This is a genomic window from Micromonospora sp. NPDC049282 (assembly GCF_043197045.1).
GTDB lineage: Bacteria > Actinomycetota > Actinomycetes > Mycobacteriales > Micromonosporaceae > Micromonospora.
This window is the reverse complement of record NZ_JBICSL010000004.1, coordinates 282,736-338,106: the sequence shown is the minus strand read 5'-3', so window position 1 is coordinate 338,106 and position 55,371 is coordinate 282,736. Positions and strand designations below refer to the sequence as shown.

Genomic DNA, 55,371 nt, shown 5'->3' with positions numbered 1-55,371 from the left:
CTACGAGAACCTGGCGCTGGGTGTAAGGGACCATCACGGTGGTCGGCCGTTCGACTTCCGTCCGATCGCCGACGCCCTCGCCGAACGCGGCCGGGTGGTGGCGCGCCGGGCGTACGCGGACTGGTCGTACTTCGACGAGGACCGGCGGATGCTCACCCGCTCGCACGTGGAACTCATCGAGATCCCGCAGCGGATGGGCTTCTCCCGTAAGAACGCGGCCGACATCAAGATGGCCGTCGACGCGGTCGAGCTGGCGTTCGAGCGGGGCTACATCTCGACGTTCGTGATCTGCACCGGCGACAGCGACTTCACCCCGCTCGTGCACAAGCTGCGCGAGCTCAACAAGCGGGTGATCGGTGTCGGGGTGGAGAAGTCCACCTCGGCGCTGCTGCCGCCGGCCTGCGACGAGTTCCTCTACTACGACCGCCTCGAAGGGGTGGACGTGCCGCCGCCCGCGGCCCGCCGGACGCGACCGGCCCGTACGACCGGGCCGTCGCCGGTGGAGCCCGCGCCCGAGCCGGCGGTGGAGACCACCCCGACCGAGGAGGAGGCGGCGCGGGACGTCGACACCCTCGCCGTCCTGCTCGTGCAGACCGTGGCCGGCATGCAGGGCAGTTCCAGCGGTGAGGTGACCGCGTCCGGCCTGAAGCGCGCCCTGCTCCGTAAGGACCCGACGTTCAGCGAGTCCGACTACGGCTTCCGTACCTTCGGTGAGCTGCTGCGACACCTGGCCGCGTCCAACGTGGTGGAGCTGGCCGCGGGCCCGGCGAAGGGCGACCCGGAGGTGTCGCTGCCCGAGCGGGGTGACCGGGAGGTGGCGTTCGCGCTGCTCCGTTCCGTCGTGGTGGACCTCGCCGGTGAGGGCGGCGCGGTGGCGCTGTCCGGCCTGAAGGACCAGCTCCGGCGCGCCCGGCCGGATTTCAGCGAGAAGAAGCTGGGCTACCGCAGCTTCCTGCAGTTCTGCAAGGCCGCCGCCACGGACGGAGCGGTGGAGTTGCGCTGGAGCCCCGACGACGGGGACTACCTGCTCAGCCCGCAGCCTTCCTGACGGCCCGGCGTCGTCGGGCGGTGTGGGCGGGCGCGACCCGACTCAGGACCCCGCTCGGCCGGACTGCCCGGCCGAACCGGGTCCGCCGGTCGGGCTCGGGTCGGCCGGAGCGCTCGGCACGCCGGTCGGGCTGGGTACGACGGTCGGTCCGGGAGCGGCCGGTGTGGGCGGAACCTGGCTCGGGACCGGGTCGGTCGGGGTGGCCGGTGGCGGTTTCGGGGCCGGCGACCGGTCCCGGAGGGCCGTCGGGCCCGGGGCGGCGGCCGGCGGACCGTTCCGGCCCGTCTCGGCGGCCGGCGAGGGCCGGGTGGGTGGACGATCCGGCCGGGGCAGGGTGCCGGGATCGTCGGACGCCCGGGGGCCGACCGGGACCGGGGCGGGCGTCGCCGCGGGCGTGACCGGGCCCGTGCCGACCCGGCTGTCGCCGGCGGGCGCGGGCGCGGCGGAACGGGCCGCCGGCTGGTGCGACCCGGCGGTGGCCGGCCAGGCGCCGGCGGAGGTCACCCCGAGCAGCACGGCCGCCATCGCGACACCGGCCGCCACCAGTCGTCCCGGCGGCACCCGGTCCGGCGGGGCGTCGCCCGGGCCGAGCGGGCGGGGTGGTCGTGGCCGGGCGGCCCGGTGGGCGGCGCGCAGCGCCTCCACGTCCTCGGCGACCGCGCTCCGTGCGCCGGTCGCGTCGGCGTGGGCGAGCGTCAGGTAGAAGCGGCCGTTGACCGCGCCGGGCGCCGGCATCCGCAGCCCGTACGGCGGTGCGCCGTCGGTGCGGTGCAGCAGTGTCACCGGCCGGTCCGGGTGGTGCCCGGGACGGAGCAGATCACGCAGGGCCCAGTCGTGGCGGCCGTCCCGGCCGGCGAAGGACACCCTGCGGTCGGTCACCACGGCGGCGCCGGTGTCGACCACGCGCAGCCCGGCCGGCAGCGGGCCGTCGCCCGGGTCGAGGCATCCGACCAGCGTCCGGCCGGGCGCGGGCAGCCCGGCCAGGTGCCGGGCGGTGGCCTCCACCAGCTCGACGACGGGCAGGATCCGGTAGACGACCTCGCCGTCGTCGAGCGGCACCGGTAGCGGCGTGCCGGGCAGCGGGCAGCCGTGGAACCCGTCCGCCTCGATCCGCAACCGGTCGAGGTGGTCCGCGCGGCGGCGCCAGTCGCGCGCCGCCGCCTCGTACGCCCGACGTCGGATTTCGTTCTCGCGCCGCGCCCAGGCCAGCCGTCGCGCCGGATGGGACCCGACCGGGCCGGGTCGTCTCGCCGTCACACCCGGTACAACGCCGGCCACCGGACGCGGACACGTGAGCGTGGCTATCATCCGCTTTGGTGGTGTTATGCCCACGCCTAGACTCGGGCCATGCCGCGGATCGTCCAGCTGCTGGCCTCGCCGGCGCACCGCTACGTCGGCCGCCCGGCGGACGGCCCCGCCCCGGCGCCGGCCGGCGAGCTGGTCGAGCAGGTGCGTCTCCGGGCCGGCCTCGGCGTCGTCGGCGACCGCTACTTCGCCCGGCCGGCGCACCGCACGGCGAGCGTCACGCTGATCGCGCAGGAGTCGCTGCCGGCCGGCGTCGACCTCACCCAGCTTCGCCGCAACGTGCTGACCAGCGGCATCGCGGTCGACGAGCTGGTCGGCCGGGTGCTCACCCTCGACTCCGGCGACGGTCCGGTCCGCCTGCGGGTGCACCGGGCCGCGCCGCCCTGCGCCTGGCTGGACGTGGTGGTCGCGCCCGGCGCCTGGAAGGCGATGCGCCGCCGGGCCGGCGTACGCTGCGAGCCGCTCAGCGACGGCGTCCTGCGGGTCGGTCCGGTCACGGTCGCCGTCGGCGACTGATCCCTCCGGGAACTTTTCCCGCCCGCCGGCCGACCATCCCCGGGGTCACCGATCGCCGGATCGGCGGCGAGGTGACGGAGAGGACGCCAGGGATGAACCGAGCGACGCCCGCACCCGTACCGTCCGGCGTGAACGTGTCGGACCGGCGGGCGGGCCGCGGATGACCCCGGACGCCGACGAGCAGGTGACCCGGTGGGCGCACGAGGCCGGCCGGGGCGACCAGCTTGCCGCCGCCGCGTTCGTCCGGGCGCTCCAGGGGCCGGTGTGGCGGTTCCTCGCCCACCTGGCCGGGCCCGCCGAGGCCGACGACCTCGCCCAGGAGACGTTCCTGCGGGCGCTGCGCAGCCTGCCCGGATTCGCCGGCCGGTCCTCGGCCCGCACCTGGATCTTCACCATCGCCCGCCGGGTGGCGGTGGACCACGTCCGGGCCGCGACCGTCCGTCCCCGGGTGGCCGCGCTGCCGGACTGGCAGACCGCCGCCGAGGCGGCCGGGGCGGTCACCGCGGCCGGCGACGACGGCGTCGCCCTGCGCGGGCTCATCGCCGGGCTCGCCCCGGAGCGGCGCGAGGCGCTCGTCGCCACCCAGGTGCTCGGCCTCTCCTACGCCGAGGCCGCCGAGGTGTGCGGCTGCCCGGTCGGCACCATCCGGTCGCGGGTCGCCCGCGCCCGTGAGGACCTGGTCGCGGCCTGGGCCGGCGACACCCGGGACCGCCGGGCCCGCTGAACCGCCCCGCTGACGGCCTGCCGGCCGGGCGGCGGTGTCAGGGGCGTCGGCCACCCGCCCGCGATGCCCGCGCGACGGCGCGCGGTCCGCCGGCGGGACGGCCACGATCGGGCGGGGGTACGGGCGTCAGGCGGCGCGACGGTCACGCGCCTGTGCGGTGTGCGGACCGGGCGGCACCAGCCGCAGCGGCGCCGGCGGGGCCGGCTCCTCGACGCCCAGCGTCCAGCGCGAGCCGGACGACCGGCGCTGGCCGGGCGGCGTGTCGCCGGGACGCCAGCCGGGCCGGGACAGCAGCAGCATCACCGCCCAGCCGACCAGCAGGAAACCGTGGCTGACCAGCCGGGTCATCGCCACCTGCCCGGTGATCAGATCGTTCACCGACAGCAGCACCAGCGTGGCGACGAACGCGCTGAGCATCGGCAGCAACCCGGACGGGGTGGATCGGCGCAGCGCGACGTAGAGGAAACCGGCGCCGACCGCGACGTTCCACGCGGCCGACTCGTGCCACAGGTGCTGGCCGGAGATGTGCGCGTGGACGACCACCGCCTCCCGGCCGATCTGCGCCAGGCCGAGCACCAGCTGCACCGCGCCGAGCAGGCCGAGTGCCCCGCGCAGCCCCCACACCACCCGCTGCCGCCGGCTCGGCCGGGGCGGCGGCGCGGCGGCCAGCACGGACGCCACCAGATCGGGCACCTGCGGGGCGAGCTGCGTACGGGCCCGCCGGGTGACCGCCGCGGCCGAGTCGAACCAGCCCCGGCACCCGGCGCAGCCGCTCAGGTGCGCCTCGGCCGCCTCGTTCTCCGCCCGGGACGCCTCACCGTCCAGCTGGGCCGACAGGATCTCCCGCCACTGCTCACACGCCATGTAGGGATAGTCGTCCGGGTGCCCCGCCTGGTTCCCGGCGGGATGCCGATCACGCCGACCGGCCGGTGACTACCGCCGGTGGGCGCGGGTAAGCGGGCCGGACCGCCGCGCCGGGGAGGGGAGCCAGGTGACACGCGGGTTCGTGAACTGGTCCGGCAGCCTCTCCTTCACCCCGGCGGAATGGGCCGAACCCGCCGACGAGGACCGGGCTGGGTTTCGGCAGCCTGAGCACCCAGCTCACCGGCGTGGACGAGGCGCGCCGCCTGGTCCGCCGGGCCGCCGCGGCCCGCTGAGCGCGGTTAGCATGAGCCGTGCCCGAGCAGCCGACCATCGCCGACACCACGCTCGCCCGCATCAACGAGGGCGTGCAGTTGCACCACCAGCAGGGTGAGCGTGACACCGCGCGCGACCTGTTCGCGCGGGTCTGGGACGAGATCGGCGGTGAGCGGGGCGACCCGCTGCACGTGTGCGTCCTCGCGCACGCGATGGCCGACGTGCAGGACGACACCCGCGAGGAACTGCTCTGGGACGAGCGTGCGCTGGCGGCGGCCGGCCGGCTCACCGACGCCCGGGTCGCCGAGTCGGGGGTGCCGCTGTCGGTGGCCGCTCTCTATCCGTCGCTGCACCTCAACCTGGCGGAGTGCCACCGCAAGCTCGGCGACCTCGACCGGGCCCGCGAGCACCTGCGGCACGCGGAGGCGGGGATCGGCGCGCTCGGCGACGACGGCTACGGGAAGCTGATCCGGGGTGGCCTGGACCGGCTGCGGCAGCAGGTGGCCTCCGGCTAGGGCGACGACGCCCGGCGGGAGCGGTCGAGCCACGCGAGGAAGCGATCCCACAGGGCGGCCGGCTCCGGCACGTCGTGCGGGTTCAGCGCGTAGAGGTCGCCGACCGCGTCGTGCAGCGCCCCGGCCAGGTAGACGGCCAGCCCGACCAGGTCGCCGTCGTACTCCCGCAGCAGCGCGGTCCGCGCCGCCGGGCACGGCCACGGCTGCCCGTCCAGGTGGCAGAGCCAGATCGGGCGTACGGGACGATGCTGGTTGCCGCTCATCGCAGTCTCAGCGCCACCGCGCGGGCCTCCTCGTCGCTCAGCGGCAGGAACCACAGGAAGCGGCGGACGATCGCCACCGGGTCCGGGCCGCCGGGCCGGCCGCGCAGGTCACGGATCGCCTGGCGGGTGATCCGGGCGAACTCGGGGAGCAGCGTCGCCCGCCGGGCCGCGTCCGTCGGCGTGGACCTCAGCGTCGGGCAGGGCCAGTCCTGCCCGCACCGCTCGCACACCCAGGCCGGACCGTGGGCGCGATGGGTGGTCGGCGCGTCGGGACGCGACCGGGCCGCGCTCGGACTTTCCTTGGACACGTCGCCCTCCGTCGTTCGGGGAAGCCTCATCGGTGACACTCTGCTGTGGAGGCACTACGCTCGGAAGGGACTTCGATTGTCCGGCGGACGCCGGGAGGACGGTCCGTTCCGGGTGGAGCCGTGGATAGCCGATCTCTGGTTTGGGGCGCACTGAATGGCTGAGGTGCCGGGGCCCGTCGCGGGCTTCATCGTTGGCGAGATCCGCCGTGCCCGGGGCGCGGCGGGCATGACGCAGGAGGCGTTCGGCAAGCACGCCGGCTTCAGCGCGTCGCACGTCAGCGCCGTGGAGAGCGGGACCCGCGCGCTCACGGTCGACTTCATCCGGGGCGCGGATCGGGCGGTGCGCAACGGCGGGCTCTTCGAACGAATGGCGGCGGAACTGGGCACACCTTCGTGGTTCCGGCCGTGGCTCGACGCCGAGCGCGGAGCGACCCAACTGCGCTACTTCGAGCCCAACCTGATCCCAGGGTTGTTCCAGACAGAGGCGTACGCCCGAGCCGTGCTGCGGCTCGACCCCCGGCTCGCCGACAGCGAGGTGGAACGGCGGGTCGCCGCACGGATCGAACGACAGGAAATCCTCGCCCGGGAAACGCCGCCGAGCGTCGTGGTGGTCACCGACGAGAGCGCGATCCGGCGTGTGGGGGCAGGCGGGGAGAAAATGGCGGGTGAGCAGTTGCTGCATCTCATAGGCTGTGCGGAGCGACCCCACATCAGCGTCCATGTCGTTCCTGCCGACGTCGGTCTTCACGCCGGGCTTTCCGGCCCGCTGTCCCTGGCGCACATGCCCGATGGCAGCTGGCTGGGCCACCTGGAGAGCCAGCTCGGTGGAGATGTCGTCAACCGGCCGGCCGATCTCGATACGCTGTTCGAGCGGTGGGAGAGCGTGCGTACCGAGGCATTGCCGCGCCGGCAGTCCCTGGAGTTGATCAAAGAAGTGGCGGACCAATGGACCTGACTCGCGCGAGGTGGCGGAAGTCCACCCGGAGCGGCACCAGCGGCGGCAACTGCGTCGAGGTGGCCGACGGCATTCCCGGCGTCGTGGGCGTACGCGACTCCAAGGACCCCGCCGGCCCGGCGCTCACTTTCAGCCCGGCGTCGTGGTGTGCCTTTCTCACCCGGCTCACCGAACGGCCGTGACCGGCGATCCTCCGCGCGACACGGAAACCGAACGATGAGTTCGGCGCGGGGCGTCGGTCTACCTTCCGAATGAGGAAACCAACTCAACGGGAGTACGGAATGGGCGTCATCCAGATCGAGCTGTTCACCACCCTGGACTTCGTGGCGCAGTCGCCCGGCAGCCCGGACGAGGACCCGGTCGGCTTCCCGTTCGGCGGCTGGCAGGCGCCCCTGCTGGACGAGGTCTCCGGGGCGCAGGTCATGAAGGCGTACGAGGGCACCGACGCGCTCCTGCTCGGCCGGCGGACGTACGACATCTTCGCCGCCTACTGGCCGCACCAGGAGGGCGGCGAGGACAACGAGATCGCCACGCTCTTCAACCGCATCCCGAAGTACGTGGCCTCCCGTGGCCGGCCCGACCTGTCGTGGAAGGGATCCACGAAGCTCGGCCCGGACCTGGCGACGGCGGTGCGCGAGGTGCGGGACCGGCACGAGAACGTGAAGGTCGTCGGCAGTTTGAACCTGGTGCAGACGCTGCTGCGGGAGAAGCTCTTCGACCGGATCGACCTGTGGGTGCACCCGATCGTGCTCGGGGTGGGGAAGAAGGTGTTCGACGGCGGCGCGGTGCCCACCAACGTCACGCTCCTCGAACCACCGGTGGCCAACCCGAAGGGCACCGTCTACCTGCGCTACGGGCTCGCCGACGGCACGCCCGCGACCGGGGACATGAGCACGCCCGACCGTGGCGTCTGAGGCGGGTCAGCCCTCGGTCAGCCGGCTCTTCTGCACCTTGCCCATGGCGTTGCGGGGCAGCGCGTCGACAAGCCGCACCTGCCGCGGCCGCTTGTGCACGGACAGTTGCCGGGCCACGAAGTCGATCAGCTCGGCCTCGCCCAGCCCGTCGCCGACCACGTACGCGATGATCTGCTGGCCCAGGTCGGGGTGGGGGGTGCCGACGACGGCCGCCTCCCGCACGCCCGGGTGGGTCAGCAGCGCGTCCTCCACCTCGCCGGCGCCGATCCGGTAGCCGCCGCTCTTGATCAGGTCGGTGGCGGCCCGGCCGACGATCCGGTGCCAGCCGTCCGGTCCGACGGTGGCCACGTCGCCGGTGCGGAACCAGTCGTCCGCCGTGCGGGTGGCCGCGTCGGCGTCCGGCCGGTTGAGGTAGCCGTCGAAGAGGGTGTCGCCGCGCACCTGCAGCTCACCCATGGCCGCGCCGTCGGCGGGCAGCGGGGCGCCAGCCTCGTCGACCACCCGGGTGCGCACGCCGGGCAGCGGCACGCCGACCGTGCCGGGCCGTCGCGGTCCGTCGGCCCGGGCGCTCACCGTGATCAGGGTTTCGGTCATCCCGTACCGCTCGACCGGCCGGTGGCCGGTCATCTCGGCGAGCGCGGCGAACACCGGTTCGGGCAGCGCGGCGCTGCCCGACACCAGCAGCCGGGCGCCGCGCAGCTCCCGCGCCGCCGCCGGTTCCGCCGCGATCCGCGACCAGATCGTGGGTACGCCGAAGTAGAGCGTGCCGCCGGCCGCCGCGTACCGGTCGGGGCGGGGCCGCCCGACGTGGCGCAGCCGGCTGCCGAGGCGCAGCGGGCCGAGCACGCCGAGGACGAGCCCGTGCACGTGGAACAGCGGCAGCCCGTGCGCCAGCAGGTCGTCCGGGGTCCAGGCCCAGGCGTCGGCGAGCCCGTCCAGGCAGGCGGCGATCGCGCGGCGGGACAGCACCGCGCCCTTCGGCGCGCCGGTGGTGCCGCTGGTGTAGAGGATCAGGGCGGGGTTCGCCGCGTCCGGCTCGGGGTGGCGGGTGTCCGCGCGCCGGGCCGGGTCGACCGGCATGACCGGCGGCGCCACGGCGCCGTCGACGGGTGGCGTGCCGGGCGGCGCCAGCAGCACCTCGGCCCCGGAGTCGCGCAGGATGTGGTCGCGTTCCACCGGTCCGGCGTCCGGCGGCACCGGCACCACCGCCGCACCGGCCAGCAGCCCGCCGACCACACCGACCACGGTCTCCAGGCTCGCCGTCGCGGACACCGCCACCCGGCGGGCTCCGCGCAGGTCGTCGGCGACCGCGGTCGCCGCCCGGCGCAGCTCCACCCAGGACAGCGACCGGTCGTCGACGCGGATCGCGTCCGGACGCTCGTCGGTGGACTCGGCGAGCCAGGTCAGCAGCGGCACGGCTTCCCTCCTCGGGTCGGGCCGGCGCCGACCTCGGACGTCCCGACCGTATCGGCACGGCGAGCGGGCGGCCACCCCTACGGCGGGTCCGGCCCCTACCGCCCGGTGTCGCCCTCCCGCCGGCAGGCCCGGCCCGGCCTCGGCGAACAGTTCGCGTTAGGGGGTGCCTAAGGGTTCTTCGGAATTGTGACCCCGATTACGTTCGAATGGCACAGGAGATCGCCACCGGCCACCGGTGCAGGGCCATTCCTTCCGCCTCGGCGGAATGCGGAGGCGATCCGCTCGACAAATGCGTTCGGCAATTGCGCGCGCATGGCGAGGCTGAACGACGAGCGACGGAGGTCGTGTCATGACAGCTTCTATCAATCCCGCTCCGGCCGTCCGGGCGGTGGGCTCCTTCGTCAACGGCGACGACCGGACCGCCTGGCCGGTGACGGCCCAGGTGGGCGCCGACGCCGCGGGCGTCGTCGAGGCGGTGCTCGAGGGCGGGCCGGCGATGCTGCCGGCCGAGCTGCGCAACCAGCGGGTGTCCCTGGTGGAGTCCAAGATCAAGGTTCGGTACTACGGGGGCTACGAACACTTCGAGCGGGATCCCGCGGTCGCCCTCGACGGCGTGCCCGCGGTGTTCCGCTGGACCGGCCGTACCCGGATCGCGGAGTGAGTGAGAGGCGGTAACGGGATGGACGTCGGGGAACTGCGCGACGATGCGCACCTGGCGGTGACCGACGTGGCCACCGTGACCGCGTTCTACGCCGAGGTCTTCGAGGCCGTGCCGGTGCAGCGGGAGTGTCTGCTGGACGGGCGGGTCGTGCACGCCGAGCTGGTGGTCGGCGGCCACCGGTTGACGGTGAGCGAGTGGTCCGACCGCCCGGCGGACCCGGGCGGGGACGTCCCGCTGTCGCTCACGCCGTCCGACCCGCACCTGCTCGTGCAGCGTGCGCTGGCCGCCGGCGCGACGCTGGAGGCGACGAACGGCGGCCGACCGGTGGGCGTGGTGCTGCGGGACCCGGCCGGCCTGCGCTGGGCGGTGCCCGGGGCGACCACGACCTAGTCCGCCGTCATCGACGAACGCCCCGCCGCCGGTGACGGCGGCGGGGCCGTCACGGCCGGTGCGGTGACGCAACCGGCGGGAGGAACAAGAACACATGTCGGGACCGTTGCGCGGGATGCTCATCGCCGACTTCTCCCGGATCCTCGCCGGGCCCTACGCGACCATGCTCCTGGCCGATCTCGGCGCGGACGTGGTCAAGGTGGAGGCGCCGGGCGGCGACGACACCCGCGACTGGCGGCCACCGGCGCGCGACGGCGTCTCCACGTACTATCTCGCGGTCAACCGCAACAAGTGGTCCCTGGTCCTCGACCTCGCCGACGCCGACGACCTGGTGCTGGCCCACCGGCTGGCGGACCGGGCCGACGTGCTGATCCAGAACTTCCGCCCCGGCGCGCTGCGCCGCTTCGCGCTCGACCACGACACGCTCACCGCCCGCAACCCGGCCCTGGTGTACGCGTCGATCAGCGGCTTCGGCGCCGCCGCCGGCGCGGACCTGCCCGGCTACGACCTCATGGTGCAGGCCGCCGCCGGGCTGATGAGCCTCACCGGCGACGCCGACGGCCCGCCGTACAAGGCCGGTGTGGCCGTCTTCGACGTCATCGCCGGGCTGCACACCGCGATCGGGATCCTGGCCGCGCTGCACGACCGGAAGCGGACCGGCCGTGGGCAGCACGTCACCGTGGACCTGCTCTCGTCGGCCCTGTCCGGGCTGGTCAACCACGCCTCCGCGTACGTCTCCGGGGGAGTGGCGCCGCACCGGACGGGCAACGCCCACCCGAGCGTCGTGCCGTACGAGCCGCTGCCCACCGCCGACGGCGAACTGGTGGTGATCGCCGGGAACGACGCCCAGTTCCGTACCCTCTGCCGGGTCCTCGGGGCGCCGGAGCTGGCGGACGACGCCCGGTTCCGCCGCAACAGCGACCGCACCGCGCACCGCGACGCCCTGCGGCCGCTGCTGGTCGCGGCGCTGGCCCGGCGCGGCAGCGCGGAGTGGTTCCGGGAGCTGCGTGCGGCGGGCGTGCCGTGCAGCCCGATCAACTCGGTCGCCGAGGGGGTGGCGCTGGCGCAGCGGCTCGGCCTCGACCCGGTGGTGACGGTCGGCGGGGTGCCGGGCGTCCGGCATCCGATCGGCCTGTCGGCCAGCCCGCCCCGCTACGACCTGCCCCCGCCAGGGCTGGACGAGCACGGCACCGAGCTGCGCGCCTGGCTCGCGGGGGAGTGAGACGCGGGGCGGTCCATTACGCTCGGCCCATGCCCGTCGATGCCCCGCCGGCCCGGCCGCCGTTGGCGCGTACCGTGGCCGTGGCCCAACTGGCACTGGTGCTGGCGTTCCTCGCCGTCGGCGCTCTCTGGCTGGCCCGGATGGCGGCGGCCGACGTGGGCCCGGCCGAGATGCGCAGCGGCGCCTACGACCCGAAGGACCTCGTGCCGTTCGGCATGCACGGCTGGAACCCCTTCATGTGGCTCTACGGCCTCGCCGCGATGCTCTTCCTCGCCGGTCCGGCCAGCCCGCTGCTCGCCGGCTACGGCGCGCTGCTGCTGGCGCGGGACCGCCGGGCGCTGTCGGGCGCGCTGCGGGCGCTGCTGCTGGTCGGCGTGCTCGCCGGCCTCGTGGTCACCGTGCTTCGCTTCTCGCCGGCCGGCGAGGACATGCAAGCCTGGTGGTTCGACTGAGCGGCGACCCGCCCGACCCGGCCGCGTTCACCGACGCCGAGAACTGGACCGGCGGCTTCTACGAGCTGGCGATCGAGGTCGGCGACACCGACGACGAGCGACTGGACCGCGTGCTGGGCGCGCTGTGGCGGGCGGCCGGCATCCGGGGCTGCCAGCTCGACCGGGACCGGGAACCGGACGAGAGCATCGCGGTGCCGCCCGCCCGGTCGTCGGTGGTCGGGTCGGACCATCTGTACGGCCGGGTCGACCTGCCCGGCGGCGCCCGGATCGTCTGCGGCGTCTACGTCACCCGCGAGGATCGGGGCTCCGACTGGGTCGACTTCTACCTGCCGACGGGTGCGCTGGCCCGGGTCGACGCGCGGTTGGGCGGCTTCCCGTTCTTCGACGACGGCGGGCCGCGGTCGCTGGACCGGCGCCGACCGATCGACGACTGGCTGGCCCGGGTCGGCGCCGAGATGTACGACGACGTCGGCTTCCGGCTCAGGCTGATCGGCTACGAGGTCTTCGGCGACCCTGATGTCGAGGAGCCGTTCGACCGTGCGGACCCCCCAGCGCGCTTCGGCTACCTGTTCCCCGAGTCCACGGGCGTGCGCTACGTTCCCGCAACGCGATGACGCGACTTTGCCCGGGCGCAGGGGCGGAATCGAGAGCGGACCGCGGGTAGCCTCCCCGGCATGATCGAGAGCGCGAAGGTCGCCGTCGTGGGTGTCGGGAACAACACCTCGGCGCTGGTGCAGGGCATCGACCTCCACCGGCGGACAGGGAGCCTGCCCGGTGTCCGGCATCCCGAGGTCGCCGGGCTTGGCGTGGGCGCGGTCGAGGTCGTCGCGGCGTTCGCGACCTCGCCGGTGCGCGTGGGCAGGGACCTGCACGAGGCGATCTTCCTGCCACCCAACAACTTCCCCCGCCTGGCCGCGGACCTGGCACCCTCAGGTGTGCTCGTCCAGCGTGGCCTGGTCGACTCGGCGGAGGTCCGACGGGTGGCCGACGCGCTGACGGGCGCCGAGGTTCTGCTCTACTCCGCGCCGAGCGGTCGGCCGGCCACCGCTCGCGCGTACGCCGAGGCGGCGCTCCTGGCCGGGGTGGGCTTCGTCAACACCACCTCGGACCCGATCGCCCGGGATCCGGCACTGCTCGAGCGGTTCACCGAGGCCGGTCTGCCCCTGATCGGGGACGACCTGGCCAGCCAGTTCGGCACGTCCGTCGTCCACCAGGCGCTGCTGCGCCTGCTGGAGGAGCGCGGCCTCACCCTGACCAGTTCCTACCAGGTCAACCTCGGCGGCACCGAGGACTTCCGCAACCTGGTGGAGCAGCCGAACACGAAGCACCGGTCCAAGCTGAACGCGCTGGGTTCCGACAAGGTGCACCTGGCACCGCTGGGTTATCTGCCGCACCTGGGGTCGCGGAAGGTCGCGCACGTCAACATCGAGGCACAGGGCTGGAGCGGCACAGCGGTCAGCCTGGACCTGCGGTTGACGGTGCACGACCCGAGCGGCGCGGCCGGGGTGAACATCGACCTCGTCCGGATGGCCGCGGCGGCCCTGCGTGCGGGTCGCGGTGGGCACCTCCCCGAGGCGGCGTCCCTGCTGAAGTCGCCTCCGGGCACGGCGGTTTGAGCGTGCCTTCGCCCGCCTTGAGGTAAGCCTCGGTCAGAGCGTCTCGACGAGCCGGAACCGCTCCAGCACGGCCGGCGTGTCGTCGTTCACCGTGAACGTCGGATCGCCGAGCCAGTCGCGGTAGTCCGCGCCGTGCCAGTAGTTCTCGTGGCCGGCGCGCCAGTCGGCGACCGATTCGTAGCCCTCGCCCTCGTCGCGGGCGTGGTCGAGGTCCACGTCGCCGATCCGGGCGACGCGGACCTCGACCAGCTCGATCACGGCCACCGGCCGGCCGGCGGAGTCGATCACCGCGAAGCGGGTCCCGACCTCCGGCAGCGGCTCGCCGTCGATCTCGTAGTCCTGGAGCAGCCCGGTGGTGCTGGTCTTCGTCCCGTCGAGCACGGCGGCGACCAGTTTGTCGCGCAGCGGCCCCGGGAAGGCGAACTCGAAGGTCGGCAGCTCTGCGGCGGTCATGGCCGGCAGCGTAGCGGCGGCGCCGGCCGCCGGCGACGGAATTGCCGGCGGGAGCTGCCGGCCGAGCCAGTCGAGCAGGACCGCGTCGTACCGCGGGCTCACGCCGGCCAGGTCCTCGCGCTCGTCGAGCGTGGGCGCGTGGTCGCAGCCGGCCAGCCGGGCCACGGTCAGCTCGGCGTCGCGGGCCGCCCGCCGCCACACCGCCAAGCTCTCCTCGATCGGGGTCCACCCGTCGGTCTCGCCGTAGCAGAGCAGCACCGGGCCGGTCAGCCGGGCGAACACCGGCGCCGGGTCGAAGTCCATGTCCGCCCAGGTGCCGGGCGCCGCCGGCAGCTCCTCGGGCAGGAACGCCAGCGGGAACCACGGTCGCTGTCTCGCCGCGTCCAGCTCCGCCTGCGCCACCGGGCGGGGCACGTCACCGCGCAGGAAGCCCTCGGCGACCTCGCGCAGCCGGGCCAGCTCGGCCACGTCGGCCGGGCCGTGACCGTGCCGGCGCAACTGCTCGGCGGTGGCGTAGCGCATCTGCGCGGCCGGGCTGACGCCGCTGCACCCGACCAGGATCAGGAAGTCGACCCGGTGCCGGGCGGCGGTGACCGCGGCCGCCCACGCGCCCTGGCTGAACCCCCACAGCCCGACCGGCGCCGTGCCGACGTGCCGGCGCAGCTCGGTCACCGCGTCGGCCGCGTCCCGTGCCTGGTCGGCCAGCGGCACGTCGTGGCCGTCGAGGCGGGGGCGGCGGTCGTAGCGCAGCACCGCGACGCCGGCCGGGGGCAGCAGCCGGGCCAGGTGGGCGTAGAGGAAGTAGGACCGCTGGTCGGCGTGCGAGCCGTGCAGCGCCACCAGACCACCCCGGACCGGTCCGGTCGGCAGGTCGAGCGTGGCCGGCAGGTCCAGCGTTCCGACGGTCGCCTCCATGCCGGGCAGTCAACCACGCCCGCGCCGGTCCCGGCCGTCCCGTGCCGTCGGGCGCCTGCGTACGCTGGCCCGGAACGCCGCCTCGACCGTGGAGAGCACCATGACCGGCCCCGCCACCCGTACCGCCCGGCCCGCCGACGTGCCCGCCCTGGTCGACCTGATCGAGTCGGCCTACCGGGGGGAGCGCGCCCGGACGGGTTGGACCCACGAGGCGGACCTGCTCGACGGGCAGCGCACCGACCCGGAGATGGTGGCCGCGGCGGTGACCGGCCCGGGCGGCGTGGTGCTGGTCGCGGAGCGCGACGGCGCGCCGGTCGCCTGCTGCCAGCTGGAGCGCCGCGACGACCACGCCTACTTCGGCATGTTCGCGGTCGACCCGCGGCACCAGGGCGGCGGGCTGGGCCGGGAACTGCTGGCCGAGGCCGAGCGGTACGCCCGGGAGAGCTGGCACGCCGGCGAGATGCGGATGACCGTGATCGTCCAGCGCGAGGACCTGATCGCCTGGTACGAGCGGCGCGGCTACGTCCGCACCGGCGAGCGGAGCCCGTTCCCCTACGGCGACGAGCGCTTCGGCCTGCCGCGCCGCCCCGACCTGGCGTTCGAGACGCTGCGCAAGAAGCTCGGCTGACCTCGGGGCCGGCTCACGCCGGCCGGTCGACCCGGGCGACCAGCTTCTTCGGGGCGAGCACGCAGTAGCTCTCGGTCAGCAGCTCGGCGACCTCGGCCCAGTACGTCGTGTCGTCGAGCGCCATGCCGACCACGTCGGCGCCCCAGTCCGGTTTGAAGAACGGCGGGCCGGCGGCGACCAGCCCGGCGATCTCGTCGCCGGGGGAGCGGAACGTCAGCACACAGATCGGCTCGTCGGTCCCCGCGGCGCGCGCGTACGCCGCCTGGTGGTCGGGGTCGACGGTGCACACGTGGGCGAACGTGCGCCTGCGGATCCGCCAGCGGGTGCCCACCCAGGCCGGCTCCTCGTAGGTTTCGGGCAGGCCGAGGCAGACCGGCCGCAGGCGGTCGAGGTAGGCGGGTGGGACGTCTCCGGGCCCGGTCATGCGCGCAGGTTAACGGCCCCCACCGACACCCCGGACTCCCCGGCGCGGCGGCCTTGCCGCGACCAGCGCGGACGCCGATTGTCGTACCCGGGGAGTAGGACAGCGATGAGTTTCGGCGCGGCGCACGGTCGGACCTGGTGAACGGTCGAACGGAGGACGAGACGTGACTTCAACACGAGTACTTGTCGGCACGCGCAAGGGCGCGTTCATCCTGACGTCGGACGGCCGGCGCGCCGACTGGACGGTCGACGGGCCGCACTTCGGTGGCTGGGAGGTCTATCACCTCACCGGCTCCCCGGTGGAGCCGGACCGGCTCTACGCGTCCCAGTCCGGTGGTTGGTTCGGGCAGCTCATCCAGCGCTCGGACGACGGCGGCCGGAACTGGACGACGGTGGGCAACGACTTCGCCTACACCGGTGAGGTCGGGGAGCACCTCTGGTACGACGGCACCCCCCGGCCGTGGGAGTTCAAGCGGATCTGGCACCTGGAGCCGTCCCGGCACGACCCGGACACGGTCTACGCGGGCGGGGAGGACGCCGCCCTCTACCTCTCCACCGACGGCGGCCAGAAGTGGTCCGAGCTGACCGCGTTGCGCCAGCACCCGACCGGCCCGAGCTGGCAGCCGGGCGCCGGCGGGATGTGCCTGCACACGATCATCCTGGACCCGGCGGACCGCGACCGGATCTACGTGGCGATCTCGGCGGCGGGCGCGTTCCGCAGCGACGACGGCGGCGCGAGCTGGCTGCCGATCAACAAGGGGCTGCGCTCGGGGGAGATCCCCGACGAGGATTCGGAGGTCGGGCACTGCGTGCACCGCCTGGCCCAGCACCCGTCCCGGCCGGACACGCTGTTCATGCAGAAGCACTGGGACGTGATGCGCACCGACGACGCCGGCGCGAACTGGCGGGAGGTCAGCGGCAACCTCCCGACCGACTTCGGCTTCCCGATCGCGGTGCACGCGCACGAGCCGGAGACGATCTACGTGGTGCCGATCACCAGCGACTCGCTGCACTACCCGCCGGAGGGCAAGCTGCGCGTCTACCGCAGCCGCACCGGCGGCGAGCAGTGGGAGCCGCTGACCAACGGCCTGCCGCAGTCGCACTGCTACGTCAACGTGCTGCGCGACGCGATGGCGGTCGACACGCACGAGGAGTGCGGGATCTACTTCGGCACCACCGGCGGTCAGGTCTACCACTCGGCGGACGGCGGCGACAGCTGGGCGCCGATCGTGCGCGACCTGCCCCCGGTGCTCTCCGTCGAGGTCCAGGTGCTGCCGTGATCCGGGTCGTGCTGCCGGCCCACCTGAAGAACCTGGCGCACGTCACCGGCGAGGTCCGCGTCGAGGTCGCCGGGCCGCCCACCCAGCGTGAGGTGCTCGACGCGCTGGAGACCGCGTACCCGATGCTGCTGGGCACGATCCGCGACCGGCACAGCGGCGAGCGCCGCGCGTTCGTCCGCTTCTACGCCTGCGAGCTGGACCTGTCGAACGAGTCGCCGGACTCGCCGCTGCCCGAGGAGGTGGTCGCCGGCAAGGAGCCGTTCATCGTGATCGGCGCGATGGCCGGCGGTTGAGCGGCGGGTCGGGGGAACCGCGCCCGGGGCGGCCACGTCTGACGGTCCATGACTGGTGGCAGAACCCGGACCGTCGGATGGGCGATGGTCGCCGCGTTGACCCTGGCCGGCTGCACCGCGCACGCACCCGCCCCGCCGCCGCCCCGGGACCGGGGCGTGCCGGCCGGCGGGCTGCGGCTGGTCGCCTTCGATTCCTGCGACGAGGCGCTGCGGCAGCTCAAGACGGCCGCGAAGGCGGCGGTGGGCCCGTGGGGCCTCGGCGGCGACGTCGTGGTGTTCGACGGCGCCGAGCGGACCGACGGGTCGGTCGCCGCGAAGGACGCCGCCGGCGCGCCCGCGGCCGGCTTCTCCGGCACCACCGTGCACGAGGCCGGAGTGGACGAACCGGACCTGGTGAAGACCGACGGCCGGCGGATCGTCACGGTCTCCCGGGGTGTGCTGTCCGTGGTGGATCCGGCGAGCCGCCGGCTGACCGGCCGGCTGGCGCTCGACCCGCCGGCCGAGCAGCGGTACGCCGGCGGCGAGGCCAACCTGTTGCTGCACGGCGACCGGGCGCTGGTGCTGCTCCCGGCCCGGTGGGTCGGCGGGCCGGCAGCGGCGAAGAGGCGGCCCGCTCCGGGCGCCCCGCAGGCCCGGCTGGTCCTGGTCGACCTGGCCGGTGCGCCGACGATCGTCGGCGACTACCGGATCGACGGCCGCCTCGTCGACGCCCGGCAGGTCGGCGCGACCACCCGGGTGGTGATCCGTTCCACGCCCCGGCTGGCCTTCCCGCAACCGGCGAAGGGCACGGACGCGCAGCGGACCGCCGCCAACCGCGTCGTCATCGACAAGGCCACGCTCGACGACTGGCTGCCCCGCTACCAGGTCCGCGAGGGTGGCCGCACCGCCACCGGGCGGGTCGGTTGCGACCGGCTCAGCCGGCCGGCCGGGTTCTCCGGCGCGTCGATGGTCACCGTGCTCAGCTTCGACCTCGGCGCGTCCGCCCTCGGCGCGGGTGACCCGGTCACCGTGGCGGCCGACGGGGACACCGTCTACAGCAGCGGCCCGCGGCTCTACCTGACCAACGACCAGCGCTGGCGGATGCCGGTCCGGCGCGGCGCGTCGCCGGGACAGCCGGACGGCGCGACCGAGATCTACCAGTTCGACCTCGCGGCGGGCACCCCGCGCTACGTCGCCGCCGGCTCCGTGCCGGGCCGACTGATCAATCAGTACGCGCTGTCGGAGTGGAACGGTCACCTGCGGGTCGCCACCACCACGGGCGATTCGTGGGGCGGCCCCGGCCGCGACTCCGTGTCCGGCATCCACGTGCTGCGGACCGACGGCGCGACCCTCACCCAGGTCGGCCAGGTCACCGGTCTGGGCAGGGGCGAGCAGATCTACGCCGTGCGGTTCCTCGGCCCCACCGGGTACGTGGTGACGTTCCGGCAGACCGATCCGCTGTACGCGGTGGACCTGCGTGATCCGGCCGCGCCCCGGGTGACCGGCGAGTTGAAGATCAACGGCTACTCGTCGTACCTGCATCCCGCCGGGGACGGCCGGCTGCTCGGGGTCGGGCAGGAGGCGACCGACCGGGGCCGCGTCCAGGGTGTCCAGGTGTCGTTGTTCGACGTCGCCGACCCGGCCCGACCGGCCCGGATCGCGCAGCACCACGTCGCGCGGGGCTGGTCCGACGCCGAGTCCGACCCGCACGCGTTCCTCTGGTGGGCGCCGGAGCGGCTGGTGGTGCTCCCGGTGATGCGGCCGGGTGTGGTCACCGACCGGGCCGGCGGCGGGGTCGGGCGGGGCACGCCGAGCACCGGCGTGCTGGCGCTACGCGTCGGTGCGGACGGGTTCACCGTGGCCGGCACGGTCGAGCACCCGCCGTCCCTGGTCAAGGGGATGGAGTGGACGCCGATCCGGCGTTCGCTGATGGTCGACGGCGTGCTCTGGACGGTCTCCGACGCCGGCCTGAAGGCGACCGGCCTGGCCGGCCTGACGACCCTGGCCTGGGTGCCGACGACCTGACCCGGCCGGCCGGGTCGCCAGCTCGGCGATGTGGTGGCATCCCTGCGGGGCCGAACCAGCCACTTCGCCGAGCTGGCGTGGATCATGCCGGCCTCTGGCGTCGGTGGTGCCGCCACCTCGCCGAGAGGGGGTCGAGGCCGCCGGCCTCGTTGTCCGGCACCACGGCGTCCACGCCGAGCGAGTGCCGCCCGACCACGGCCACCCGGCCGCCGCCGCGCTGGAACCCGGCCAGCTCGTCGCGGGCCTGCGCCTCGACGGCCGGGTCGTCGTAGCCGGAGCCGGCGATCAGGATGATGCCGACCCGCTGGGCGATCAGGTGCCGCAACTGGCGCAGCTCGTTCTCCGGGTCGCGGCCGGAGTGGGCGATCTGGACGAGCAGGCCCTGCTCGGCGGCGACCTCGATGACGCCGCTGGCGATCTCGGAGAAGTAGGGGTCGTCGATCTGGTGCACAACCAGCCCGACCGTGGAGGTGGCGCCGCCGGCCAGCGTACGGGCGTACGGGTTGGCGACGTATCCCAGCTCCCGGGAGACCTCCCGGACGTGCCGGGCCAACTGCTCGCTGACGCCGTCGCGGCCGGCCAGCGCGCGGGAGGCGGTGGCGAGGGAGACGCCGGCTCGTTCGACAACGTCGAACGAGCCCGGAACTTCACCGTGACCGGCACGCCGGCCTGACGGACGCCCCGGGTGAGGGCGGTGGCCGTTCGGCCACCGCCCTCACCGCCGTCGGCGGCGCGACCAGCCGCCCACCCGGATGTGGGTCGGGTGCGATCAGCTGATCGAGCAGGGGGCGCCGTTCAGGCTGAACGACGCCGGCTTGCCGGTGTTGCCGGTGTGGTTGGCCTGGAAGCCGATGTCGACCGAGCCGTTCGGGGCGATGGCGCCGTTGTAGGAGACGTTGCGCGCGGTAACCGCCCCGCTCGTCGGTGCGTACGTGGCGTTCCAGCCGCCGGTGATCGTCTGGCCGCCCGGCAGCGTGAACGCCAGGGCCCAGCCGTTGACGGCCGAGCCGCCGGTGTTGGTGATCGTGACGGCGGTGGTGAGACCGGTGCTCCAGGCGTTGACCGTGTAGGTGACCCGGCACCCACCGGCCGGCGGCGGGCTCGTCGGCGGCGGGGTGGTCGGCGGGGGAGTGGTCGGCGGCGGGGTGGTCGGCGGCGTGCTGGTGGGCGGGGTGCCGTCGCTGATGCTGCCGGGCACCGATCGCAGCGCGTTGTACCAGGCGGCGGCCATCTTGTTGTAGCCGCCGGCGTTGGGATGCACCCCGTCGGCCAGGTCGCCGAGGGTGAGCGCCGCGTACATGTCCACCAGGTGCACCCGCCGCCCGGCGTCGGCCCGGCTCTTCACGATGCCGGGGATCGCCGCGTTGTACCCGCGGACCTGACTGTCCGCGCCGGACTTGGGGACGATCGTGGCGACGAAGACCTCGGTGGTGGGCGACGTCGTGGTGATGCGGTCGACCAGGGTGGCCAGCCGGGACGGGGCGCCGCTGGTGTCGCCGTACATGTCGTTGGTGCCGATGTGCAGCAGCACGGTGCGGGGGTTCGTGGCCCGCAGCCAGTTGACCACGTTGGCGTCGACCTGGGCGATGGTCCACCCGGAGTGTCCCTCGTGGTCGTGGTCGCCGAGGCTGCTCGGGCCGTTGAACTGCGAGCCGACGAAGTCGATCCGGTAGTTGTCCGCCGCCAGCCTCCGCCACAGATCGATCCGGTAGCCGCCGGGGACGTTGAACCCGTCGGTGATGGAGTCGCCGAGCGGCATCACCCGTACGCCGCCGTTGGACTCGGCGCTCGCCGGGCCGGTGGCCATGGTCGCCGCGGCGACCAGGACCGCCACGGCGGCAGCCGCCGCGCTCAACAGTCGAAATCTTCGGATCATCGGGTCCTCCGGGTGGTGGTCGGTGGGTGGCGGTCACCGCGGCGGCAACGGCGCGGGCCGGCCGGCGGCGAAGCGGTGCGGGAAGTGACGACGCGCGATGCGGCACGCTCGGCCGGCGACCCGGACGGCCTGTGCTGCTGCGGCTCGGGCCCCGATGGAGCCCGGCTCCCGGCGGGGCACCTGCCCTCCGCTCCGCCGACCCCACGCTACTGCGCGTTCGAAAACGTTGTCAATAAATGATCTTCGATGAGTTGCGCCAAGGCGGGACCCGGCGGTTGACGCGCGTCGCCGGGCGCTGCGTGGTACGCAGTCCGGTGACCGCACGTGCGACGAAAGGAACGGCCATGCCGACGTTCATCACCATCGGGTACGGCGACCAGGAGGGCTACGACCGCACCGACCCCGCGGTACGCGACGCGGCCCACGCGCACGACGAACGGCTGCGGGCGGCCGGGGCGCGGATGGGCATCGCCGGTCCGCCGGCGCAGGTGCGTAACCACGACGGCGCGGGCACCGAGGTGCGGGAGGGGGCGTTCCTGACCTCGGCGCTCCCGATCGGCGGGTTCGCCGTCATCGAGGCGGCGTCGATGGAGGAGGCGATCGAGCTGGTGTCGGGCACGCCGTGCGCGGTGGCCCACGGCGTGGTCGAGGTGTGGCCGCTGCGGGACACCCCCTAGCCGAGCCGGCGCCGCGCCGCGTCCACGGTGTCCTCCGGCGTGCTGTTGAAGGCGATCGCCGCGTCGGGAGCGTGCCGGTGCACCAGGTTGACCACCTGTTCGAAGAACTCGAGCAACGGCTCGTGCTTGCGGATGCCGCCGCCGATCACCACGCAGGCGTACCGCCTGCGGGTCAGCGCCGCCGTGATCTCTTCCTCGGCGACCGCGTCGGTCGCCGTCAGGCACAGGTCGGCCTCGATCCCGTGCTCGGCGAACCGCTCATGGCCGCGGGCGATCGCGGCCACCACCGGCTCCGGGTCCCACCCGGGGATCCGGACCGGGTCGAGTCCGATGACCAGTACCGGGCCGTGCGCCATGCGTCCTCCTCGGGCGTGCCGGAATGCCTGATCCATCACACACCGCCGAGAGCCGTCCGGTCAGCCCGCCATCCGGTTTCATCTTCCATTGCCTCGGGCAATCAGCGGGACGACGACAACCCTCCGTGGAAGGGCGACCATCATGCACGTCGGCGGCATCATCTCCGGCATCGTCATCGGTCTGATCATCGGCGCCCTGGGTCGCCTGGTCGTACCGGGCAAGCAGAACATCCCGATCTGGCTCACCCTGGTCATCGGCGTGGTCGCGGCCCTCCTGGGCACGGCCGTCGCCGGCGCGCTGGACGTGGCCGACACCAAGGGCATCGACTGGATCGAGCTGCTGATCCAGGTCGTCTTCGCCGCCGTCGGCGTGGCGATCACCGCCGGCGTGTACGGCCGCCGACGGATCTGACCCCGGCCGAGCCGCCGGACCCGCACCACATCGGCGGGTCCGGCGGCCGTGTCGATGCGTCGCGGCCGTCAACTCACAGCGGTGACGGGTCGTCGCGCAGCCGGCTGTAGAGCCACCCGTCGCGCCAGGCGCCGGCCCGGAACTCGCAGGCCCGCACGACCCCCTCCAGTTGGAAGCCGGCCTTCTCCAGCGAGCGCTGCTCCGCGGCGTTCTCGGCGTGGGTGCCGGCCTGGATGCGCTGCGCCGGGGTGTGGCTGAACAGGTAGTCGCAGAGCAGCGCCTGGGCCCGCCAGCCGATGCCCCGGCCGCGCCACTCGGGCAGCAGCACGATGCCGATCTCCCAGTAGGGCGCCCGCCCGCCGTACTGGCCCTGGAGATAGCTGAGGTAGCCGGCCGGACCGTCCTCCGCCGGCTCGACCTGCACGATCAGACCGCCGGTCCGCTCGCCGAGATAGCCGTCCTCGGCGAAGCGGCGGGCCGGCGCGGCGGCGTCCCGGAAGCCCGCCCAGTCGAGCCCGATCAGCCCCGGTTCGACCGCGAACCGGCGCAACATCGCCAGGTCCTCCTCGGCCACCGGGCGCAGCCGTACGGTCGAGCCGGGCGCCTGGTGCGCGATGCCCGCCACCGGCGGGTGGGAGCTGTCCATCCTCCGTACCGTAGTGACGGCCCGAGCCACCCGCTGCCCCGCGCGGCGGCGTCCGTCAGCCCGCCGGCCAGGTGTCCGGGCTGCCCTGTGCCCCGCCCAACCACGCCGACAGTGGACCGTGATGTCGGGCCACGGACCGCCGCATGGCGTTGACCAGGGCCAGTTGCGCGCGGGCCGGCGCCGCCATCGCCCTGTTCGAACTGCTCCCGCGACAGCGGCGCGGTGCTCGGGTCCACCGCGGCGACCTCCAGGAGCCCTCGCACCGCCCGGCCGAACCGGTCGATCTCGACGGCGACCGCGCTCGGGGCGACGAGGCTCGCGGACATCAGTGCGGCGCTCCACGCCGCCCAGTCGTAGTCCCAGCCGGCGCGGTCCAGGTGGGCGCGTCGCAGGATCATCGAGAACGTGGCGTAGTGACCCAGCAGATCCTGGTAGGCCACCAGTTGCCGGTCCCGGAGCCAGTGCTGGTCCTGCGCCCGCCGGGTGAGCATGCCACCCACGAGGACCCCGACGGTCGCGGAGAGCGCGCCGCCGGCGGTCGTGACGACGACGTCCAGCACCGCCATGAGCACCTCCCCGAGACCACCGGGCACGAGCATCGACGATCGCGGCGCCCGTCGTCAACGAACGGGAGGCGCCGGCCCGGGCTCTCAGGCGTTGGCGAACGGGCCGCCCGGGCCGAACGCCAGCGCGGCGAAACGCTCGCCGATCCGGCGGTCCGCCACCGGGTCAGGATGCAACTGGTCGGGCAGCGGCAGCTCGGCGAAGTCCGCATCGCCGTAGAGCTCCAGCCCGTCGAGATGGTGCAGGTTCGGGTCGTCGGCGGCCCGGGCGGCCACGATCCGGGCCAGCTCGGCGCGGATGACCCGCAGGGTGAGCTTGCCGGCGGCCCGCTCGGCCGGGTCACCGGTGGCGCGGAACCGCAGCGTGCCGGTGCTGAAGTCGGCGGCGCCCGGCCCGGGCGTGTCCTCCTGGATCGGGCAGAGGATCGACGACACGACCAGCAGTGGGGTGTCCGGATGCCCGTCCCGCAGGGTGTCGAGGAAGCCGTGCACCGCCGGGGTGAACGCGCGCAGCCGCATCACGTCGCTGTTCACCAGATTGATGCCGATCTTCACGCTGATCAGGTCCGCCGGGGCGTCCCGCATCGCCCGCGCGGTGAACGGATCGAGCAGGGCGCTGCCGCTGAACCCGAGGTTGACCAGCTCCACGCCGACGAGCCCGGCGGCGATCGCCGGCCAGGTGCCGGTGGGGCTCTCCGCGTCCGAGCCGTGGCTGATCGAACTGCCGTGGTGCAGCCACACCCGCCGACCCCGGTCGCCGACGGTCTCGACCGGCGCGTCGGTGCGCAACGCCACCAACTCGGTGATCTCCCGCTGCGGCAGCCAGATCTCCACCTCCTTGTCGGTGGCGGGCAGGTCGGTGAAGCGGACCGCCGCGACCGGCCCCGGCTCGGTGGTCACCGCGCCGGTGGTCAGGTCGATGGCGAGCACCTTGCCGCCGCCGGCCGTGGCCTGCCCGGTCAGCCGCCCGTCGACCAGCAGGTCGTAGCGGCCGTCCGGGCGTGGCGGGGTGCCCCGGTAGACCATCTTGGTGGCGAGCACGTCCAGCTCGACGACCGTGGCGCGGGTGCGGAACACCAGCCGTACGCCGGACGGCATCGCCTCCGCCATCGCCACCTGCGGGTCGGCGTTCTGCGCCCGGGCCCGCGCGGGCAGCCGGTGCGGCAGCACCCCGTGCGCGGTGCGTTCCAGGTCGAGCGCGCCGCGCAGCAGGTCGGCGGTGATCGGCGTGGTGATCGAGGGGCGCGCGGATGTCATGATCCGATCCTGCCCACCGGTGGTGCCGATGGCCACCTGTTTTGTCCGACAGGCCGGACTCGTGCGGCGAGCCGGCCGCCGGCCTCGCGCAAGCACCGACCCGGCTCGGCCAGCGCCGACGCCACCGACCCGGCCAGCTCGACCAACGACACCGCCGCCGACACCGCCGCCGAGGGCGTCGGCGGCGGTGAGCGAGCCCTTGAACGAGTCCGGCGCGACGACGACCCGCATCAGTCGGCCAGCACCAGCTCGACGTAGCGCTCGACCATGGTGGCGAGCACCCGGTCCGGGTCGGTCGCCCAGACCTCGGCGTTGAAGATCTCCACCTCGGTGTCCCCGGCGTACCCGGTCGCCGCCACGGCGCGGCGCAGCGGCGGGAAGTCGATGTGCCCGTCGCCCATCATCCCGCGACCGAGCAGCACGTCGGCCGGGAGCGGGGTGAGGAAGTCGCAGACCTGGAAGCTGGCGATCCGAGCCCCGGCGCGGGCGATCTGCCGCCACACGTCCGGGTCCCACCACACGTGGAAGGTGTCCACCACGACGCCGACCTGCTCGGTCGGGAACGCCTCGGCCAGGTCGAGCGCCTGCCCGAGCGTGGACAGCACCGCCCGGTCGGCGCAGTACATCGGGTGCAGCGGCTCCAGCGCCAGGCGCACGCCGCGCTCGCCCGCGTACGGGGCCAGCTCGGCGAGCGCGTCGGCGACCCGTTGGCGCGCGCCGAGCAGGTCGCGGGAGCCGGGCGGCAGGCCGCCGACGACAAGCACCAGGCAGTCGGTGCCGAGCCCGGCGGCCTCGTCGACGGCGCGCCGGTTGTCGGCCAGCGCCTCGACCCGCGCGCGCTCGTCGTCGGCGGTGAGGAACCCGCCCCGGCACAGCGAGGACACCCGCAGCCCGGCGTCGGCGACGAACTTCGCGGCGGCCGGTACGCCGATCTCGGCGACCGGCTCGCGCCACAGCCCGATCGCCGGGATGCCGGCGCGCACGCAGCCCTCGACCGCCTCCCGCACCGACCAGCGCTCGGTGGTGCGCTGGTTGAGCGACAGCTTCGCCAGCCGTGGGTCGGTGGTCATCCGGTCACCCCCGCCACCGTCAGGTATCCGCGCATCCGCGCGGCGGCCAGCTCCGGGTCGAGCAGCAGCCCGGCGGCGTCGGCCAGCCGGAACGTCTCGACCAGGTGCGGGACGCTGCGTCCGCCGTGCAGGCCGCCGACCATGGTGAAGCCGGGTTGCCGGCCGTTCAGCCAGGACAGGAACGCGATGCCGGTCTTGTAGTAGCGGGTGGGCGGGGCGAACACGTGCCGGGACAGCGGCACGGTCGGGTCGAGGATCGCCCGGAAGCCGGCCGGGTCGCCGTCGTCGAGCCGTCGCAGCGCCGCCGACGCGGCCGGGGCGACGGCAGCGAACGCGCCGAGCAGGGCGTGGCTGGAGCGGGCGCCGTCGCCCTCGATCAGCTCCGGGTAGTGGTAGTCGTCGCCGGTGTAGACCTTGACGGTCGGTGGGAGCAGCTCGCGCAGTCGCACCTCCCGGCCGGCGTCCAGCAGCGACACCTTCACCCCGTCGATCACGTCGGCGTGCGCGTGCACCAGCGCGACGAACGTCTTGGTGGCGTCGTCCAGGTCGGTCGAGCCCCAGTAGCAGGCGAGGGCCGGGTCGAACATGTCGCCGAGCCAGTGCAGCACCACCGGCGCACCCGTCGCGTCCAGCACCTGCTGGTAGACGCGCAGGTAGTCGTCGGGGCCGGTGGCGAGCGCGGCGAGGTGGCGGCTGGCCATCACCACCGCGACCGCGCCGCACTCCTGCACGTACGCGACCTGCTCGGCGTACGCGGTGACGACGTCGTCGAGCGTGTCGGGCACGCCGGTGAGCTGGTCGGTGGCCGCCCCGGCGACGATGCGCCCACCGCAGGCGGCGGCCTCGGCGGCGCTGCGCCGGATCAGCTCACGGGTGGCCGCCCAGTCCAGCCCCATGCCGCGCTGTGCGGTGTCCATCGCCTCGGCCACGCCGAGTCCCCAGGACCAGAGGTCGCGCCGCACCGCGAGCGTGGCGTCCCAGTCCAGCCGCGCGGGAGCGTCCGGCGCGTTGTCGGCGTACGGGTCGGCGACCACGTGCGCCGCCGCGTACGCGATCCGGCTGGTCGGTGGCGCGGCCGGCCGCTGCCAGCCGACCGGCTCGCGCAGGGTCAGCGTCTCGACGCCGCCGCCGGGGGTGGGCAGGGTGATCCGTGCGGTCACCTGTCGATCTCCTCGATCTCGACCCGGCGGCCCTCCCGGGCGGAGCGCAGCCCGGCCTCGGCGAGCTGCACGCCGCGCACGCCGGCCCGGAAGTCCCACGGGAACGGCTCGTTGTCGACGACGTGCCGCAGGAACGCCTCCCACTGCACCTTGAACCCGTTGTCGTAGTCGGCGTTGTCCGGCACCGTCTGCCACTGCGCGCGGAACGGCTCGGTGGCCGGCAGGTCCGGGTTCCACACCGGCATCGGGGTGGCGCCGCGGTGCTGGATGCGGCAGTCGCGCAGCCCGGCGACCGCGCTGCCGTGGGTGCCGTCGACCTGGAACTCGACCAGCTCGTCCCGGTAGACCCGGACCGCCCAGGAGGAGTTGATCTGAGCGATGACGCCGCCGGCCAGTTCGAAGATGCCGTACGCGGCGTCGTCGGCGGTGGCCGGGTAGGTGACGCCGTTCTCGTCGACGCGCTCGGGGATGTGCGTGGTGGTGACCGCGGTGACGGCGGTGACCCGGCCGAAGATCTGCTCCAGTACGTAGTGCCAGTGCGGGAACATGTCGACGGTGATGCCGCCGCCGTCCTCGGCCCGGTAGTTCCAGCTCGGCCGCTGCGCGTCCTGCCAGTCGCCCTCGAACACCCAGTAGCCGAACTCGCCGCGCACCGACAGGATCCGGCCGAAGAACCCGCCGTCGACCAGCCGCTTGAGCTTGCGCAGGCCGGGCAGGAACAGCTTGTCCTGCACCACGCCGTTCTTGACGCCCCGGGCGGCGGCGAGCCGGGCCAGCTCCAGCGACCCGGCCACCCCTTCGGCGAGCGGCTTCTCGGTGTAGATGTGCTTCCCGGCCTCGATCGCCGACCGGATCGCCTTCTCCCGCTGGGCGGTGACCTGCGCGTCGAAGTAGATCTGGTGGGCGTCGTCGGCGAGCGCCGCGTCCAGGTCGGTGGTGTAGGAGGTGAGCCCGTGCCGGGCGGCGATCTCGGCGAGCCGGACCTCGTTGCGGCCCACCAGGGTCAGCTCCGGCCAGATGCGGCTGCCGTCGCGGGCGGGCAGTCCGCCCTGTTCGCGGATGGCGAGCAGGGACCGGACCAGATGTTGCCGGTAGCCCATCCGTCCGGTCACGCCGTTGAGGATGATCCCGATAGACGTGCGCTCCACGTGTGTGTCCTTCCCAGTGCTCAGTCGGCGGACGTCGTCGCGCCCCGCAGGTCGCGGATGACGGGGGACCCGGCCCTGAATGCGCTTTCAGTAAGCGCTTTCAAGGTGTTACCGTAACCACGCCCAAACAAGCAGGTCAATACGTTCCGCAGGGGGAAAATCGATGCAGCCACGGACGCACGTGACCCTGGAAGACGTGGCCCGAGCTGCCGACGTCTCGCTGGCCACGGCCTCCCGCGCGCTCAACGGCATGCGCGTCACCCCGCAACTGCGCGACCGCGTCCTCGCCGCCGCCGCCCAGCTCGCCTACACCCCGAACGCGCACGCCCGCGCGCTGGCCGGCGCCTCCCACCGCACCGTCGGCGTCATCTGCCACGACGTCACCGACCCCTACTTCGCCGCCATCGCCGGCGGCGTCATGCGCATCGCCGGCGCCAACGACCTGCTGGTCATGCTCGCCAGCACGTTCCGCGACCCGGAACGCGAGATCGCGTACGTCTCGATGCTGCGCGCCGAACGCGCCCCGGCCATCCTGCTCATCGGCTCCGGCTTCGAGGACGCCCGCTGGGAGCGGGCCATGGAGGCCGAGCTGAAGCCCTACCTCGACGGCGGCGGCCGGGTCGCCGTGGTCAGCCGGCACCGCAGCCTCAAGGTCGACAGCGTGCTGCCGGAGAACCGGGCCGGCGCCGCCGCCATGGCCCGCGCCCTGCTGGAACTCGGCCACCGCCGCTTCGCGGTGCTCTCCGGCCCCCGCGCGCTCACCACAGTCATCGACCGGCTCGGCGGATTCCGCGACGAACTCGACGCCGCCGGCGTTTCGCTCGACCCGGCCCACGTCGTCGAGGGGCCGTTCACCCGCGACGGCGGCCACCAGGCGATGACCGAACTGCTCGACCGCGGCCTCGACGCCACCTGCGTGTTCGCGCTGACCGACGTGATGGCCATCGGCGCGTACGCGGCGCTGCGCGACCGCGGGCTCCGCGTGCCCGATGACGTCTCCGTCGCCGGCTTCGACGACATCCCGATCGTCCGCGACCTCGCCCCGCCGCTGACCACCGTGGCGCTCCCGCTGCGCGAGATCGGCGAGAAGGTGATGCAGCTGGCGCTCACCGAGAACACCGGCAGCCGGCGGCGGATCGTGCGCATGACCGGTGAGGTCGTCGTGCGCGCCAGCACCGCAAAGGTGGGTGAGTGAACACGCTGCCCTACGCCACCGGCGAGACGGTGCGGGTGCGCGACGGCGTGGCGGTCGGAGGCGGATCCGAGCCCGCCGGCCGCCACGCCGGCCGGTGTGCCGGTGGAAGCGACCGCCGCCGCGCCCGGCTCACCGGGGAGCCGCCGGCCCGGTAGGGTGCCGCCATGATCGAGGACGCGGCGTGCCGTTGACGAATCCGTGGCTGGCCGAGCCGACACCGACGAGGAAGCTGGACCGGGAACGCCTCGAGGAACGCATCCTCAACCTGCTGTCGTCGCAGAACATGTGCGTCCTCGCCACCGCCGGGCCGGACGGGCCGCTGGCCACCCCGGTGCGTTACTACCCGCTCGGCCTCACGCTGATGTTCACCGCCGCGCCGCGCTCCCCGAAGATGCGCAACATCGCCGCCGACCCCCGCGTGTCCGTCGGCGTGTTCGCGCCGCTGGTCGGGCTGGCGAGTAGCCGCGGCGCGCAGGTGTTCGGCACCGCCCGGGTGCTCGCCCCGGACCACCCGGACCACGCCCACCACTGGTCGGCGTTCCGCTGGCAGAACGAGCACGCCGAGCGGGGCCGGTCGCTGACCCAGCCGCCCGAGGAGACGCTCGTGGTCGTCGAGGCGCAACGCGTCGTCTACACCGAACACTGGTTACGCCGCGAGGGATACGCCCCACGCCAGCACTGGCGCCGCTGAGCCCCGCCCCGGCCGCCCACGCTTCGTCGACCTTGGACTTGTGGAGCCAGGGTTTGCGGTGTGCGCGTCTCTTGCGAGGTGCCACAACCCCTAGATCGACGAGCGTGCTCGGACCAGGCGCTGGGTGGCTCGGGCCGGGCGGGTCCGCACCGCGATCTCGCGGGTCGCCACCGGGTCGAAATCGGCCAGGACTGGTTGGCGAGATTGGTCACGACACCGCGGATCGCACCGTGCGCAGCAGGTGGCCGGCCAGGCGCAGGTCTCCACCGTCGACCCGGGCCAGCACGTCGATCTTCTCGACCGTGGTGTCCGTCCAGGTCGGCGCGGGGAACGCCGACCGCAGCGCGTCGGCGTCCAGGCCCCAGCCCTCGCCTGCCTCCGGCGACACGGCCAGCACGAACACGGTTCCGCCCGGCGCGGTCAGGCGCGGCAGCAGCGCCAGGTAGTCGCCGACCGCGGCCCCGCGCCGGTCCAGCGTGTGCAGCAGGCCGGAGTCGAACACCGAGTCGTACGGTGTCGGCGGCACCGGCAGGCGGGTGGCGTCGTGCACCTCGAAGCGCACGGTCAGGCCCGCCGCGGCGGCCTTGGCCCGGGCCAGCGCGATCGCCACCGGCGACAGGTCGACGCCGGTGACGTCGTGGCCGAGGCGGGCCAGCGCCAGGGCCAGCTCACCGGTGCCGCAGCCGACGTCGAGCACGCGCGGGCCGCGTACCCCGGTGTCGAGCACCGCGGCGAGCGCCGGCTGCGGACCGCCGATCTCCCACGGCGGGCGCCCGGTGTCGCTGGTGTCGCGGTAGAGGCGGTCGTAGTGGACGACGTCCGGCTCGTCGGTCATCGCGTACCCCCTCGGTCCGTGCGTGGCCACGACCCGAGCCTGCCACCTCCGACGGCGGCCGGCGTGTCAGTACGTCAGGCGGCGCAGGTAGCGGGAGCCGACGGCGGCGGTCTGCTGCGGTGTCACGTCCGGGGTGTCGTTCTCCACGATGTACTCCAGCACCTGGTGCCGGCGGAAGATCCGGGCGAAGTTGATCATCCCGGTGCCCAGGTCGGCCATGTCGCCGGTGACCGGGTCGCGGTCCTTGACGTGGTATTGCCGCACCCGCTGCGGGGCGGAACGGATGACGTCGAGCGTGAAGCCCTCCGGGTCCCGCACGCCCTCGCCGGAGTTGATGCCGCCGGTGACCGCCCAATAGATGTCGATCTCCAGGTGCACGAGCCGGGGGTCCAGCTCCTCGGTGAGCACGTCCCACGGGCGCCGGCCGTTGCCGAAGTCGATGGTGAACTCGTGCGCGTGGTTGTGGTAGCCGTACCGCAGGCCGGCATCCGGGCCAGGTGGGCGAGCGTCGCGTCGTAGCCGGGGGAGCCGTTGAGCGCGTCGCGGACGGTCCAGAGCTGGAGGCTGATCAGCTCCTTCGGTACGTGCCGCCGGCCGTGGTGGTGCCCGCCGCCGGCCTGGGCCGCGGTCGCGCCGAGCCCGGCGGCCAGCCCGACGCCGGCCAGCGCCGCCACGGAGCCGCGCAACATGTCGCGCCGGCCGAGCGACCGCCGCAGCGCGCCCTCCCCGTCGAATCCGTAGCACATGACGGCTCTCCTCTCGGCAGGTCTGCGCCGACGCCTATAGCTTTCGGTGTTCTCGCCTTAACTTCTGTCAGCGAGCGATGAAAGTGGGCGGTGTGGCATGCTCGGGCCGTGGCCTTCTACGACGTCGCGCTCGTCCTGCTCGTGGATCGGTCCGGCGCGGTGCTCATGCAGCACCGGGACGGCAACGCGCCCGTCTCACCGCACCAGTGGAGCCTGCCCGGCGGGAGCATCGAACCCGGCGAGACGCCCGAACAGGCCGCCCGCCGCGAACTGCTCGAGGAGACCGGCCTGACCGCCGGTGAGCTGCACCTGTTCTGGAGCGGCCCGCGCCCCCACGAGGAGGGCTTCCCGCACACCGTCACCGTCTACGTCTTCCGCGGCGACACCGACGCGAGGCAGGAGGACGTGGTGCTCGGCGAGGGTCAGGCCATGGTCTTCGTGCCCCGCGACGAGGTACTCGACCGGGAGCTGGCGGTCAGCGCCGCGAAGGTGCTGCCGATGCACCTGGCCGAGACTCGGCCCGCCGCCAACGCCCCGGCCGGCGCCCGCGCGGACCGGGGGAGCACCTCGCCGTCCGGCAGGTGATCCGGGCCGGCGCGCCGTCGCGCGGGGCCTGCTCTGCGGCTGCTCAGCGCAGGACGAGCAGGTCCAGCGCGTCGACCACGGGCCCGGTGTCGACCCGTGCCGCCTCGCGCAGACGCGCGAGGCCGGCGGCGTATTCGTCGTCGCTGATCAGTTGCAGCGGAGTGTGCGCCTCCCGGCGCAGCGTGGCCGTCGCCTCCCGCAGCGACGGCGCGGTGACCTGCGGCACCGGCTCGACCGCGGCGGTGGCGAAACCGGCGTCGGCGAACGTCGACTCCACGTCGGCGATCGCGGGATAGGAGTCGAGCACGCGTACCGCCTCCGGGAAGTAGCGGAACAGCGTGATCGCCTCGTGCCGGCCGGCGAACGCCGAGCGGATCAGCACCGGTGCGCCCGGCCGCACGACCCGGCGCAGCTCCCGCGCCCCGGCGGGCAGGTCGGGCACGTGGTGGACGACGGTGGAGAGCCACGCGCCGTCGACGCTGCCGTCGTCGAGCGGGAGGTGCGCGGCGTCACCGGCGAGCACGGGCCGGAACCGGGAACGGGCGCGCATGGCCGCCGACGGCTCCACGGCGACGACCTCCAGGCCCGGGAACCAGGCGGTGAACGCGCGGGCCCAGCTCCCGGTGCCGGCGCCCAGGTCGAGCAGGCGCATGCCCGGCCGTGGCGCAAGATGTCGCGCGACCGCCTGCCGCCAGGCGGTGAGCCCGTCGTCGGTCAGGTGACGCGTTGCCGCGAAGGCCTCCGCGTCGGTGTCGTCGTACGCGATGCGAGCCATGCCGTCGAGCCAACACTTCGACCGGGTGGCGGCGCAACCTCGAAGCGAACCACGTCATACCGTGCGGGATCGAGGTGATCCCGACCCTCGCGCGTCGGACCGGTCAGTCACCAAGCGAGCGACCGCCATCGATCACTATCGTCTGGCCCGTGATGAACCCCGCCTCCGACGAGGTGAGGAAGGCGACGAGCGACGCGATCTCCTCGGGGCGTCCCAGCCGCTTGAGCGGTGTCCTCTCGACGGTGGCCGCGATGAACTCGGGCCCTGCGGCGCGAGTCATCTCGGTGTCGATGTCACCCGGTGCGATGGCGTTGACCAGAACGTCCGGAGCGAGCTCCTTCGCGAAGACACGAGTCAGGGAGCGGACCGCTGCTTTCGCCGATACGTAGCCGGCGACGAAGCCGTTGCCGATGTCCGAGTACACCGAACTGATGTTGACGATGCGGCCCTGACCGGACCGGGTCAGCAGCGGCGCGAAGGCCTGGATGGTGTTGAAGGTTCCGGTGAGATTGATCTGCAGTACGCGGTCCCAGGTGGCCGCATCCAGCGTGCGCCAGTCGCCGACGAGCGTCTGGCCGGCATTGTTGACCAGCACGTCGAGACGCCCGAACTCGGCTGTCACCCGGTCGGCCATCGCGGCGACGTCTTCCCGGCTGCCCACGTCCGCCTGAATGGCGAGGGCGGGAACATCGCGCAGCTGAGCGACGGTCTCCTCGGCGGCGGCCTGCGACTCTCGATGGTTAACCACGACGGCGAAGCCCGAGGCCGCCAGTCGCTCGACCACAGCCCGTCCGATGCCACGTGATCCACCCGTGACAAGTGCGACCTTCTGCACAACCATCCTTCACTCCTTCAGCGCCGCCAGAGATCTTGCCTGCGGGCGAGTCACGTCAATGACAGGGCCACGAGGTCGGTAGTGTAAGCCACCGCTGAGAGGGTGGGTACACGCTGCTCAATGTGGCTCGCCGTGCGGTATCGGGCCTGGTCGTGCCCTCGCCGACAGCGACTCACCCGGCGGTCCGCGAGTGATGCGGCTGGGGCTGCATACCGCTGCGCCGGTCGTGTCAGAAAAGCGACATACCCGATCTTCGATCCGAGAAGATTGCCGGTTCGCACGATCCACCGGTCCGCCGGCCTACCTAGACTTTCACGGATAGCGATTGATCGACCAATGCGGAGTCCGGCATGCAGGTGCGACAACTCGGCGGCGAAGGGGTGGAACTCTTCCTGACGCATTCCTCCGATCATCGCCTCGCTGCCTGTGTAGGCGTGAAGGACAATGACGGCGAGGTGCTCCGGGTAAATTTCGGTGAGGACGATCAGGCTAACGTCCTGATCGTCGGTCGGTCGCGCACGGCGGCGCTCGGCATCTTCACCGCCATGCTACTCGATCTGGCGCGTCAACTCGTCACGACTCCGGGTCGCCGGGCAATTTACACCACGCCCCCCTTCAGCGTGCTCGACTTCTCGGGCACCGCGGAGTCAAGGACATTCACCGAGGCGGCGATGTCGTTGCCGCTTCCGGTCAAGTTGGAGCGTGCGACGGACACCGCCATGACCACACTGACCGACTTCCAATTCGAACTGCTCCGCCGACGTCGGCAGCCCGACTCGCCGCGACACGCCAAGTTCCTCTTCCTCTGTGCCCTGCAGGCCGCGCACAACCTGCGTTCGCGTGGGTCCTACGCACTGGCGGAGTCCAAGGAGAACGCGGCCAAGTTCGGCCAGATTCTGCGCGACGGAGCGCGGCAGTCGCTGTTCACGGTGGTGTGGTGCAACAGCTTCGAAAATATCGCCCTCACCCTAGACGATGGGGTGAGGCCGTTTCGGCACATCATCGTCCTGCATGACGTTGCCGCCCTGCCGGAACAGTTGGCGGAGATTCTTCCCGAGCCGGGCCGGCATGCCTGGGTCATCGATCGTTCCCGGGCGACCGCTACGCCCGTCATCCCGTATGTCGTTCCTTCTCAGTCATGGTGCGACATGGTGATAGGGGCATTCGAGTGAGTCTCGACCATGTAACTTCGGATCGTCGCCACAACCGCGATCTGCAACGCATACGGGTTTTCATCTCCTCTCCCGGGGACGTGACCGAGGAGCGCGCCGTGCTCCGCAAGATCCTGGACGACCTGCCCTACGATGCTTTCCTGCGTAACCGCGTCACGATCGAGGAGGTGTCTTGGGACCGACCTCGCGCCGAAGTCCCACTGCTCGCCTCGTACACCCCACAGGAAGCGATCAATCGAGGGCTCCCTCGACCGAGTGAGTGCGAGATCGTGGTGGTGATCCTATGGGGACGAATGGGCACACCCCTGGGTGCCGAGTACCGGCGGCCTGACGGGGAACTGTTTCGCTCCGGCACAGAATGGGAGTTCCAGGACGCGGTGAGCGCGGAACTCGCTACTGGACGTCCCAGGGTGCTGCTGTATCATCGGTCTTCGAGGGTCTATGTGTCCCTGGATGATCCCGAGCTCGACGAGAAAAAGATGCAGCTCCGCCTGGTCGAAGAATTCTTGGCAACTGCTGGAGCGTCCGCCGGGAACAGCGTTATGGGTATCAATCGATACGCGGACGTAACCAACTTCGGCTCACTCGTCGAAGGCCATCTGCGTTCGGTCGTCAAGGACCTCATGGATGAGGAGCGGCAGTTGAACATGAACTTCAGCGCCGGCGGCGACGTCCCTACCGCTCCGTTTCCCGGCCTGCGTCCATTCCATGAGGACGAGTCGTTGGTCTTCTTCGGTCGAGAGCGGGAAACCAGCGAGCTCATCCGACGACTCGGCGACCCGAAGCATCGGTTCGCGGCGGTCATCGGCGCCTCCGGCGCCGGCAAGTCCTCGCTGGTCAACGCCGGGCTGGTGCCTGCGCTGAGGGCCGGTGCAATTCCCGGCGCCAACAGCTGGCGGATCATGCGGATGACGCCGGGCGAGATCGAGGGCAACCCGTTCCACGCGCTGGCAGCCGAGCTCGCGGACGTCTCCACCGATGTCAGGGCCAGCGCCGTACAGGATCTCGCGCTCAAGCTGGAACGCGACCCCGGCAGCTTCGGCCAGCACGTCGACAGTGTCCTGCACGAGCACCCGTCCTGGGCCAAGGTTCTGCTCCTGGTCGACCAGTTCGAGGAGTTGTTCGCCTCCACCACTGAGGAGCGCCAACGCGCCCAATTCGTGACGCTGCTGTCAGAGGCGGTGAAGACGCAACGCGTGGTCGTCCTGCTCACCCTGCGCGCCGACTTCTACGCGCACTGTCTGGACCATCCCGAACTCGCGGCCCTGTTGCGGGACGGATCGTTCCCGCTGGGCGCACCGACCATGGGGGCTCTCTTCCGGATGATCACACGTCCGGCCGAGATTGCCGGACTGCGCTTCGAGGCACAGCTCGCCGAGCGCATCCTCGAGGACGCCGGTGCCGAGCCTGGCAGTCTCGCCCTGATGGCCTTCGCTCTCAACCTGATCTGTCAGCACGCCAGCGACGACCGACAACTGCTCGTCAGCGAGTACGACCGGATAGGCGGGATCCGGGGCGCCATCGCCACTCGTGCGGAGGAGATCTTCGACCACCTGACTGCTGCGAATCGAGAGCAGTTGCCCGTGCTCTTCCGCAAGCTGACAGACGTCAGCGAGTCGGGTGCACCGGTGCGGCGGCGTGCCCGCTTGAGCAGCCTGTGCCAGGACCCGACCACCGAGCGCCTCGTCGACACATTGACCCAGGCCCGCCTGCTTGTCGTCAGCGACGACGAGCACCGGGAGGCCACGGTGGAGGTCGCGCACGAGGCGTTGTTCGCGTCGTGGCCACGTCTGGCGGAGTGGATCCAGCAGATCCAGGACGAGATGACGCTTCTGCGGCAGCTACGACGCGCGGCGGTGGACTGGGATCGGTCCGGCCGCCTCGACGCGTTCCTGTGGCCGCACGAACGGCTGGTCACGGTCGAGGACATGTTGCGCAACCTCAACCCCGAGCTCGACCCGACGATCGAGGCGTTCGTGGTTCCCGAGGCGACCCGGATCCTCGCCGAGGCGGAGCAGCGGACGTGCCCGCACCAGCGCCGGGCGAGCATCGGTGATCGGCTCGCGGAGATCGGCGATCCCCGCGCGGGGATGGGGTTGGATGCGGAGGGCCTACCTGACATTCTCTGGCGCTCTGTCGAGGGTGGTCGGGTACGACTCCGCGATGTCGGCGAGGTCGACGTGTCGGATGTCCAGATCGCGGCCTATCCCGTGACGTATGCGCAGTACCGAGCGTTTCTGGAGCACCCGGACGGCTTTCGCAACCCCGCCTGGTTCGAAGGGCTGGCGATGCGACCGGAAATGCCGGGGCGGCAGTTTCGCGGCCTGTTCAACCACCCGGCGGAGAACGTCGCCTGGTACGACGCCGTCGCGTTCTGCCGGTGGCTCAGCGCGTCGTCCGGCAGCGCCGTACGGCTGCCTGCCGAATGGGAGTGGCAACTGGCCGCGTCCGGCCCCGGTGACGGCCTGCGCTATGCATGGGGCGAGGGCTGGTTCGACGAGCATGCGAACACGCTGGAGTCCGGGCTGGGCCGGACGGTGGCCGTCGGCCTCTATCCCGCCGCCGCGACCGCCGAGGGCGTGCACGACCTGCACGGCAACGTCTGGGAGTGGTGTCTGAACGGACTGTCCGAGGACACGGTGGAGGGCATCGACTACGGCTCCGACAGGGCTCGAGTGGTCCGCGGCGGATCCTGGCTGGTCGCGCCGTCATTCACCCGGTCGAGCTTCCGCGGCTGGGACGATCCCGAGCTGCGATACCCGGCCCTCGGCTTCCGGCTGGTGCGCGAGATCCCGTCCTGAGGACCTCGCCTGGGCGGACCTCCGGCGTTGCCGCCGGGCGTCCGCCTCAGGCCAGGGGGTCACGGCCACCGGTGTTGACGGCGGTATGTCGTCGAGCGACTCGAGCACCGGGTAGACCGTTACCGCATAGTCCCGCAGGAGAGCCGCGAAGTGCGACAGCAGGCTTCCCTTGAGCAGTACCGGGCAGCCGGCCCGTTTGAGGTCGAGTCCCATCGCGTTCGCCGCGGCAGGGTCGCGGAACGCCGCGCCCGTGAAGTCGATGTAGGGGAGCTGGTCCGCCGGCCGGTCCAGCAACGCACGAATGTCGTCGGGCCTGCGGACCGTGACGAAAACTCCGGTCGCGACCGCGCCGGGCACGGGCTGTGTGCTTGGTCGCACGGTGTAGTACCGCAGCGCGGCCTCGGCCGGGCTCAGCCCGGAGACCTGCCAGGTCACCACCCGCTCGTCGACCGGACCGCAACCGTTGAGGACCAGTTGTTCGACCCGGGCCGCGCCGAAGACCTGGCGAATCGACGATAGGTTACGGCCAACCGCGTCCAGCTCCTCGGCGTCAAGCACGGGAACCGTCCGCAGCTGCGGCGGTACCTCCTCCGGGAGCTGGCCGGGAGCCCGCACTGCGTGCGGCTTCGCCGGGATGGTGCTCCGGTGCAGCGTCAGGTCGTCGAGGTCGATTTCGTAGACGTCGTGCGCGCAGGTTTCGAGGCCATCGAGCTGGCCGTAGAGCGCGGAGACGGTGGCGATCGGTTGGTCCGTCGGGCCGGGCGCTGTGGCGATCACCGAGGCCCGCAGATCGGTCCAGTTGCACACCAACAACGCGACCTCGGCAGTGTAGTCGTCACGAGCATGCTCGATGATGTGACGCCAGAAGGCGGTGACGTGCGCTAGACCGGAGTCGACGTCGATGAACGGGCCGGACACCGGCATGAGGTCGCCGGAGCCGAGCGCGGACCAGTATGCCGAGCGCATCGAGACCGGCCCGTGGGGAAGGAACCTGTCGAAGACCGAGTGCATGGCCTCCACGAGCTCGGAGGTCAAGCGCCCGCCGCTGCGTTTGAACGCCTCGAACGCGGCGGGCAGGATGAGGGACGCCGGAACGACCGTGATCGCGGCGCGGCCCGCGAGCCGGAACGGGACCAGTTTCGCGCTGCGCAGCGTGGTGGCCCGAGCCTCGCCGACGAGCGGACCGGTCGACACGGACCCGGCCGAATAGGGCAGGGGACGTGCCTGCAGCAGCCAGAGGTCGTCACCTTCGTCGATAAGCCACTCAAGGTCGAGCGGGGCATCCACCGACCGCTCCAACCTGGTCGCCCACGCGACGAGATCAAGCGCGTGGCCGGGCGAGAACGGCCCGGCCGGAAGGGGCGGAACGGATCGGGTTCGCTTGTCCACCAGACAGGTCATGACCTCGACCCGGTTCTCCACCACATTGGCCGGCGATCCCTCGGCGTACTCAATGAGGACGTTCGTCGCATCGCTGGTGCCAGGGATGATTGTGTATGCGACGCCGCCGGCGCGCGGTGTCACCGCTTGCTGAATGATGACGGCCATGCCTAGTTCATCGACCGGGAGGCCGTTGGTCTCCCGGTAGGCCATCGCCTCCGCCGTGAACGCGGATGCCCAGACCCGTAGAATCGCCGACTCTAGTTCCTCAGCGGAGCTGACACCGGTCTCGCTGCGGTAGATGCCCGGCGACACGGCGCTCGGGGTGTCCTCGGTGACGAACGACGAGCGGACAGCCAGGCGTCGCCGCCCGTCCGTGCCGGCGGGAAGCGATTCGGCGTGCGCGCGGATCGCCGCCGTCAGGTCGGTGGGGATCCGGAGGTCGGCCACGAGGGCGGGCGGACGACGTGTCTCGTCGCCGGCCGGTGCACCAGCGGTGACGGCGTGCCGCAGCGCCGCGGTGGTCAGGCAGAACGACGGCGGGCAGGGTGCCCCCCTGCTGAGAAGCGTACCGAGACCTCTGGCCTTGCCGCCGATCTCGGCAGCCGGTGTCCGGTGGTAGTCGGTGTCCTGGACGATCCAGACCGCTTCGGTCACCTCGCGGCTCGCCGGATGGTGGATCGCGCGCGCACCAGCGGGCAGGCGCCGGCGCACATGGTGCACGCCTGTCCCTCGTGGTAGCCCAACCCTTCGAACAACGAAACTGCATCTTCGCGGTGGATGGCGTGTTCGGCCATCGTCGCCCAGTCGTTGCGGTTTCGCGCCTCCGAAAGCTTGGCGTCGCGGCTCACGTCGCCGTGGCAGCTCACCGCAGCGGTGTGCAGGGCAATCTGGAAGTATTTCACCGCCTGGGTGATGTCGTCGAGGGACGGGATGTGGCAGTGCTCTCCTGCGGTGACACACGTAATCCACGACGTGCCGTGCTGCGCGGCGGTCGTGGCGCCGATCGCGCCGACGACGTCGTCGTAGCCGACGCCGATGTCGGTCGGTGTGGGGCCGAGCGCGCCGAACGGCGCACCGTGCAGCCTCCTGCGCCCGAGGTCGCAGTAGGCCGGAATCAGGTTCAGCGGTACGTGATTGACCAACTCGACCGAGACCTTCACCCCGTGCTCCTGTGCCCGGTGCACCAACTCGGTCTGAACGTCGATCTCGTCGAGGTGTGCCGCGTCGAGTGCGTCGGCGATGCTGCCCGGACGATAGGTGCCGGCGAGGCTCAACGCCATGCCGCTGCCGCGACAGATGTCCAGAATCTCGTCAAAATATCTCAGGTAGAGGTTCTCGCCGTCGAGATGCAGCGACAGTTCGGCCATCATTGCGCCGCCGCGGCTAGTGACCGGGATGACTCGTGAGCTCTCGCCGACCTGACGCGCCATCGCGAGGGTTCCCGAGGCGTGGATGGTGACGAAGTCGACCCCCTCGCGTGCCTGTCGATCAAGGACGCCGAGCACGGCGGATCGGGTGTCCTCGCCATGGCGCAGCACGCGGCGATGAATCTCGTATGTCGGGACGGTCCCTAGAGCGATGTCGAGCGTATCGAGGACTCGCTGTCTCATGCGGAAGTCATCGTTCGTCGTGACATCGGTCAGGGTGTGCGCGCCGAGCGCGTGAGCACGCATCGCCTTTGCGTACTCGGTTTCGCTGTTCGTCTGACCCGGGGTGACTCCGACTATCACCCCGAGTACCGGTGGGTGCGGTCGGCCCATCATGACGCCGGAGATATCGTGCGCGTGGTTCTTCATGCGGTAGGCGACGGGTGCAGGAACCGCTTCCGAGGGCTGGGCTGACATCAGCTCGGGCTCCTTCCGGGCCGGCATGACGAACCAGAGCATCGGTCGCGGCGGCGTACGTCAACCACGACCTAGGGCAGGCGATGCCCTACTTTCGTCAGACTAGTTGAGTGCGGTCGGCAGGAAAAGGCCAGCGGCGGTCTGACGGCGCCGGCCGACGTGACTCGGCGAAAGCATCGATCACTTTCGCGCGTGACATCGGTGGATGTTCTCGGCGTAGCCTGAGTGGGGAGGCGCCAATGGCCGCACAGCACACCCTCATGCCCGACGAGAACACTCTGCACGGATACTTCTCGTGCGAGATGGAGCCGGTGCTCACCGTCGATCCCGGCGATTCGGTGCGATTGAGCACCTTGGACGCCTGGTGGTCGAGCGTGCCCTACACAGGTGGACCGATTGAGGAGCGGCCGAAGGTGCCGCAGTTTCGCGCAGGCTTTGGTCATGCGCTTGTCGGGCCGATCGCGGTGCGGGGCGCCGTCCCCGGCAACGTGCTCGAGGTGCATGTGAACGCGGTCATACCAGGCAGATGGGGCACGTGCGCGGAGCCGCAGGTGCAACTCAACGCCCGTTACGGGATTCAGGGTGCCGAGGCGGTACACACTTGGGTGCTCGACCCGGAGGCGATGACGGCGCGCAATCAACACGGGCATCGGGTGGCCCTTCGCCCCTTTCTGGGCGTGATCGGCATGCCGCCACCGGAGCCGGGCCTGCACTCAACGTTTCCGCCGCGCTGGCACGGCGGAAACCTCGACTGCAAGGAACTGATCGCCGGTAGTGTGCTCTATCTGCCCGTCCCCGTGGACGGGGGCCTGCTCTCGGTGGGCGACGGACATGCCCGGCAGGGCGACGGGGAGGTCAGCGGCACCGCGATTGAGTGCCCGATGGACCGTGTCGATCTCACGATCGGTCTGCGTACCGACCTGACTCTCGACTGCCCGACCGCTCGGACTCCCGCTGGCTGGATCACGATGGGGCTAGGGGAGAACCTCGATGAGGCGACGCAGCGAGCGCTCGATGCCATGTTCGGCCTCGTCGGTCGGTTGCATCAGGTCTCCCGCGCGGACGCCATTCTGCTCGCCAGCGTAGTGGTGGACCTGCGGATCACGCAGATCGTTAACGGCGTGGTGGGCGTACACGCGATCCTGCCCCACGACGCGATCGGCTGAGACCGCCGGACCGAGTACCCGTGCGGCTGTGCCACGAGTTGCATCGCCCTCTCGGCAGGCGGCGACGCTGCCGCCCACCGGCCGCCTTCCCACTCTGGGCCGCGGCCGGCAGGTGGCACGGTGCTCGGAGGCCAGCCCGACTGCTCTGTCCAGCAATCGGCTGGCGGAGGCGAGCTGGTCGTAGTGGGCCGCGGTGAGCGCGAGGGAGACCGCGTCGCCGATCCGCCGGCACTGCGGGCATCCGGTGCGGAAGACGTGGCGGCGCAGCGGGAGGACATGGTCGTGCAGGGCGGCGGGGAGCAGGTTCAGGGCCTGGCGGAGCTCGTCGGGTGACACTGGTGCCTCCTGGTGATGTCTACGGGCAGGGTGGCCGGTTCGGAAGCGGTACGCGTCAGGCGGGCGGGATGGCGACGACCTCGACGTCGACGCCTTCGGCACGAAGCGTCTTCACCGCCTGGTAGAGCGCGACCTGGGTGAAGGTGAAGAGCGAGTCCACCGTGAGAGTGCGTCCGGCGCTCAGCGCGATGGCGTAGACGACGGTGCGCGGGCGGAAGTCCTCGGGCAGGTCCGGCCCGCCGGGCTGGGCGCGGACGAGGTCGCGGAACCGGGTACGCGCCTGGGCGTCGTAGCGCAGCGCGTCGTACGAGGTGACGCCCTGCGCGAAGAGGTGGCTGAGCGGGGAGCTGCCCGATGCCCGCTTCACGTGGATCAGCTCGCCGTCCGGGCCGAGCAGGTCGCACGCCTCGATACCGCGCGGATGCTGGCGGGTGCGGACGAGCTTCTTGTCCAGCAGCACCAGCCCGGAGTCACCCTTCGCGGCCTCCTTGTTGTAGGTGTCCTCGTTCGGCAGGTGTGCGGTCCAGGGCGGCAGCGTGATGCTCGACGGACGGTCCAGGATGCGGCTGATCTCCACACGCAGGAACTCCCGGTGCCGTTCCCCGATCTCGTACCACCGGCCCTCGTGCAGCAGCAGGTGGTTCGCGTCGACCGCCACCTCCGCGGTGAGCCAGCGGGACACCGGTGTCGACGCCATCTCCTCGGTGCCGGCGGCGTCGGCGTAGAGCGTCAGCGTCCCGTTGCGCAGCCCGCTCCACCGGTCGCCGTCGAGCGCCCGGGTGGTGTGCGCGAGGATGCCGTCCAGGTCCAGCTCCGTGGTCAACGTCGGGCGCCGCCCGGAGCGGGGCACCCGGATCCGGTACGACCGGACGTGCTCGACGTCGGCCACGAGGCTGCCCGGCACGGCGACGCCGAGATCCGGCGGGTCGGCCAGCGCCAGCCGCCGGTCCAGTTCGTCGGCCAGCGCCGTCTGACGCGGGTCGTTGGAGCGCAGTGGCCGGATCTGCTCGATGAACTCCAGATCCGCCGGGGGTGATTCCTGCCGGCACACCCGGTCGATCTCCCGCAGGTCGGCCAGGAGCCGTTCCGGGGTGACGCCCAGCGGGATGCGCAGCGACTCGCCGCCCTCGACCTTCACCGCACCACCGGAGTTCCGGCACGCGGTCAGGTCCGGGTTGTCGGTGCGGCCGCACACCTGGCCGACGATCTCGCCCCACTTGTCGATGCCGTACCGCCAGATGGGCTGGCCGCCCGGTACGAGGCTGCGGTCCACCCGGCCGCTGGCGCCGAGCATCCGCCGGCGGACCTGCCGGATGTCGTCGGGCCGGAGCGCCCGCACCGCGAAGCGGACGCCGAATGTGGGATCCACCTTCTCCTGCTCGACCATGAACCGGCCCAGCGTGCCGAAGGTCAGGGCGTACGCCCGGTCGTCCACGGCCAGCAGCAGCGCGCCGCCGCCGCTGCGGTAACCGAGGGCCACGTCCACGCCGACCAGCCCGGACAGGATGTCGCACCACTCGGCCCGGGTACGCGGCGCGCTGCCGTGCACCAGGAGCGCCGGCGCGTCGGCGACCCGGTGCGGCGTCGGCTCGAAGCCGTGTCGCCGCAGGTAGTCGGCGTTGAGCGCGGAGGCGAGGCCGTCGACGGTGGACGGCACAGTGAGCCGGTAGACGGTGGTCGGGTAGGTGTCCACCCGCGCCGGTGGGAGCGTGGGGTCGAAGAGCGGGAGCTGGTCGGGAAGACGGCGGTCGCCGCCGTCGTCCGGGTTGGTCGCACTGCGCATGTCGATCTCCTCGTGTAGAGATGGGGACGGCGGTGGTGCGGAGGGGGTCACGTCGAGGGCGGGCTTCGCGGGGCCCGCCCCCGACCGGTACGGAGGTCAGCCCAGGGCGACGGTGACGCCGCCGGAGAACGCGGAGTCGTGCAGTTCGAGCCGGGTGAGCTTGACGGTCTTCGGGATGTCGAAGACGAACACGCCGGTCACCTGGTTGCCGGGGTTGATCTCCTCGAAGAACGTGCTCTGCTCCTGGTTGGCGTAGAGGCCGGCCTCGGTGTCGGTGGAGTATTCGGTGCCGTTGGCCGCGTAGGCCGTCTGGCTGCTGCCGTCGAGCAGCTGCGCCTTCTTGCCGATGTTCTTGACGGTGATGGTCACCAGGCAGAACTGGCCCTGCGCCTTGGCGCCCAGCGCCGACGACCCGACCTTGGCGACGCCGCACTTGGCGGACTTCACCGTGAACTCGAACTTGCCGTCGCGGGCCGGCTGGCCGATCTTCGCGGTCTTCGGCGTGTCCCCGCCCTGCCCGGCGCCGGTCTCCGCCTTGCCGCCGCTGCTGCTGGTGGTGGCGTCGTCGCTGGTGCCGGCGCCGCAGCCCAGCGCCACGAGAGCGCCGACGATCAGGGCGAGGGTGGTGGTCTTGCGCATCGTGTCCTCCTGCTGTGAACGGTGACGGCGTCAATAAGAGCATCATCCGTGAACACTGTCAACAGACGGGATGCTTGACTGATGTGGCACACTCCGAACGTGCAGGAGACACTGACCATCACCGCAGCGGAGATCGCCCGGCTCGCCGGTGTCGGTCGGGCCGCCGTCAGCAACTGGCGCAAACGCCACGACGACTTCCCCGACCCGGTCGGCGGCAGCGCCACCAGCCCCGAGTTCGACCTCGCCCAGGTCGAGCGCTGGCTGCACGCCCAGGGCAAGCTTCCCGACCTCGCCACCGCCGACCGGCTCTGGCGACACCTCGCCGCCACCAGCGCCTCCCCGGCCGCCGGCCTCGCCGCCGTCGGGGCCCGGCTGCTCGCCCGGCAACGCGGCCAACGCCCTGCCCGCTCCACCGACCCTCAGCTCACCCCGCTGCTGCCGGACGTGGACGAGCTCGCCGACGAACTCGGCCCGCAGGGCGCGTTCGACGCGCTGTGGCAACGCTTCTCCGCACCCGGACCGGGCCGCCCCTTCGCCACCCCCGACGACCTGGCCGACCTGATGGCCGGCCTCGCCGGCGTCGGCGGCGGCTCCGTGTTCGACCCCGCCGCCGGCTCCGGCGCCACACTCCGCGCCGCCGTCCGCGCCGGCTGCACCTCCGCGTACGGGCAGGAACTCGACCCCGACCTCGCCCGGCTCGCCGGACTCTGGCTGGCCGTGCGCGACGTGCCGGGGGAGGTGAGCACCGGCGACTCGCTGCGCGCCGACGCCCACCCCGGCCGCACGTTCGACGCCGTCGTCTGCCACCCGCCGTTCGGCGCCAGCAACTGGGGCGACGACGAACTCGGTCACGACCCGCGCTGGATCGTCGGCACCACCCCGCGTACCGAACCGGAGCTGGCCTGGGCTCAACACGCCCTGGCGCACCTACGGCCCGACGGTCACGCCGTACTCCTGATGCCGCCCACCGTCGCCGGTCGCCGCGCCGGCCGGCGCATCCGCGCCGAACTGCTCCGCCGGGGCGCGTTGCGCGCCGTCGTCGCGCTGCCACCGGGGGCGGCGGCGCCGCACGGCGTACCGCTGCACCTGTGGGTGCTGCGACGCCCGCCGGCCGACGCGCCGCCACCGGCCCGGACGCTGCTTGTCGACGCCGCCGGCGACCTGGCGCGCGTCCTCGACACCTGGCGGGCCTTCAACACGGACGGCGACGTGGACGAGCCCGGCTACGCGCGTGCCGTGCCGGTCATCGAGCTGCTCGACGAGGAGGTCGACCTCACCCCCGCCCGCCGCCAACCCGCCGTCGTGGGCGAGGCGAGCGGAGAGCATCTGGTACGCACCAGAGAGCGCCTCGCCGCCGTCGTCGCCGACCTGCCGGCGCTGATGCCGCAGGTCACGCCCGCGCCCGACGGGGTCGGCGGGGAGTTCCTCACCGTCGGTGAGCTGGCCCGGGCCGGGGCGTTGCAGCTCCTCGGCCCGATCCGTGGCGCCGGCGACAGCGCTTCTGACGGTGACGGGCGGCCGGTGTTGACCGTGCCGGACGTGCTGGGCGGCGTGGAGGCGACCGGGCGCGACGACGGGCGGCTCGGGCAGGAGATCGAGCTGGCGGTCGGGGACGTGGTGGTGCCGATGATCGCGCGGCAGCTCACCGCGCGGGTGGTGACCGTCGACGGGGTTCTGCTGGGGCGCAATCTCTACCTGCTTCGGCCTGCTCCCGACGTGTTGGATTCGTGGTTTCTGGCCGGGCAGTTGCGGACGTCGACGAATGAGCGGCAGGCGTCGAGCCTGTCGGGGACGCTGCGGTTCGACGTGCGGCGGGCGCAGGTGCGAAGGGTGTCGCGGGAGGAGCAGGGGGCGTACGGGGAGGCGTTCCGGCGGCTGGACGCGTTCGAGTCAGCAATCCGACAGGCTGTCTCGCTGGGCGCGGAACTGGCGCAGTTGACCGCGGACGGACTGGCCCGAGGGGCTCTGACACCCACGCCCCGACGTCCGGACCAGCGCAAATCGCCGAAGGGCCAGTAGCTCCTTGATCGTTCAACGATGTACGGTTTTGCGTCCGCCGGACGTGGCGCCGACAGTTCGGATCAAGGGGGCGGGATGACGCTGGGCACCATCGGTGGCTTCGAGTTGGTCAAGCCGCTGGGGTCGGGCGGGATGGGCGAGGTGTTCTTCGCCGTGTCGCCGACCGCCGACCGGGTAGCGCTCAAGGTGATCCGGAAACACCTGATCGAGGAGCCGACGGTCCGGGACCGGTTCGCCGCCGAGGTCGACAGCCTCAAGGTGGTGTTCGGCTCGCGGATCGCCCGCCTGGAGGACGCCGACCCTTACGGTGACCCGGCTTGGCTGGCCGTGGAGTACGTGCCCGGCGCGACGTTGCGGCAGCACGTCGACGCCCGCGGCCCACTGCCGTTGCCGCTGGCCGCCATGGCCGGCGCGATGCTCGCCGACGGTCTGGGCAAGGTGCACCAGGCCGGTCTGCTGCACCGTGACCTCAAGCCGCAGAACATCATTCTCGGTCCGGACGGGCCGAAGCTCATCGACTTCGGGCTGGCGATCCTGATCGACCGCAGCGACTTCCTGACCGAGCCGGGAGCCCTGGTCGGGACGCCCGCCTACATGTCACCGGAGCAGGTGCGGGGTGAGCGGGAGCTGACCGCCGCGGTGGATATCTACGGGCTGGCCGCAACGCTGGTCTTCGCCCTGACCGGGCACGGCCTCTATCCGCCGACCAACTCGTGGAACCTGCTGCTGCGCATCACCGAGCCGAGCGACCTGCCCGACCTGTCGGGCGTGCCGGCCGAGTTGGCACCGCTGCTCGGCGCGATGCTCGCCCACGATCCCGGTGCCCGGCCCGGTCTCGGCGACGTCGGTGCCCGGCTGCTGGCGGTCGCCACGGCGAGCAGCGGCAAGAGCGTGCCGAGCCTGCGGCAGGAGGTCGCCGGGCTCACCTACGACGGCGACACCGAACTGCTCGTCCCACCGGATCTCCAGGACCCGCGGCGGGAGCCGGAGGACACCGCGGTCGACGAGCACGACACGCGCGAAGTGCCCGATCCGGCCCCCACCCTGCCCGACCCGGAGCGCGCCGCCGGCCGAGGCCCCGACGTGACCTGGCTGGTCGACAAGATCCGCCGCCAGTACGCCCGACGCTCGACGCTGTAGGAAGGCTCCACCGATGACCACCTCCCAGGACGCCACCTTCGCCCCGGGCTCCCGCATCGTCGTCCGGGACGAGGAGTGGCTGGTGCGCGGCGTCAGGACCGGCACCGCCGACGGCACCATGATCAAGGCCGTCGGCGTCTCCGAGTTCGTGCAGGACGTCGAGGCCACGTTCTTCACCGGCCTTGAGGACATCACGCCGCTGGTCCCCGAGGAGACGGAACTCATCGCGGACACGTCCTCCCGGTTCCGGCAGAGCCGGCTGTTCCTGGAGGCCGTGCTCCGGCGGACGCCGCTGCCGCGTACCGAGCGCGGCCTCGCGCTGACCGACCGGTTTCTCCTAGACCCGCTGACCTATCAGCAGCGCCCGGTCGAGCTGGCCCTGGCCGGCCTGCGGCCGCGCATCCTGCTCGCCGACGTGGTCGGGCTCGGCAAGACCCTGGAGATCGGGCTGATCCTGGCCGAGCTGATCCGCCGGGGCCGGGGCGACCGGATCCTGGTGGTGTCGCCGCAGCAGGTGCTCGAACAGTTCCAGCGAGAACTGTGGACCCGTTTCGCCATTCCGCTGGTGCGGCTCGACTCGACCGGCATCCAGCGCATCCAGCAGGAGATCCCGGCCGGCCGGAACCCGTTCACCTATTTCAAGCGGGCCATCATCTCCGTCGACACGCTCAAGGACGCCGGCCAGTTCGGCCACCACCTCGACGCCACCACCTGGGACGTCGTGGTCATCGACGAGTCGCACAACCTCATCAACAAGGGCACCCAGCGCAACGAGCTGGCCCGCCGGCTCGCCGCCAAGACCGACGCGCTGCTGCTGGCCAGCGCCACCCCGCACAACGGCGACAAGGAGTCCTTCGCCCAGCTCATCTCGCTGCTCGACCCGGCGGCCATCGCCGACGAGAAGCGGTACGAGGCGAAGGACATCGCCCACCTCTACCTGCGCCGCACCAAGATCAGCCCGGAGGTGCGGGACCAGATCGGCGACCGCTGGGCCGACCGTGGTCCCTCGCAGGCGGTGCACTGCGCGGCCGGCCCGATCGAGGAGCAGATCTTCGACGAGCTGACCGACGTGTGGCTCGCCGGCAAGTGGAGCGACGAGGCGGTCACCGGGCAGCACCGGCTCTTCCCGTACACGTTGGTGAAGTCGTTCCTCTCCTCGCACCGGGCGCTGCACGAGACGGTGACCAACCGGCGGAAGAAGGCCACCGGCGCCGAACGGGCGGCGCTGGACCGGCTCGCGGAGCTGACCTCGGCGATGACCGACCAGGACGCCAGCAAGCTCCGCAAGCTCGTCGAGGAGTTGAAGAAGATCGGCGTCGGCCGGGGCAGCGACATCCGGGCGGTGGTCTTCTCCGAGCGGGTACCCACCATCAAGTGGTTGGCCGAGACCGTCCCGGCGATGCTCGGGCTCAAGCCGAACGCGGTGCGGGTGCTGCACGGCGGCGTCGCCGACCAGGACGAACAGCGGATCCTCCAGGAGTTCGAGCTGGCCGGCAGCGACGTGCGGCTGCTGTTCACCGGCGACGTCGCCTCCGAGGGCGTCAACCTGCACCAGCAGTGCCACCACCTGATCCACTACGACATCCCGTGGAGCCTGATCCGGATCGAGCAGCGCAACGGCCGCATCGACCGCTACGGGCAGAAACACCAGCCGCAGTTCCGCGCGCTCATCCTCACCTCCGACCGGGAGGACGCGAAGGACGACCGTACGGTCTCGGAGAAGCTGCTCGACCGGGAGGCGGTCGCCCACCGCAGCCTCGGCAGCGTCGAGGCGGCCACCGGTCTCTACGACGCCAAGGCCGAGGAGGACCGGCTGGTCCGCGACCTGCTGGCCGGCCGGAGCGTCGACGAGTCCTACGAGGCCGCCCACGCAGAGATCGACGTGATGGCCGACCTGTTCGGCGACGTCGGCACCGCACCGGTCGCGGCGGACATCCCGGTGGCCCGGGTGCCGAAGCTCTTCGACTCCACCGAGGACTTCGTCGACGCGGCGCTCCAGGAGATCTACCAGGACCGGCCCGAGGACCACATCGACCTGCGCCGGGAGGACGAGCTGCTGACCTTCCTCGCCCCCGACGACCTGGTGCACCGGCTCACCGACCTGCCCCGCTCCTACCTGCGCGCCCACCGCGAGGGCGAGGACCTGCGGCTCAAAGTCACCTTCGACCGTCCGCTCGCGCAGCGCAAGCTCGATCAGGCCCGGCAGAGCAAAACCCCGATGTGGCCGGACGTCGCCTTCCTCAGCGACGTGCACCCGATGGTCGACTGGCTGGTCGACAAGGTGCTCATCCGGCTCGGCCGCCAGCAGGCCCCGGTGCTCACGGCCGACGTGGCCGCGCCGACCTACCTGATCCAGGGCGTCTACGCCAACCGCCTCGGCCAGCCGACAGTGGTGCAGTGGATGGCCGTCTCCGGCCTGCCCACCGCGCCGGAGATCCGGCCGATGGACGAGGTGCTGCGCGAGGCAAACGTCGGCCCGGACATGGTCAACCGCGCGGAGGCCGTCGCGCTCGACCCCTACCGGCAGCTCCTGCCGCAGGCTGTCCGCGTCGCCCGCGCCCATCTGGAGGGCAAGCGCGACGAGTGGGCCGCCGCGAACGCCGAGCCGCTGGAGCAGTACCGCCGGCAGTTGGCAACGTTTGAACAGGCCAGCCTCTTCGACGAGCTGCCCGCGGCGCACCGCGCCAAGCGCCGCGAGCACGCCCGGCACACCGTCGCCGAGCAGCACGACCTGCTCGACCGCCTGGAAACCGCGGGCGACCCGCTGCTGCGGGTCCTCGCCGTCCTCGTCCCGTCCCCGGAGAGTGCCGCATGAGCTTCGACGCGTTGACCAACCGCGGTGAATACCTCTCCGCCCACTACCTGGCCGAGATCCTGCCCACCACGCTCAAGGGCGGCCTGCTCAAGCAGTGGACCGAGCGGGAGAAGGCCGGCGACCGCACGCCCCGCACCGGCCTGCGTGGCCTGCGCCGGCCCTACTTCGACGCCAAGTCCGAGCTGGCCGACGGCGAGTTCTTCGACCCGGAGCGGCTGCGCAAGCTGCACCAGGAGCTGTTGAAGGCGCTCGGCTTCGAGCCGAACCCGCAGACCATCACCGTCGAGCGCGCGGGCCAGGAACACCAAATCGCCGTCGCGCACGCCGAGCTGACCTCCACGCACGGTATCGTCGCGCTCGACTGCGGCTGGGCCGTCGACGCCGAGGCCGCCCAGGACCCGGACGACGCCGGCCGGCTGCTCACCCCGGTCACCCTCAGCAGCACCGAGACCATCGACACCGGCGCGAAGCTCGCCTCCTGGCTGTTCGCCGCCGACAACCCGAAGCTCCGGTACGTGCTCATCCTCAGCGGCGGCGTGGTCACGCTCGCCGACCGCGTCGCCTGGGGCGAGGGCCGCTACCTGGCCGTCAGCCTGGACACCGCCTACGCCCGCAACGACGACAAGGAGTACGACGTCGTCGCCGCCCTCTTCGGCGCCGACTCGCTGCGTCCACCCGCCGAGGGCGGCACCGAACCGCTCGCCGACCTGGTCGCCGGCTCCCGGCAGCACGCCGTCGGCGTCTCCAGCGAGCTGCGCGAGGGCCTGAAGGTCTCCGTCGAACTCATCGCCAACGAGGTCCTCGACCGCATCCGGCAGGCCGGCTACCAGCCGCAGAACGTGATGGTCCTGGACGAGCTGGCCAAGGAGCTGGGCCGGGAGGCGCTGCGTTACCTCTACCGGATCCTGTTCCTGCTCTACGCCGAGGCCCGCCCCGAGTTGGGCGTCCTGCCGGTCAACGACCGCGAGTACGTCGAGGGCTACAGCCTCGCCCGCGTCGGGGACCTCGTCTCCCGTCGGCTCGCTCCCTCCGCCGAGGACGGCTTCCACCTGTACGAGTCGCTGGACCTGCTGTTCCGCATGGTCAACGACGGCCACCGCCCGCGCGGCGGCGCGGACGTCGACGACAAGGCCAGCGAGGGTGAGGGCCTCCGCTTCGAGCCGATGAAGTCGGACCTGTTCCTGCCGGAGAAGACCAAGCTCATCGGCCGGGTCTTCGCGCCGGACGGCGACGAGGACGACCCGGACGCGCCGACCATCGACACCCGGCTGCGCAACAAGGTCCTCTACCAGGTGCTGCGCCGGCTGATGCTGACCAAGGGCGCGAAGCGGCGCCGCGGTGGCTTCATCTCGTACGCCCAGCTCGGCATCAACCAGCTCGGTGCGGTCTACGAGGGCCTGATGTCCTACACCGGCTTCGTCGCCACCGAGCAGCTCTACGAGGTCGCCAAGAACGGCGACCCGAAGGACGGCTCGTGGATGATCCCGGCCTCCAAGGCCGACGAGTACGAGGACAGCGTCTTCGTCTACAAGGAGGACCCGTACACCGGGGTGCGCAGCCGGGTCAGCCACGCCCCGGGCTCGTTCGTCTACCGCCTCGCCGGCCGGGACCGACAGACCAGCGCCTCCTACTACACCCCGCAGTCGCTGACCGAGGTCACCGTCCAGCTCGCCCTGAAGTACCGACTCGACCAGGACGGCACCACCACCCCGGCGCGTGAGCTGCTGGACTGGACGATCTGCGAGCCGGCGCTCGGCTCCGGCGCGTTCCTCAACGAGGCGATCAACCAGGTCGCCGCCGAGTACCTGCGCCGCCGCGCCCGGGAGCTGACCGTCGACCTGGACCCGGAGCAGTACCAGGTAGAACTCCAGCGGGTGAAGGCGTACATCGCGCTGCACAACTGCTATGGCGTCGACCTCAACCGGACCGCCGTCGAGCTGGCCGAGGTGTCGCTCTGGCTCAACGTCATGCACGCCGGCCTCCAGGCCCCCTGGTTCGGCCTGCACCTTCAGCGCGGCAACTCCCTCATCGGCTGCGGACGCAAGACCTACGAGCCGAAGCAACTCGCCGACAAGTCGTGGCTCACCACTGCCCCGGCCGAGATGCCGTTCCGCGACGGGCCGATCGACGAGGGCACCATCCACCACTTCCTGCTCCCCGCCGACGGGTGGGGCGCGGTCGCGGGAGAGAAGGAAGCCCGCGAGCTGGCACCCGCCGAGACCGCGAAGCTCAAAGCGTGGCGTACGGCGATGAAGCGCGTGCCGTCCGCCAAGGGCAAGAACTCCCAGGTCAAGCGGTTGCAGGCGCTGGCCGGGCGGGTCGAGTTCCTGTGGGGGCTGGTGCAACAGCGTCTTGCCATCTCGGAGCGGGAGATCCGCCGCGACATCACCGTCTGGGGTGCGGACGACCTGCCGCCGGTGACCGAGGCGGTGGCCCGGGACAAGATCCTCGCCGACCTGACCGCGCCCGGCACGCCGTACTGGCGGCTCAAGACGCTTATGGACGTGTGGTGCGCGCTGTGGTTCTGGCCGCTGGACAAGGTTGGGCTGTTGGACGGCTCCGACCCGGTCTATCCGGCCGCGCCCGTCCAGGTCTCGCACGTCAAGGACGTCCCGGCGTACGAGGAGCCGGTGGTCTACGAGGCTGCGGACATCTTTGGGAACGTGGAGCCGCAGCAGATGAAGCTGCCAACCAAGGCGATCGGGACCCGGCGGATGAGCGTGGCGGAGCAGTTGCGCCGACTGGTGCCGTTGACGGACTTGGACGATTGGCTGACGTTCGCGGAGGCGCTGATCGGCCGCAGCGACGTGGATGAGGCTACCGAGCGGTTCTACGGGCGGAAGCTCACGAGCCTAGACGAGATGAGCGAGTTCGAGCGGAAGCTCGATGGGGTGATTGGCGTTGACTCGCCCTGGGCTCTCTCCGATCGCTTTCCTTGGCTCCTCGGCGCCGACCAGATCGCCGAACAGCAGGGAGTATTTCACTGGGAGCTCACTTTCGCCCAGGCCTTCGCGAAGGGTGGCTTTGACCTCCAGGTCGGCAACCCACCATGGGTACGTCCTGACTGGAAAGAAGATGTCGTGCTCGCGGAGCGGGAACCCTGGTTCCGACTGGTTCCGAGAGCGCCGGCAGAGCTATGGCAGCAGCGGAAGTCCCGCCTTCTTGAGCAGCGCGAAGCCCGCGCAATCTTCCTGCGTGAAATGACCGTCAATTCAGGTGTAGTGGCGTTTCTGAGTAGCCCGGCCACATTCCGACTGCTGGAGGGCACGCGTCCCGACTTGTACCGTGCGTTCATGTGTCAGGTATGGGCGCATCTTGGTGTGTGCTCCACTGCTGGATTAGTGCACCCTGATACTCATCTAAGCGGTGTTAAGGAGGGCGTGCTGCGGGCGGTAGCATATAGGCGTCTCCTCGTTCACGGAGGCTTCGTCAACGCTGCGAACTGGGCCTTCGATGATGCTGGTCGGACGCTGGAGTTTGGCGTTCACATATACGGGGCACCTCGAAATATTCGGTTTCTTCACCTCAGCCAGTTGTTCTCTGCGAGTTCCTTGACGGGCTCGATTGAGCATAATGGGGAAGGCGCGCCCCCGGGCCAGAAATTTCAGGGCGGCTGGGATAAGCGGCCACATCGCGATCGAGTCGTGGTCGTCGACGAAGTTACGCTGAGGGAGTGGCAGCGGATTCGCGGTGAAGGTGACGGCCAATGGGAAAGTGCGCCTCTTCTTTACCCTATCACTGTGCACGAGGAGCGCGCCATCGCTGCTCTCGCTTCCTTTGGCCCGAGACTGGGCGCGTCCCGTCCTCAAATTAGTGGCGGGTACAACGAGACTACCGCGAAACAAAACGGTCTTATCAGCTATCGAGTGGGTCAGGTTGGATCGCTGTCCGAGGCTGTCATTCAAGGGACTCACTTTGGAATCGCGACCCCATTCGCAAAGCAGCCGAACGACCCCTTCCGTAACGGAAAAGACTGGATCGCTAGGGACCTAGTCTCACTTCCTGCGC

54 protein-coding genes and 1 pseudogene (2 of these 55 cut by a window edge) are annotated in these 55,371 nt (G+C 72.0%); 31 read left to right on the top strand and 24 right to left on the bottom strand.

The genetic code is table 11. The features are described 5' to 3' along the window. A protein-coding gene (locus tag ACGFI2_RS10830) for an NYN domain-containing protein (RefSeq protein WP_393514031.1) crosses the window boundary here: on the top strand, window positions 1-1,048 show its 3' portion. Its footprint begins 35 nt before the window's first position; 1,048 of the gene's 1,083 nt are visible here — the last part of the coding sequence; its start codon lies beyond the left edge, outside the window; it ends in the stop codon at window positions 1,046-1,048. A gap of 42 nt (window positions 1,049-1,090) precedes the next feature. Here ACGFI2_RS10830 and ACGFI2_RS10825 read toward each other — a convergent pair whose 3' ends face one another. Continuing rightward, window positions 1,091-2,305 carry a hypothetical protein gene (locus tag ACGFI2_RS10825; RefSeq protein ID WP_393514028.1) on the bottom strand — a complete coding sequence of 405 codons (1,215 nt, stop codon included), beginning with the start codon at window positions 2,303-2,305 and terminating at the stop codon, window positions 1,091-1,093. 90 nt (window positions 2,306-2,395) lie between these two features. Between ACGFI2_RS10825 and ACGFI2_RS10820 the strand changes: the two genes are divergently transcribed. Together ACGFI2_RS10820 and ACGFI2_RS10815 are read left to right on the top strand one after the other, a co-directional pair. Then, window positions 2,396-2,869, top strand: a complete 474-nt coding sequence (locus tag ACGFI2_RS10820; protein ID WP_393514025.1) for an MOSC domain-containing protein — start codon at window positions 2,396-2,398, stop codon at window positions 2,867-2,869. 160 nt (window positions 2,870-3,029) lie between these two features. Beyond that, window positions 3,030-3,593: a sigma-70 family RNA polymerase sigma factor gene (locus ACGFI2_RS10815; RefSeq protein WP_393514022.1), complete on the top strand. Its 564-nt coding sequence runs from the start codon at window positions 3,030-3,032 to the stop codon at window positions 3,591-3,593. Window positions 3,594-3,719: 126 nt separating this feature from the next. Here ACGFI2_RS10815 and ACGFI2_RS10810 read toward each other — a convergent pair whose 3' ends face one another. Further along, a complete protein-coding gene (locus ACGFI2_RS10810; RefSeq protein WP_393514019.1) occupies window positions 3,720-4,457 on the bottom strand; it encodes a zf-HC2 domain-containing protein in 738 nt (245 codons plus the stop codon). A gap of 311 nt (window positions 4,458-4,768) precedes the next feature. Here ACGFI2_RS10810 and ACGFI2_RS10805 point away from each other — a divergent pair, with 311 nt between their 5' ends. After that, a complete protein-coding gene (locus ACGFI2_RS10805; protein ID WP_393514016.1) occupies window positions 4,769-5,245 on the top strand; it encodes a hypothetical protein in 477 nt (158 codons plus the stop codon). Here the strand turns inward: ACGFI2_RS10805 and ACGFI2_RS10800 are convergent. Beyond that, complete coding sequence (locus tag ACGFI2_RS10800; protein WP_393514013.1) at window positions 5,242-5,508, bottom strand: hypothetical protein; 267 nt, start codon at window positions 5,506-5,508, stop codon at window positions 5,242-5,244. The genes ACGFI2_RS10805 and ACGFI2_RS10800 overlap by 4 nt on opposite strands. Next, window positions 5,505-5,816, bottom strand: coding sequence for a hypothetical protein (locus tag ACGFI2_RS10795; RefSeq protein WP_393514010.1), 312 nt, complete (start codon window positions 5,814-5,816; stop codon window positions 5,505-5,507). The genes ACGFI2_RS10800 and ACGFI2_RS10795 overlap by 4 nt, the downstream gene beginning before the upstream one ends. A 154-nt stretch (window positions 5,817-5,970) precedes the next feature. Here ACGFI2_RS10795 and ACGFI2_RS10790 point away from each other — a divergent pair, with 154 nt between their 5' ends. The 3 genes from ACGFI2_RS10790 to ACGFI2_RS10780 all read left to right on the top strand — a co-directional run bounded on the left by ACGFI2_RS10790 (window position 5,971) and on the right by ACGFI2_RS10780 (window position 7,685). Beyond that, complete coding sequence (locus tag ACGFI2_RS10790) at window positions 5,971-6,771, top strand: helix-turn-helix domain-containing protein (protein WP_393514007.1); 801 nt, start codon at window positions 5,971-5,973, stop codon at window positions 6,769-6,771. Then, entirely contained in the window at window positions 6,762-6,953 is a 192-nt protein-coding gene (locus tag ACGFI2_RS10785; RefSeq protein ID WP_393514004.1) for a DUF397 domain-containing protein, read from the top strand. Before ACGFI2_RS10790 ends, ACGFI2_RS10785 begins: the two co-directional genes overlap by 10 nt. A 99-nt stretch (window positions 6,954-7,052) precedes the next feature. Next, on the top strand, window positions 7,053-7,685 hold the full coding sequence (locus ACGFI2_RS10780; RefSeq protein ID WP_393514001.1) for a dihydrofolate reductase family protein: 633 nt from the start codon (window positions 7,053-7,055) through the stop codon (window positions 7,683-7,685). A gap of 6 nt (window positions 7,686-7,691) precedes the next feature. Here the strand turns inward: ACGFI2_RS10780 and ACGFI2_RS10775 are convergent, their stop codons facing one another. Continuing rightward, window positions 7,692-9,101 carry an acyl-CoA synthetase gene (locus ACGFI2_RS10775; protein WP_393513998.1) on the bottom strand — a complete coding sequence of 470 codons (1,410 nt, stop codon included), beginning with the start codon at window positions 9,099-9,101 and terminating at the stop codon, window positions 7,692-7,694. 349 nt (window positions 9,102-9,450) lie between these two features. On the opposite strand from ACGFI2_RS10775, the gene ACGFI2_RS10770 reads away from it, so the two are divergent. The 6 genes from ACGFI2_RS10770 to ACGFI2_RS10745 all read left to right on the top strand — a co-directional run bounded on the left by ACGFI2_RS10770 (window position 9,451) and on the right by ACGFI2_RS10745 (window position 13,442). Further along, window positions 9,451-9,762 (top strand): DUF5988 family protein, encoded by a 312-nt coding sequence (locus ACGFI2_RS10770; protein WP_393513995.1) that lies wholly within the window; start codon window positions 9,451-9,453, stop codon window positions 9,760-9,762. 18 nt (window positions 9,763-9,780) lie between these two features. Continuing rightward, window positions 9,781-10,152: a VOC family protein gene (locus tag ACGFI2_RS10765; RefSeq protein ID WP_393513992.1), complete on the top strand. Its 372-nt coding sequence runs from the start codon at window positions 9,781-9,783 to the stop codon at window positions 10,150-10,152. A 94-nt stretch (window positions 10,153-10,246) separates the two neighbouring features. Continuing rightward, entirely contained in the window at window positions 10,247-11,374 is a 1,128-nt protein-coding gene (locus ACGFI2_RS10760) for a CaiB/BaiF CoA transferase family protein (protein ID WP_393513989.1), read from the top strand. Window positions 11,375-11,403: 29 nt separating this feature from the next. Further along, the gene (locus ACGFI2_RS10755; protein WP_393513986.1) at window positions 11,404-11,826 is read left to right on the top strand and encodes a hypothetical protein; all 423 of its coding nucleotides are present in this window, start codon (window positions 11,404-11,406) and stop codon (window positions 11,824-11,826) included. Beyond that, on the top strand, window positions 11,814-12,440 hold the full coding sequence (locus tag ACGFI2_RS10750; RefSeq protein ID WP_393513984.1) for a hypothetical protein: 627 nt from the start codon (window positions 11,814-11,816) through the stop codon (window positions 12,438-12,440). Before ACGFI2_RS10755 ends, ACGFI2_RS10750 begins: the two co-directional genes overlap by 13 nt. A 60-nt stretch (window positions 12,441-12,500) precedes the next feature. Continuing rightward, complete coding sequence (locus ACGFI2_RS10745; protein ID WP_393513981.1) at window positions 12,501-13,442, top strand: inositol-3-phosphate synthase; 942 nt, start codon at window positions 12,501-12,503, stop codon at window positions 13,440-13,442. A 33-nt stretch (window positions 13,443-13,475) separates the two neighbouring features. On the opposite strand, the gene ACGFI2_RS10740 is transcribed toward ACGFI2_RS10745, so the two are convergent. Continuing rightward, window positions 13,476-13,895 (bottom strand): ASCH domain-containing protein, encoded by a 420-nt coding sequence (locus ACGFI2_RS10740; protein WP_393514151.1) that lies wholly within the window; start codon window positions 13,893-13,895, stop codon window positions 13,476-13,478. A gap of 913 nt (window positions 13,896-14,808) precedes the next feature. Between ACGFI2_RS10740 and ACGFI2_RS10735 the strand changes: the two genes are divergently transcribed. Beyond that, window positions 14,809-15,438: a GNAT family N-acetyltransferase gene (locus ACGFI2_RS10735; RefSeq protein WP_393513979.1), complete on the top strand. Its 630-nt coding sequence runs from the start codon at window positions 14,809-14,811 to the stop codon at window positions 15,436-15,438. A gap of 13 nt (window positions 15,439-15,451) precedes the next feature. Here ACGFI2_RS10735 and ACGFI2_RS10730 read toward each other — a convergent pair whose 3' ends face one another. Beyond that, window positions 15,452-15,862 (bottom strand): MmcQ/YjbR family DNA-binding protein, encoded by a 411-nt coding sequence (locus ACGFI2_RS10730; RefSeq protein ID WP_393513976.1) that lies wholly within the window; start codon window positions 15,860-15,862, stop codon window positions 15,452-15,454. Window positions 15,863-16,025: 163 nt separating this feature from the next. Here ACGFI2_RS10730 and ACGFI2_RS10725 point away from each other — a divergent pair, with 163 nt between their 5' ends. From ACGFI2_RS10725 to ACGFI2_RS10715, 3 genes are all read left to right on the top strand, one after another. Then, complete coding sequence (locus tag ACGFI2_RS10725) at window positions 16,026-17,141, top strand: WD40/YVTN/BNR-like repeat-containing protein (RefSeq protein WP_393513973.1); 1,116 nt, start codon at window positions 16,026-16,028, stop codon at window positions 17,139-17,141. Next, a complete protein-coding gene (locus ACGFI2_RS10720) occupies window positions 17,138-17,434 on the top strand; it encodes a MoaD/ThiS family protein (protein WP_393513970.1) in 297 nt (98 codons plus the stop codon). The genes ACGFI2_RS10725 and ACGFI2_RS10720 overlap by 4 nt, the downstream gene beginning before the upstream one ends. A gap of 84 nt (window positions 17,435-17,518) precedes the next feature. After that, complete coding sequence (locus ACGFI2_RS10715; RefSeq protein WP_393513967.1) at window positions 17,519-19,438, top strand: beta-propeller domain-containing protein; 1,920 nt, start codon at window positions 17,519-17,521, stop codon at window positions 19,436-19,438. An 82-nt stretch (window positions 19,439-19,520) separates the two neighbouring features. Here the strand turns inward: ACGFI2_RS10715 and ACGFI2_RS10710 are convergent, their stop codons facing one another. From ACGFI2_RS10710 to ACGFI2_RS10700, 3 genes and pseudogenes are all read right to left on the bottom strand, one after another. Next, entirely contained in the window at window positions 19,521-19,958 is a 438-nt protein-coding gene (locus ACGFI2_RS10710) for a hypothetical protein (RefSeq protein ID WP_393514148.1), read from the bottom strand. After that, window positions 19,953-20,057: pseudogene (locus ACGFI2_RS10705) on the bottom strand (LacI family DNA-binding transcriptional regulator); the annotation flags it as partial. The pseudogene ACGFI2_RS10705 and the gene ACGFI2_RS10710, both read right to left, overlap by 6 nt. 150 nt (window positions 20,058-20,207) lie before the next feature. Then, window positions 20,208-21,314 (bottom strand): cellulose binding domain-containing protein, encoded by a 1,107-nt coding sequence (locus ACGFI2_RS10700; protein ID WP_393513964.1) that lies wholly within the window; start codon window positions 21,312-21,314, stop codon window positions 20,208-20,210. 344 nt (window positions 21,315-21,658) lie between these two features. Here ACGFI2_RS10700 and ACGFI2_RS10695 point away from each other — a divergent pair, with 344 nt between their 5' ends. After that, a complete protein-coding gene (locus ACGFI2_RS10695; RefSeq protein ID WP_393513961.1) occupies window positions 21,659-21,991 on the top strand; it encodes a YciI family protein in 333 nt (110 codons plus the stop codon). On the opposite strand, the gene ACGFI2_RS10690 is transcribed toward ACGFI2_RS10695, so the two are convergent. Next, a complete protein-coding gene (locus ACGFI2_RS10690) occupies window positions 21,988-22,347 on the bottom strand; it encodes a hypothetical protein (protein ID WP_393513958.1) in 360 nt (119 codons plus the stop codon). The genes ACGFI2_RS10695 and ACGFI2_RS10690 overlap by 4 nt on opposite strands. A 142-nt stretch (window positions 22,348-22,489) precedes the next feature. Here ACGFI2_RS10690 and ACGFI2_RS10685 point away from each other — a divergent pair, with 142 nt between their 5' ends. Then, entirely contained in the window at window positions 22,490-22,759 is a 270-nt protein-coding gene (locus tag ACGFI2_RS10685; RefSeq protein ID WP_393513955.1) for a GlsB/YeaQ/YmgE family stress response membrane protein, read from the top strand. Between the two features lie 73 nt (window positions 22,760-22,832). On the opposite strand, the gene ACGFI2_RS10680 is transcribed toward ACGFI2_RS10685, so the two are convergent. The 5 genes from ACGFI2_RS10680 to ACGFI2_RS10660 all read right to left on the bottom strand — a co-directional run bounded on the left by ACGFI2_RS10680 (window position 22,833) and on the right by ACGFI2_RS10660 (window position 28,603). Next, complete coding sequence (locus ACGFI2_RS10680) at window positions 22,833-23,405, bottom strand: GNAT family N-acetyltransferase (RefSeq protein WP_393513953.1); 573 nt, start codon at window positions 23,403-23,405, stop codon at window positions 22,833-22,835. Window positions 23,406-24,055: 650 nt separating this feature from the next. Further along, window positions 24,056-25,225: an SGNH/GDSL hydrolase family protein gene (locus tag ACGFI2_RS10675; protein WP_393513950.1), complete on the bottom strand. Its 1,170-nt coding sequence runs from the start codon at window positions 25,223-25,225 to the stop codon at window positions 24,056-24,058. Window positions 25,226-25,455: 230 nt separating this feature from the next. Beyond that, window positions 25,456-26,295, bottom strand: a complete 840-nt coding sequence (locus ACGFI2_RS10670) for a sugar phosphate isomerase/epimerase family protein (protein ID WP_393513947.1) — start codon at window positions 26,293-26,295, stop codon at window positions 25,456-25,458. Then, window positions 26,292-27,455 (bottom strand): dihydrodipicolinate synthase family protein, encoded by a 1,164-nt coding sequence (locus tag ACGFI2_RS10665; RefSeq protein ID WP_393513944.1) that lies wholly within the window; start codon window positions 27,453-27,455, stop codon window positions 26,292-26,294. Before ACGFI2_RS10665 ends, ACGFI2_RS10670 begins: the two co-directional genes overlap by 4 nt. Then, window positions 27,452-28,603, bottom strand: coding sequence for a Gfo/Idh/MocA family protein (locus ACGFI2_RS10660; protein ID WP_393513941.1), 1,152 nt, complete (start codon window positions 28,601-28,603; stop codon window positions 27,452-27,454). Before ACGFI2_RS10660 ends, ACGFI2_RS10665 begins: the two co-directional genes overlap by 4 nt. Window positions 28,604-28,766: 163 nt before the next feature. On the opposite strand from ACGFI2_RS10660, the gene ACGFI2_RS10655 reads away from it, so the two are divergent. From ACGFI2_RS10655 to ACGFI2_RS10645, 3 genes are read left to right on the top strand one after another with little or no spacing between them, the layout of a single operon-like run. Then, the gene (locus ACGFI2_RS10655; RefSeq protein ID WP_393513938.1) at window positions 28,767-29,798 is read left to right on the top strand and encodes a LacI family DNA-binding transcriptional regulator; all 1,032 of its coding nucleotides are present in this window, start codon (window positions 28,767-28,769) and stop codon (window positions 29,796-29,798) included. After that, window positions 29,795-29,953 (top strand): hypothetical protein, encoded by a 159-nt coding sequence (locus tag ACGFI2_RS10650; RefSeq protein WP_393513935.1) that lies wholly within the window; start codon window positions 29,795-29,797, stop codon window positions 29,951-29,953. Before ACGFI2_RS10655 ends, ACGFI2_RS10650 begins: the two co-directional genes overlap by 4 nt. Window positions 29,954-29,979: 26 nt before the next feature. Continuing rightward, window positions 29,980-30,489, top strand: coding sequence for a pyridoxamine 5'-phosphate oxidase family protein (locus ACGFI2_RS10645; protein WP_393513932.1), 510 nt, complete (start codon window positions 29,980-29,982; stop codon window positions 30,487-30,489). Window positions 30,490-30,697: 208 nt separating this feature from the next. Here the strand turns inward: ACGFI2_RS10645 and ACGFI2_RS10640 are convergent, their stop codons facing one another. Further along, window positions 30,698-31,354: a class I SAM-dependent methyltransferase gene (locus ACGFI2_RS10640; RefSeq protein WP_393513929.1), complete on the bottom strand. Its 657-nt coding sequence runs from the start codon at window positions 31,352-31,354 to the stop codon at window positions 30,698-30,700. A 36-nt stretch (window positions 31,355-31,390) separates the two neighbouring features. Then, on the bottom strand, window positions 31,391-31,732 hold the full coding sequence (locus ACGFI2_RS10635) for a sugar phosphate isomerase/epimerase family protein (protein ID WP_393513926.1): 342 nt from the start codon (window positions 31,730-31,732) through the stop codon (window positions 31,391-31,393). Window positions 31,733-32,178: 446 nt separating this feature from the next. Between ACGFI2_RS10635 and ACGFI2_RS10630 the strand changes: the two genes are divergently transcribed. Then, the gene (locus ACGFI2_RS10630; protein ID WP_393513923.1) at window positions 32,179-32,655 is read left to right on the top strand and encodes an NUDIX domain-containing protein; all 477 of its coding nucleotides are present in this window, start codon (window positions 32,179-32,181) and stop codon (window positions 32,653-32,655) included. A gap of 43 nt (window positions 32,656-32,698) precedes the next feature. Here ACGFI2_RS10630 and ACGFI2_RS10625 read toward each other — a convergent pair whose 3' ends face one another. Both ACGFI2_RS10625 and ACGFI2_RS10620 read right to left on the bottom strand, forming a co-directional pair. Continuing rightward, window positions 32,699-33,430, bottom strand: a complete 732-nt coding sequence (locus ACGFI2_RS10625; RefSeq protein ID WP_393513920.1) for a class I SAM-dependent methyltransferase — start codon at window positions 33,428-33,430, stop codon at window positions 32,699-32,701. Between the two features lie 103 nt (window positions 33,431-33,533). Continuing rightward, window positions 33,534-34,271 carry an SDR family NAD(P)-dependent oxidoreductase gene (locus ACGFI2_RS10620; RefSeq protein WP_393513917.1) on the bottom strand — a complete coding sequence of 246 codons (738 nt, stop codon included), beginning with the start codon at window positions 34,269-34,271 and terminating at the stop codon, window positions 33,534-33,536. 344 nt (window positions 34,272-34,615) lie between these two features. Here ACGFI2_RS10620 and ACGFI2_RS10615 point away from each other — a divergent pair, with 344 nt between their 5' ends. Further along, on the top strand, window positions 34,616-35,437 hold the full coding sequence (locus ACGFI2_RS10615; protein WP_393513914.1) for a hypothetical protein: 822 nt from the start codon (window positions 34,616-34,618) through the stop codon (window positions 35,435-35,437). Continuing rightward, on the top strand, window positions 35,434-38,238 hold the full coding sequence (locus tag ACGFI2_RS10610) for an SUMF1/EgtB/PvdO family nonheme iron enzyme (RefSeq protein WP_393513911.1): 2,805 nt from the start codon (window positions 35,434-35,436) through the stop codon (window positions 38,236-38,238). Before ACGFI2_RS10615 ends, ACGFI2_RS10610 begins: the two co-directional genes overlap by 4 nt. On the opposite strand, the gene ACGFI2_RS10605 is transcribed toward ACGFI2_RS10610, so the two are convergent. Both ACGFI2_RS10605 and ACGFI2_RS10600 read right to left on the bottom strand, forming a co-directional pair. Further along, the gene (locus ACGFI2_RS10605) at window positions 38,146-40,341 is read right to left on the bottom strand and encodes a PEP/pyruvate-binding domain-containing protein (protein WP_393513908.1); all 2,196 of its coding nucleotides are present in this window, start codon (window positions 40,339-40,341) and stop codon (window positions 38,146-38,148) included. The two genes, ACGFI2_RS10610 and ACGFI2_RS10605, sit on opposite strands and share 93 nt — an antisense overlap. Further along, window positions 40,272-41,507: a phosphomethylpyrimidine synthase ThiC gene (locus ACGFI2_RS10600; protein WP_393513905.1), complete on the bottom strand. Its 1,236-nt coding sequence runs from the start codon at window positions 41,505-41,507 to the stop codon at window positions 40,272-40,274. Before ACGFI2_RS10600 ends, ACGFI2_RS10605 begins: the two co-directional genes overlap by 70 nt. 197 nt (window positions 41,508-41,704) lie before the next feature. Between ACGFI2_RS10600 and ACGFI2_RS10595 the strand changes: the two genes are divergently transcribed. Beyond that, window positions 41,705-42,631: an acetamidase/formamidase family protein gene (locus ACGFI2_RS10595; RefSeq protein ID WP_393513902.1), complete on the top strand. Its 927-nt coding sequence runs from the start codon at window positions 41,705-41,707 to the stop codon at window positions 42,629-42,631. Window positions 42,632-42,751: 120 nt separating this feature from the next. Continuing rightward, on the top strand, window positions 42,752-42,964 hold the full coding sequence (locus ACGFI2_RS10590; protein WP_393513900.1) for a hypothetical protein: 213 nt from the start codon (window positions 42,752-42,754) through the stop codon (window positions 42,962-42,964). 58 nt (window positions 42,965-43,022) lie between these two features. Here ACGFI2_RS10590 and ACGFI2_RS10585 read toward each other — a convergent pair whose 3' ends face one another. Together ACGFI2_RS10585 and ACGFI2_RS10580 are read right to left on the bottom strand one after the other, a co-directional pair. Continuing rightward, window positions 43,023-44,750 carry a DUF6119 family protein gene (locus ACGFI2_RS10585; RefSeq protein ID WP_393513897.1) on the bottom strand — a complete coding sequence of 576 codons (1,728 nt, stop codon included), beginning with the start codon at window positions 44,748-44,750 and terminating at the stop codon, window positions 43,023-43,025. A 96-nt stretch (window positions 44,751-44,846) separates the two neighbouring features. Continuing rightward, the gene (locus ACGFI2_RS10580; protein ID WP_393513894.1) at window positions 44,847-45,389 is read right to left on the bottom strand and encodes a DUF4352 domain-containing protein; all 543 of its coding nucleotides are present in this window, start codon (window positions 45,387-45,389) and stop codon (window positions 44,847-44,849) included. 99 nt (window positions 45,390-45,488) lie between these two features. Here ACGFI2_RS10580 and ACGFI2_RS10575 point away from each other — a divergent pair, with 99 nt between their 5' ends. The 4 genes from ACGFI2_RS10575 to ACGFI2_RS10560 all read left to right on the top strand — a co-directional run. Beyond that, a complete protein-coding gene (locus tag ACGFI2_RS10575; RefSeq protein ID WP_393513891.1) occupies window positions 45,489-47,408 on the top strand; it encodes an N-6 DNA methylase in 1,920 nt (639 codons plus the stop codon). Window positions 47,409-47,483: 75 nt separating this feature from the next. Further along, window positions 47,484-48,548 (top strand): serine/threonine-protein kinase, encoded by a 1,065-nt coding sequence (locus ACGFI2_RS10570; RefSeq protein ID WP_393513889.1) that lies wholly within the window; start codon window positions 47,484-47,486, stop codon window positions 48,546-48,548. 13 nt (window positions 48,549-48,561) lie between these two features. After that, on the top strand, window positions 48,562-51,363 hold the full coding sequence (locus tag ACGFI2_RS10565) for an SNF2-related protein (RefSeq protein ID WP_393513886.1): 2,802 nt from the start codon (window positions 48,562-48,564) through the stop codon (window positions 51,361-51,363). Next, on the top strand, window positions 51,360-55,371 hold the 5' portion of the coding sequence (locus tag ACGFI2_RS10560; RefSeq protein WP_393513883.1) for a class I SAM-dependent DNA methyltransferase. The gene runs 896 nt beyond the window's last position; only the first 4,012 of its 4,908 coding nucleotides appear in the window; it begins with the start codon at window positions 51,360-51,362; the stop codon falls past the right edge of the window. Before ACGFI2_RS10565 ends, ACGFI2_RS10560 begins: the two co-directional genes overlap by 4 nt.

Coding starts and splice junctions, on each gene's coding strand:
- ACGFI2_RS10675 (WP_393513950.1), bottom strand. CDS start 25,225: ATGACATCCGCGCGCCCCTCGATCACCACGCCGATCACCGCCGACCTG.
- ACGFI2_RS10685 (WP_393513955.1), top strand. CDS start 22,490: ATGCACGTCGGCGGCATCATCTCCGGCATCGTCATCGGTCTGATCATC.
- ACGFI2_RS10730 (WP_393513976.1), bottom strand. CDS start 15,862: ATGACCGGGCCCGGAGACGTCCCACCCGCCTACCTCGACCGCCTGCGG.
- ACGFI2_RS10765 (WP_393513992.1), top strand. CDS start 9,781: ATGGACGTCGGGGAACTGCGCGACGATGCGCACCTGGCGGTGACCGAC.
- ACGFI2_RS10655 (WP_393513938.1), top strand. CDS start 28,767: ATGCAGCCACGGACGCACGTGACCCTGGAAGACGTGGCCCGAGCTGCC.
- ACGFI2_RS10695 (WP_393513961.1), top strand. CDS start 21,659: ATGCCGACGTTCATCACCATCGGGTACGGCGACCAGGAGGGCTACGAC.
- ACGFI2_RS10570 (WP_393513889.1), top strand. CDS start 47,484: ATGACGCTGGGCACCATCGGTGGCTTCGAGTTGGTCAAGCCGCTGGGG.
- ACGFI2_RS10800 (WP_393514013.1), bottom strand. CDS start 5,508: ATGAGCGGCAACCAGCATCGTCCCGTACGCCCGATCTGGCTCTGCCAC.
- ACGFI2_RS10565 (WP_393513886.1), top strand. CDS start 48,562: ATGACCACCTCCCAGGACGCCACCTTCGCCCCGGGCTCCCGCATCGTC.
- ACGFI2_RS10760 (WP_393513989.1), top strand. CDS start 10,247: ATGTCGGGACCGTTGCGCGGGATGCTCATCGCCGACTTCTCCCGGATC.
- ACGFI2_RS10580 (WP_393513894.1), bottom strand. CDS start 45,389: ATGCGCAAGACCACCACCCTCGCCCTGATCGTCGGCGCTCTCGTGGCG.
- ACGFI2_RS10790 (WP_393514007.1), top strand. CDS start 5,971: ATGGCTGAGGTGCCGGGGCCCGTCGCGGGCTTCATCGTTGGCGAGATC.
- ACGFI2_RS10785 (WP_393514004.1), top strand. CDS start 6,762: ATGGACCTGACTCGCGCGAGGTGGCGGAAGTCCACCCGGAGCGGCACC.
- ACGFI2_RS10755 (WP_393513986.1), top strand. CDS start 11,404: ATGCCCGTCGATGCCCCGCCGGCCCGGCCGCCGTTGGCGCGTACCGTG.
- ACGFI2_RS10735 (WP_393513979.1), top strand. CDS start 14,809: ATGCCGGGCAGTCAACCACGCCCGCGCCGGTCCCGGCCGTCCCGTGCC.
- ACGFI2_RS10715 (WP_393513967.1), top strand. CDS start 17,519: ATGGTCGCCGCGTTGACCCTGGCCGGCTGCACCGCGCACGCACCCGCC.
- ACGFI2_RS10810 (WP_393514019.1), bottom strand. CDS start 4,457: ATGGCGTGTGAGCAGTGGCGGGAGATCCTGTCGGCCCAGCTGGACGGT.
- ACGFI2_RS10780 (WP_393514001.1), top strand. CDS start 7,053: ATGGGCGTCATCCAGATCGAGCTGTTCACCACCCTGGACTTCGTGGCG.
- ACGFI2_RS10740 (WP_393514151.1), bottom strand. CDS start 13,895: ATGACCGCCGCAGAGCTGCCGACCTTCGAGTTCGCCTTCCCGGGGCCG.
- ACGFI2_RS10680 (WP_393513953.1), bottom strand. CDS start 23,405: ATGGACAGCTCCCACCCGCCGGTGGCGGGCATCGCGCACCAGGCGCCC.
- ACGFI2_RS10625 (WP_393513920.1), bottom strand. CDS start 33,430: ATGGCTCGCATCGCGTACGACGACACCGACGCGGAGGCCTTCGCGGCA.
- ACGFI2_RS10585 (WP_393513897.1), bottom strand. CDS start 44,750: ATGCGCAGTGCGACCAACCCGGACGACGGCGGCGACCGCCGTCTTCCC.
- ACGFI2_RS10745 (WP_393513981.1), top strand. CDS start 12,501: ATGATCGAGAGCGCGAAGGTCGCCGTCGTGGGTGTCGGGAACAACACC.
- ACGFI2_RS10770 (WP_393513995.1), top strand. CDS start 9,451: ATGACAGCTTCTATCAATCCCGCTCCGGCCGTCCGGGCGGTGGGCTCC.
- ACGFI2_RS10820 (WP_393514025.1), top strand. CDS start 2,396: ATGCCGCGGATCGTCCAGCTGCTGGCCTCGCCGGCGCACCGCTACGTC.
- ACGFI2_RS10690 (WP_393513958.1), bottom strand. CDS start 22,347: ATGGCGCACGGCCCGGTACTGGTCATCGGACTCGACCCGGTCCGGATC.
- ACGFI2_RS10595 (WP_393513902.1), top strand. CDS start 41,705: ATGGCCGCACAGCACACCCTCATGCCCGACGAGAACACTCTGCACGGA.
- ACGFI2_RS10615 (WP_393513914.1), top strand. CDS start 34,616: ATGCAGGTGCGACAACTCGGCGGCGAAGGGGTGGAACTCTTCCTGACG.
- ACGFI2_RS10700 (WP_393513964.1), bottom strand. CDS start 21,314: ATGATCCGAAGATTTCGACTGTTGAGCGCGGCGGCTGCCGCCGTGGCG.
- ACGFI2_RS10600 (WP_393513905.1), bottom strand. CDS start 41,507: ATGCTCTGGTTCGTCATGCCGGCCCGGAAGGAGCCCGAGCTGATGTCA.
- ACGFI2_RS10815 (WP_393514022.1), top strand. CDS start 3,030: ATGACCCCGGACGCCGACGAGCAGGTGACCCGGTGGGCGCACGAGGCC.
- ACGFI2_RS10670 (WP_393513947.1), bottom strand. CDS start 26,295: ATGACCACCGACCCACGGCTGGCGAAGCTGTCGCTCAACCAGCGCACC.
- ACGFI2_RS10620 (WP_393513917.1), bottom strand. CDS start 34,271: ATGGTTGTGCAGAAGGTCGCACTTGTCACGGGTGGATCACGTGGCATC.